Annotated in this window: 44 protein-coding genes and 1 tRNA gene; 29 read left to right on the top strand and 16 right to left on the bottom strand. The window is 59.8% G+C overall.

All coding sequences use genetic code 11. The features are described 5' to 3' along the window. Nucleotides 1–383: 383 nt before the first annotated feature. A complete protein-coding gene (locus R3C19_23100; GenBank protein MEZ6063245.1) occupies nt 384–2,168 on the bottom strand; it encodes an alpha/beta hydrolase-fold protein in 1,785 nt (594 codons plus the stop codon). 800 nt (nt 2,169–2,968) lie between these two features. Then, nucleotides 2,969–3,331: a cupin domain-containing protein gene (locus R3C19_23105; protein MEZ6063246.1), complete on the bottom strand. Its 363-nt coding sequence runs from the start codon at nt 3,329–3,331 to the stop codon at nt 2,969–2,971. A gap of 536 nt (nt 3,332–3,867) precedes the next feature. Here R3C19_23105 and R3C19_23110 point away from each other — a divergent pair. Beyond that, nucleotides 3,868–6,198, top strand: coding sequence for a CARDB domain-containing protein (locus R3C19_23110; GenBank protein ID MEZ6063247.1), 2,331 nt, complete (start codon nt 3,868–3,870; stop codon nt 6,196–6,198). Nucleotides 6,199–6,634: 436 nt separating this feature from the next. Continuing rightward, nucleotides 6,635–10,138 carry a Calx-beta domain-containing protein gene (locus R3C19_23115; GenBank protein MEZ6063248.1) on the top strand — a complete coding sequence of 1,168 codons (3,504 nt, stop codon included), beginning with the start codon at nt 6,635–6,637 and terminating at the stop codon, nt 10,136–10,138. 160 nt (nt 10,139–10,298) lie between these two features. On the opposite strand, the gene R3C19_23120 is transcribed toward R3C19_23115, so the two are convergent. Then, the gene (locus R3C19_23120) at nt 10,299–10,910 is read right to left on the bottom strand and encodes an ECF-type sigma factor (GenBank protein ID MEZ6063249.1); all 612 of its coding nucleotides are present in this window, start codon (nt 10,908–10,910) and stop codon (nt 10,299–10,301) included. Nucleotides 10,911–10,960: 50 nt separating this feature from the next. Between R3C19_23120 and R3C19_23125 the strand changes: the two genes are divergently transcribed. After that, nucleotides 10,961–14,788, top strand: a complete 3,828-nt coding sequence (locus R3C19_23125) for a protein kinase (protein MEZ6063250.1) — start codon at nt 10,961–10,963, stop codon at nt 14,786–14,788. Between the two features lie 35 nt (nt 14,789–14,823). Here the strand turns inward: R3C19_23125 and R3C19_23130 are convergent, their stop codons facing one another. Together R3C19_23130 and R3C19_23135 are read right to left on the bottom strand one after the other, a co-directional pair. Further along, nucleotides 14,824–15,528, bottom strand: coding sequence for a vWA domain-containing protein (locus tag R3C19_23130; GenBank protein ID MEZ6063251.1), 705 nt, complete (start codon nt 15,526–15,528; stop codon nt 14,824–14,826). Between the two features lie 216 nt (nt 15,529–15,744). Further along, nucleotides 15,745–16,131 carry a VOC family protein gene (locus tag R3C19_23135; protein ID MEZ6063252.1) on the bottom strand — a complete coding sequence of 129 codons (387 nt, stop codon included), beginning with the start codon at nt 16,129–16,131 and terminating at the stop codon, nt 15,745–15,747. Nucleotides 16,132–16,493: 362 nt separating this feature from the next. Here R3C19_23135 and pdxH point away from each other — a divergent pair, with 362 nt between their 5' ends. From pdxH to R3C19_23150, 3 genes are all read left to right on the top strand, one after another. Then, on the top strand, nt 16,494–17,096 hold the full coding sequence (gene pdxH / locus R3C19_23140; protein MEZ6063253.1) for a pyridoxamine 5'-phosphate oxidase: 603 nt from the start codon (nt 16,494–16,496) through the stop codon (nt 17,094–17,096). A 389-nt stretch (nt 17,097–17,485) separates the two neighbouring features. After that, the gene (locus R3C19_23145) at nt 17,486–19,270 is read left to right on the top strand and encodes an ATP-binding protein (protein ID MEZ6063254.1); all 1,785 of its coding nucleotides are present in this window, start codon (nt 17,486–17,488) and stop codon (nt 19,268–19,270) included. Next, complete coding sequence (locus tag R3C19_23150) at nt 19,267–19,974, top strand: hypothetical protein (protein ID MEZ6063255.1); 708 nt, start codon at nt 19,267–19,269, stop codon at nt 19,972–19,974. The genes R3C19_23145 and R3C19_23150 overlap by 4 nt, the downstream gene beginning before the upstream one ends. A 61-nt stretch (nt 19,975–20,035) precedes the next feature. Here R3C19_23150 and R3C19_23155 read toward each other — a convergent pair whose 3' ends face one another. After that, nucleotides 20,036–20,941, bottom strand: coding sequence for an NAD(P)-dependent oxidoreductase (locus tag R3C19_23155; GenBank protein ID MEZ6063256.1), 906 nt, complete (start codon nt 20,939–20,941; stop codon nt 20,036–20,038). Between the two features lie 48 nt (nt 20,942–20,989). On the opposite strand from R3C19_23155, the gene R3C19_23160 reads away from it, so the two are divergent. The 3 genes from R3C19_23160 (at nt 20,990) to R3C19_23170 (ending at nt 24,360) form a co-directional block, all read left to right on the top strand. Then, nucleotides 20,990–21,310, top strand: coding sequence for a rhodanese-like domain-containing protein (locus R3C19_23160; protein ID MEZ6063257.1), 321 nt, complete (start codon nt 20,990–20,992; stop codon nt 21,308–21,310). 766 nt (nt 21,311–22,076) lie between these two features. Then, a complete protein-coding gene (locus R3C19_23165) occupies nt 22,077–23,642 on the top strand; it encodes a hypothetical protein (GenBank protein MEZ6063258.1) in 1,566 nt (521 codons plus the stop codon). A 217-nt stretch (nt 23,643–23,859) separates the two neighbouring features. Continuing rightward, a complete protein-coding gene (locus R3C19_23170; protein ID MEZ6063259.1) occupies nt 23,860–24,360 on the top strand; it encodes a DUF1559 domain-containing protein in 501 nt (166 codons plus the stop codon). Here the strand turns inward: R3C19_23170 and R3C19_23175 are convergent. After that, nucleotides 24,357–25,436: a DUF1559 domain-containing protein gene (locus R3C19_23175; GenBank protein MEZ6063260.1), complete on the bottom strand. Its 1,080-nt coding sequence runs from the start codon at nt 25,434–25,436 to the stop codon at nt 24,357–24,359. The two genes, R3C19_23170 and R3C19_23175, sit on opposite strands and share 4 nt — an antisense overlap. A gap of 295 nt (nt 25,437–25,731) precedes the next feature. On the opposite strand from R3C19_23175, the gene R3C19_23180 reads away from it, so the two are divergent. The 9 genes from R3C19_23180 to R3C19_23220 all read left to right on the top strand — a co-directional run bounded on the left by R3C19_23180 (nt 25,732) and on the right by R3C19_23220 (nt 32,160). Continuing rightward, a complete protein-coding gene (locus R3C19_23180; GenBank protein MEZ6063261.1) occupies nt 25,732–26,607 on the top strand; it encodes a hypothetical protein in 876 nt (291 codons plus the stop codon). Between the two features lie 81 nt (nt 26,608–26,688). Further along, entirely contained in the window at nt 26,689–27,663 is a 975-nt protein-coding gene (locus R3C19_23185; protein MEZ6063262.1) for a hypothetical protein, read from the top strand. 17 nt (nt 27,664–27,680) lie between these two features. Beyond that, entirely contained in the window at nt 27,681–29,111 is a 1,431-nt protein-coding gene (locus tag R3C19_23190) for a glycosyltransferase family 39 protein (protein MEZ6063263.1), read from the top strand. Between the two features lie 511 nt (nt 29,112–29,622). Continuing rightward, nucleotides 29,623–30,006 (top strand): dihydroxy-acid dehydratase, encoded by a 384-nt coding sequence (locus tag R3C19_23195; protein MEZ6063264.1) that lies wholly within the window; start codon nt 29,623–29,625, stop codon nt 30,004–30,006. 118 nt (nt 30,007–30,124) lie between these two features. Continuing rightward, nucleotides 30,125–30,301 (top strand): dihydroxy-acid dehydratase, encoded by a 177-nt coding sequence (locus tag R3C19_23200; protein MEZ6063265.1) that lies wholly within the window; start codon nt 30,125–30,127, stop codon nt 30,299–30,301. Between the two features lie 5 nt (nt 30,302–30,306). Next, on the top strand, nt 30,307–30,450 hold the full coding sequence (locus tag R3C19_23205) for a dihydroxy-acid dehydratase (GenBank protein ID MEZ6063266.1): 144 nt from the start codon (nt 30,307–30,309) through the stop codon (nt 30,448–30,450). Between the two features lie 153 nt (nt 30,451–30,603). After that, on the top strand, nt 30,604–30,810 hold the full coding sequence (locus R3C19_23210) for a dihydroxy-acid dehydratase (protein MEZ6063267.1): 207 nt from the start codon (nt 30,604–30,606) through the stop codon (nt 30,808–30,810). Then, on the top strand, nt 30,788–31,126 hold the full coding sequence (locus R3C19_23215) for a dihydroxy-acid dehydratase (protein MEZ6063268.1): 339 nt from the start codon (nt 30,788–30,790) through the stop codon (nt 31,124–31,126). Before R3C19_23210 ends, R3C19_23215 begins: the two co-directional genes overlap by 23 nt. Nucleotides 31,127–32,013: 887 nt before the next feature. After that, a complete protein-coding gene (locus R3C19_23220) occupies nt 32,014–32,160 on the top strand; it encodes a hypothetical protein (protein ID MEZ6063269.1) in 147 nt (48 codons plus the stop codon). Nucleotides 32,161–32,541: 381 nt separating this feature from the next. On the opposite strand, the gene R3C19_23225 is transcribed toward R3C19_23220, so the two are convergent. Continuing rightward, nucleotides 32,542–33,324 carry a molybdopterin molybdotransferase MoeA gene (locus R3C19_23225; GenBank protein ID MEZ6063270.1) on the bottom strand — a complete coding sequence of 261 codons (783 nt, stop codon included), beginning with the start codon at nt 33,322–33,324 and terminating at the stop codon, nt 32,542–32,544. A gap of 66 nt (nt 33,325–33,390) precedes the next feature. Between R3C19_23225 and R3C19_23230 the strand changes: the two genes are divergently transcribed. Next, nucleotides 33,391–33,615: a hypothetical protein gene (locus R3C19_23230; protein MEZ6063271.1), complete on the top strand. Its 225-nt coding sequence runs from the start codon at nt 33,391–33,393 to the stop codon at nt 33,613–33,615. 60 nt (nt 33,616–33,675) lie between these two features. Next, nucleotides 33,676–35,166 (top strand): hypothetical protein, encoded by a 1,491-nt coding sequence (locus R3C19_23235; protein ID MEZ6063272.1) that lies wholly within the window; start codon nt 33,676–33,678, stop codon nt 35,164–35,166. A gap of 88 nt (nt 35,167–35,254) precedes the next feature. Here R3C19_23235 and trxA read toward each other — a convergent pair whose 3' ends face one another. From trxA to R3C19_23255, 4 genes are all read right to left on the bottom strand, one after another. Next, nucleotides 35,255–36,124, bottom strand: a complete 870-nt coding sequence (trxA, locus tag R3C19_23240; GenBank protein ID MEZ6063273.1) for a thioredoxin — start codon at nt 36,122–36,124, stop codon at nt 35,255–35,257. A 416-nt stretch (nt 36,125–36,540) separates the two neighbouring features. Beyond that, the gene (locus tag R3C19_23245) at nt 36,541–37,998 is read right to left on the bottom strand and encodes a sulfatase (GenBank protein MEZ6063274.1); all 1,458 of its coding nucleotides are present in this window, start codon (nt 37,996–37,998) and stop codon (nt 36,541–36,543) included. Between the two features lie 127 nt (nt 37,999–38,125). Beyond that, entirely contained in the window at nt 38,126–39,274 is a 1,149-nt protein-coding gene (locus tag R3C19_23250; protein ID MEZ6063275.1) for an FAD-binding oxidoreductase, read from the bottom strand. Between the two features lie 251 nt (nt 39,275–39,525). Beyond that, nucleotides 39,526–40,638, bottom strand: a complete 1,113-nt coding sequence (locus R3C19_23255) for an enolase C-terminal domain-like protein (GenBank protein ID MEZ6063276.1) — start codon at nt 40,636–40,638, stop codon at nt 39,526–39,528. A gap of 54 nt (nt 40,639–40,692) precedes the next feature. Here R3C19_23255 and R3C19_23260 point away from each other — a divergent pair, with 54 nt between their 5' ends. Next, on the top strand, nt 40,693–42,048 hold the full coding sequence (locus R3C19_23260) for a hypothetical protein (protein MEZ6063277.1): 1,356 nt from the start codon (nt 40,693–40,695) through the stop codon (nt 42,046–42,048). Nucleotides 42,049–42,161: 113 nt separating this feature from the next. Here the strand turns inward: R3C19_23260 and R3C19_23265 are convergent, their stop codons facing one another. After that, nucleotides 42,162–42,614: a hypothetical protein gene (locus R3C19_23265; GenBank protein ID MEZ6063278.1), complete on the bottom strand. Its 453-nt coding sequence runs from the start codon at nt 42,612–42,614 to the stop codon at nt 42,162–42,164. A gap of 116 nt (nt 42,615–42,730) precedes the next feature. On the opposite strand from R3C19_23265, the gene R3C19_23270 reads away from it, so the two are divergent. The 6 genes from R3C19_23270 (at nt 42,731) to R3C19_23295 (ending at nt 52,056) form a co-directional block, all read left to right on the top strand. Further along, a complete protein-coding gene (locus R3C19_23270; protein ID MEZ6063279.1) occupies nt 42,731–44,722 on the top strand; it encodes a WD40 repeat domain-containing protein in 1,992 nt (663 codons plus the stop codon). Continuing rightward, the gene (locus tag R3C19_23275) at nt 44,719–46,389 is read left to right on the top strand and encodes a DUF1549 and DUF1553 domain-containing protein (GenBank protein ID MEZ6063280.1); all 1,671 of its coding nucleotides are present in this window, start codon (nt 44,719–44,721) and stop codon (nt 46,387–46,389) included. Before R3C19_23270 ends, R3C19_23275 begins: the two co-directional genes overlap by 4 nt. A gap of 41 nt (nt 46,390–46,430) precedes the next feature. Next, on the top strand, nt 46,431–47,807 hold the full coding sequence (locus R3C19_23280; GenBank protein MEZ6063281.1) for a DUF1501 domain-containing protein: 1,377 nt from the start codon (nt 46,431–46,433) through the stop codon (nt 47,805–47,807). Beyond that, nucleotides 47,804–49,024 (top strand): hypothetical protein, encoded by a 1,221-nt coding sequence (locus tag R3C19_23285; GenBank protein MEZ6063282.1) that lies wholly within the window; start codon nt 47,804–47,806, stop codon nt 49,022–49,024. The genes R3C19_23280 and R3C19_23285 overlap by 4 nt, the downstream gene beginning before the upstream one ends. Then, on the top strand, nt 49,021–49,470 hold the full coding sequence (locus tag R3C19_23290) for a hypothetical protein (protein ID MEZ6063283.1): 450 nt from the start codon (nt 49,021–49,023) through the stop codon (nt 49,468–49,470). Before R3C19_23285 ends, R3C19_23290 begins: the two co-directional genes overlap by 4 nt. 72 nt (nt 49,471–49,542) lie before the next feature. Continuing rightward, nucleotides 49,543–52,056 (top strand): DUF1559 domain-containing protein, encoded by a 2,514-nt coding sequence (locus R3C19_23295; protein ID MEZ6063284.1) that lies wholly within the window; start codon nt 49,543–49,545, stop codon nt 52,054–52,056. Nucleotides 52,057–52,292: 236 nt separating this feature from the next. Here R3C19_23295 and fusA read toward each other — a convergent pair whose 3' ends face one another. Next, entirely contained in the window at nt 52,293–54,425 is a 2,133-nt protein-coding gene (fusA, locus tag R3C19_23300) for an elongation factor G (protein ID MEZ6063285.1), read from the bottom strand. Nucleotides 54,426–55,176: 751 nt separating this feature from the next. On the opposite strand from fusA, the gene R3C19_23305 reads away from it, so the two are divergent. After that, nucleotides 55,177–55,761, top strand: coding sequence for a hypothetical protein (locus R3C19_23305; GenBank protein ID MEZ6063286.1), 585 nt, complete (start codon nt 55,177–55,179; stop codon nt 55,759–55,761). Nucleotides 55,762–55,763: 2 nt separating this feature from the next. Here the strand turns inward: R3C19_23305 and R3C19_23310 are convergent, their stop codons facing one another. Further along, nucleotides 55,764–56,642, bottom strand: coding sequence for a bestrophin family protein (locus tag R3C19_23310; GenBank protein MEZ6063287.1), 879 nt, complete (start codon nt 56,640–56,642; stop codon nt 55,764–55,766). 248 nt (nt 56,643–56,890) lie between these two features. Beyond that, complete coding sequence (locus R3C19_23315; protein ID MEZ6063288.1) at nt 56,891–57,085, bottom strand: hypothetical protein; 195 nt, start codon at nt 57,083–57,085, stop codon at nt 56,891–56,893. A gap of 106 nt (nt 57,086–57,191) precedes the next feature. On the opposite strand from R3C19_23315, the gene R3C19_23320 reads away from it, so the two are divergent. After that, a tRNA-Lys gene (locus R3C19_23320) sits at nt 57,192–57,264 on the top strand. Nucleotides 57,265–57,671 lie beyond the last annotated feature (407 nt).

A 57,671-nucleotide genomic window follows, 5' to 3' on the forward strand; every position in this document is an offset into this window, starting at 1 on the left:
ACGCCACCGGCAGAGGTTGTGTCGGCCCGCCGGGCCTGAAACGCTGTTGACTCAACACCCCCATTTTCCGGATGAGCCATCTATTCGAAATCCAGCGTTGAAAACTGCTGGCTCAGCCAGTCGGTGAGGTCAGTCGATTCCCAGCCGCCTCCCGTGAAGAGTTCACGAAACTTGTCGCGAAGTACTTCGTCGAACCGGTTTCGGACATCCGTTCACAACATGTAACGGCCGGAACTCTGCTTGGTGAACTGGCGGCGGTCGCTGAGTTGCGTCCATGACATCGGGCAAAGCCTCACCCGAGGAAACGCGTCGAGTTCCAGCAGCCGAATCAAATGCAATGCCGGCCACCCCGCTGATTTTTCGCACCTGGCGGGGAGTTGCGCCTACCGTCGCTTTTCGGTCAGCGACATGTTCCGGACAAACACGGTTCCCTTGGCCAGGCCGAGCACGAAGCCGATGCGGTTGTTTTTCTCGACGACGTCGCTGGCTGTGAAGGTGATGGAGTACTCGCGGAACTCGCGGGTGAGGTTCTCTTCCTGATTCAGGCCGATGCCGTGCCAGTCGGCTTCGTTGATAATCCCCATCGCAAGCACCGCAGAGTTATCCGGCGACTTCGCGGAAAACGTCAGTTCATAAGTCGCGCCGTCTTTCAGGTCGATGCCGGCTTGGTATGCCTGCACGTGCCAGTTTTCCTCCGACAGTGCCGTTGTGTGAAACACGATCGCATCGCCGTCGGCTTCCATCGAACCCTGGCCGTTTTCGGTCAGTTCGAATTGCCAGGAATCCGGATTGCTGGTGGGCTTCAGCAGTCCGAATGTGCTGACGCGTTCGGCGGTCCAGGAGGAATCGCGGGCCTGGCCGCCGAAGTCCATCATCCGCCAGCCGGCGATTCCGGACGGCGTCACGATTCCCTGGTACGTCGAAACGAAGTCACGGTTTCGGAAACTGCTTTTCGCGTCGAAGGTCAGCTTGTTGCCTTCCATGACCGGATCGATCAGGTCGCTGGTTTCCGGCGGATCATCGCCGCGCTGAGACGTGTAGGTTCCGCTGAGCTGGCCGCCGGTGCGCTGCAGCGAGATCGTGGTGACAACGGCATTGTTTCCGCGGCGCGCGGTCCAGGTGTATTCGCCGGTCGGATCGACGCTGGCTGCCGGGTCGAATCCGGGAAACAGTTCTGTGGTTTCCGGCCGAATGGCGGCCGCTTCGGCCACAGGGTCGGCGGCCGACGGTTCGACGCCGGGATAGTCGCGCCAGATCCAGCGCAGCATCTGCGGCAGCATGGCTCCTCCGTGATCGTCGGAATGCCCGCCTTCGCCGAACACGTGAGCCATGTCGTAGCTCTGTTCCTTCAGAGCGGCGACCATCTTTTGGTTTTGAATATGCCAGTCCCGGTTCGGATCGCCCGGATTTCGCAGATCGTTGACGCCGTCCTGCAGAAAGATGCGAATGGCTTTCCTGTCGGCTTCCATCACAAGATCCGGGTAGACGTGGCCGCCGTGAATGTTGGTGAAGCTTCCGATCAGGCTGATGACGTTGCGGAACTGATCGGGTCGTTCCCACGCCACGGTGAACGCGCAGATGCCTCCGCTGCTGGCTCCCCCAATGGCGCGGCCGGCCGGATCTTTGGTCAGGTTGTATTTCTTTCCGACTTCCGGCAGCAGTTCGTCAATCAGCATGCGCGCGTAGTCGTCGGTCAGAACGTCGTATTCACGGTCGCGGTTGTCGGGATTGCCGGTGCCGATGCTGTCGGGAAACTCATCGCCCCGCTGGCCAGGAGTCACGAAGATGCCGATCGTGACCGGAATCTGCTTCCTGGCGATCAGGTTTTCCAGAACCTGAGGAACCCGCAGAACTCCCTCGGGATTGATTGCTCGTGCGCCGTCCTGAAACACCAGAACGCAGGCAGCGTCATTCGGCCGGTACTGAGCGGGAACGTAGACCCAATACCTGCGAACGGTGTTCGCGATGATGTCGCTGCGGAACAGAAACGGACCTTCCAGCGTTCCTTTTGGAACTCCATCCTGAGGCAGCGAATCCGGTCCGAGCGGATACCGCACCTGAGGCTGCGGATCTCGCCGCGCGGGACGTGTTGCTTCCTGCGCGAATGCCGACGCCGGCGTGGTCGTCACAGCCAGCAGGATGATGAACGCAGGAAGCAGAGGTCTCATGGTCTTCTCCGGAATTGCGTGGCTGTGCAACGGTTGCGTGACTGTGCGATGATTGCGTGACTTGGGATTTGAGTGCTGCCGCCGGAATGCTTCACCGTCTGGATTTCGCAGTACGACCGTGTCCGTACAGTATAACCGTGTCAGTGAACCGACGGCGGACGGGATTCCGTGTTGTCACCAGCAAAGCAGATGACTGCGGAAACCGGACAAAAGAGGAGAAATGTGGCGGCGGACGTTGACGTCAGGCGATATCGCGTTGCTGTGTTCACGATGTTACCGCCCGGTCTTCCAGAAACAGAATCCCTGACCCTTCTCCCGGACCAGCGCGTGCGTACGCTGACCGTGGTGAAAGGCTCCGCCGCCGTATCATGTCAACACCACAACGGATTGCCAGTCTCTCGAAAACGACCGAATTTCACGAAGAACGCAAAAGAACCGCCCTTCCGGGGAATCCGGGAGTCGCCGAGCGTCCACTTGCCGGAGCCGGCTGGCTCCGGTAGCCGGCACCTTCGCACCTGCAGCGCCTGACCGGTGGCTCACGCCGCCGGCTAACGGCATGTCGGCCCGCCGGGCCTGAGACGCATTTGGATCACCGCCGCCAATTCCCAAATGAACCGAAAAGCAGTTCGTGAAGCTCAGTTCTGCAGAAGGACCGGAACCCCGGTCGCGCCGCCGAGTCGACGGGGCTTCTGACCCGCATGCTGCGGATCGATTCCAAAAACAGTAACGGCGGACTCAGTGGCGGCAGGGCGACGAGAGACGTTTCGTGGGTTCGACAGGCCTGGCTTGTCACTCACCGGTCAGCCGTCGCCGCGGTCCGGGATGTATCTGTTCACGAGTTCCGCGTAGTCTTCGCGAACGGGAGTGAACACGTCCAGCACCACGGCCGGACCGTCCACCGCAACCGCGCGATGCGGAACGTTGGGAGGAATCAGATACAGCGAACCGGCTTCGACTGTTCGAGTTTCGTCGCCGATAGTCAGCTGCATTCTTCCCTTTAGCAGAATGCCACCCTGTTCGTGCGGATGATTGTGCAGCGGAATTTCCGCTCCATCGTCCATTTCGAGATACGACAGCATGAGGTTTTCGCCAAACGGCGTCCTCATGCGACAACCGGGCACGGGTTCGATCACGTTGATCTCGTCGAGACTGATGAAGGGCATTGCGTCACTTTCGTCGGACTGTGTGCGGATTTGCTTTGCAGCTGAGCCGTCGGCGGCTGAAACCATAGCAAAAAAGGGACGAAAGAGCCTTCTCGCGCTGCGAAGCAGTCGGGGCGTACGCGGAGGCAGCGGGGCGCGCGATTCGGCAGGCTCTCGGAAGCAATGCCGCGTGCGCCTGATTGGAATCCGAATCGAAGAGCGACCGGACGGAAACGTGTTAGACGGCGCCCCTGTGTTCGTCTGGGCTGAACACGATCCCGTTTACCGAGATAGAAATTTCCAGGAACCTCAGCCCTTCATAGGCTTGCGTATCTCCCCAGGATTAGCGCAATCTGGTTAGAATAGGCAGGTATTCCACGTCAGGTCCGAATTATCGCCTGGGTGGATGCCCTGCGTTGCCACGAACCGAGACAGGCTCGAAACGTGACAGGCACCGGCGGGACGAAGTCGACGGACGGCGCTTCGGTGTGCTCATCCGGAGCCAGCCCGGCTCTTGAGTTCCGCAAACACGTCATCATGGACAGGAACAGTGAAGTATGAGGAAGTTTCTGGGGTCTCTTGCCGGTGTTCGTCCGAAATCGCGTCGCTTTTCCGGTCGACGTACTTCCATTCGAAGTGACATTGATTGTCTGGAATCCCGGCTGCTGCTGGCGGCGGATCTTGTGCCCACACAGCTTCAGTCGGTCGCTGCGGCGACACCCGGTCAGACGATCGACATTCAATGGGCGGTCCGAAACTCAGGAGCCGACGCGGCGGGAGCATTCGGCGTCGAGTTCTATCTCAGCACTGACCTGGTGGCGGGAGGGCCGGACGACGCGGTACTTGGTTCCGACACCGTTGCCGGGCTGGCGGCCACAAGCGGAACGACCGGAACCCGGACGATCTCCGTAACTTTGCCGGACGCCCAGGATCCCTTCTGGAGCGGCGATAAGCAGTATTTTCTGCTGATCTGGGCGGACGCATTCAGTGTCATCGACGAAGCGAATGAAGACAACAACACGCTCGACGCCACTGTCAACGTGACGGGTACCGGGAACGCCACGGGCGATCTGACCGGCACGCTGACAGTGCCGGCAACGGGAGCCGCGGGCGGATCCATTAACGCCGACTGGACGGTCACATTCGCCGGCACGGGAAACGAAGGCCCGTTCGACGTTGAGTTTCTGGTGAGCCTGGACGACAAGCTGGATGCCAGCGACGTGTCTCTGGGAATTCAGCGCGTAAACACAATTGGCGCCGGTGCGACTGTCAGTCGCACGACATCGCTGCCGCTGCCAGCTTCGGGGAACTCGTTCTGGACCGGGAATACCACCTACTTCATTCTGATGAACGTCGATTCTCAACTGGTGGTTCCGGAATCCGATGAGACGAACAATCTGGCGTCGGATTCGCTGTCGGTGACGAACACCGGCAATTCGTTCGCGGATCTGACGGGAGTTCTGATGCTTCCGACCAGCCCCGTCGACGCCGGTACGGACCTGAGTTTCACCTGGGAAGTCAGCAATGACGGCGTCGCGCGTTCGGTTGCCACGAATGTCGAGTTCTTCCTGACCGGCAGCCCGTTTTCCGGTCCGGGAGACACGCCCTTCCGGACGCGCAGTGTTCCCGCGCTGAATGCCGGAGCCTCAAACGGCGTCAAAACAGAAGTCTACACGCTGCCTCCGTCGGACAGTCCGATCTGGGACCAGCCGACCGAAGGGACCTATTACATCGTGATGTTCATCGACCGGGCCGATGCGGTTCCGGAATCCGATCCCGGCGACGCCAATAACGAAGTCGCCGCACCGCTGATGGTGAACGTCAATTCCGGACCATTGCCGGACCTGCAGCCGCAGAGTTTCACGCCTCCGGCGTCGGGAGTCGCCGGCACGACAATCACCGCGTCATGGGAAGTTATCAACACCGGGCAGGGAGCCGCAGGAGCGTTCGGCACAATGTTCTACCTCAGCGACGAGCAGGGCATCACGCCCATGTCCGTGCTGCTGACAACGGCCAACACAACATCGCTGGCGGGCAATAACACAAAGACGGGAGTTCGTTCCACCGGCCTTCCGCTGCCGGCCGGAGGAGATCCCATCTGGTCGAAGGGTGACGGCACCTATTACCTGGTCATGGCCGTGGATGACTTCGGCGCGGTGACGGAAAGCAACGAATTCAATAACACGTCCGCCATCATTCCGATCACGATTACAAACACCGACGGAACCGGCACGACGCCGACTCTGGACATCGATCTCAGCGGCGGCACCCTGGACATTTTCACCGACGGAATTCTGATTGCCCGTCATATGGTTGGATTCACCGGGGCGAATCTTGTCCGGAATGCCGTCGCCGCCGGCGCTTCCCGACCGGCGGCCGCCGATATTTCCGCGTTTTTGAACGGTCCCGGAGCCGTGATGCTGGACGTGGATGGCAACGGGACTCACGACGTCTTCACCGACGGAATTCTGATCGCCCGCTATATGGTCGGCTTTACCGGAACACCGCTGATTCGGAACGCCGTCGGTTCCGGCGCGACTCGAACAACCGCAGCGGCGATCCTGGCTTTCCTGAACACCTACAATCCGCCCGCAACCATCGTGGCACCGTCGCAGCCAGCCGCCGCGTTTTCCGCGCCGGCAGCACCGTCCTCGGGAGCCACCTTGTTTTCCAGCGATGCCGCTCCGTCGGTGACGCTGGTTTCTGCGGGCGGAAGTGACGTCGGCGGCGGCTCGCCTTCGTCACGTGTCGATCAGCCATCCGGCGAGTTCAGCGGCAACACCATGATTCCGGGACCGGTTGTTCCGACCGTCAGCGACGACCTGTTTGGCTCGCCACTGCTGGATTCGGCGTTCTCTGACTTCGACGACCTGCTGGCGGCCAGATAACCGAAAATCCGCAGCAAAGTGTGGCCAGGTCTCCGGTCACGATTCGTGGCTTGCCGCGTTTGAAGACTGACGGACGATCGCCCGCTTCGCTGAAGCTGGTTTTCTTGTTTTGCAAGCCGCATGACGCTACTTGCCAATTCTGATCAGGGCAGAATGCCCGAAACCGTATTTCGGACGGGCAGGACGGCCGCCGGATTCATCCTGCTGTACCCCGGCCAGCGTCGGCCTCGAATACCGCTTCGACGAAACCGTCTTGTCGCTTGAATAGCGCGCCGTTCATGGTTGACTCGAATCGACAGACTGGCAAGACTGGCGCATCCGGGCACTTTGCACAGTTCAGAAAGGCTGCGTTATGCTCCTGTATTCCTGGCTCCGTTCACTGAAACGTCGAAATCTCACCGGGCGGACCAGTTCGCGTCGCCGTGGCCACAATCGAATGACGTCGCGGCCGGTCATTGAGTCGCTCGAAGACCGAGCTCTGCTGGCCGTACAAACGATCACACCGTCGATGACTGCCGTGTCCGTGACGAAGGGTGATCCGGCGACGTTCGACCTGAACTATCAGTCCGACGGCGTCACGGGCGGTCTGACTCTGCGGATGCACTTTGATTCCACGGAACTGGGATTCAACACCGCCAACGCCACAAACGTTTTTGCCAGCAGCAGTCTGGGAGTTGACGTTCAGCCGGATACAGGAAACGAAGACGGCGACGCCACCACCGATATGGTGGTGGTCGCGACATGGTTCGACCTGACTCAATCGTGGCCGCCGGCGGCGACGACTCAGCCATTCAGTCTGCTGACCGCAAACTTCCAGACGGCGAATCTGAATGGATCCTCTACCGTCAACTTCACTGCGTCACCGGGCGGCGTTGGTCACACGGTCGACCCGATCACATCCGTGGTCATCAGTGAAGCCGTGGCGCCACTGCCGACGATCTCCATCGCTAACGCCACTCCGGTCACGGAAGGCGCGGCGTCGGTCTTCACCGTGACGCTCAGCGCCAGTCCGACGTCTGCCGTGACGGTGATGTTTTCAACGGCCGACGGAACAGCCACTGCCGGTCAGGACTACACGGCTCGCACAAATCAGACGCTGACGTTCGCCGCGAATACGACCACGCTGACTCAGAACATCAGTATTGCGACGATCGACGACACAGATGTCGAAGCCGGGGCTGCGGAAACGTTCCTGGTCAACCTGACAACCCCGACAAACGCCACGATTGCGACGGGGCAGGCGACGGGCACAATCAATGACAACGATGTTCCGCCAACCCTGTCCATCAATGACGTCACCGTCGACGAAAACGCGGGCACTGCCGTATTCACCGTCACGCTTTCGGCGGCCAGCAGCCAGACGGTGACTGTGGGCTTCGCAACAGCCAACGGGACGGCCACCGCGGGTCAGGACTACACCGCGACCAGCGGAACCGCCACGATCACGGCGGGCATGACCACCACGACGATTTCCGTGCCGATTTTGAACAATCCTGCCGTGGAACCGTCGGAGACATTCAACGTCAATCTGACGAATCCGGTGAACGCCACCATCGCGGATGCTCTGGGGGTTGGCACCATCGTCGACGACGACACACTTCCGACGCTGGCCATCAACAACGTTACCGTCGACGAATCAGCCGGCAATGCCGTGTTCACAATCACGCTGTCGGCGGTTTCCGCCACCAATGTTTCGGTGAACTTCGCGACGGCCAACGGGACTGCGACGGCGGGTCAGGACTACACGGCCACCAGCGGAACGGCGACGATCGCCGCCGGAATGACCACCGCCACGGTCACGGTGCCGATCATCGACGACACTCTGGATGAAGCGGATACGGAACGGTTCAACGTCAACCTGACTTCGCCCGTGAACGCCACAATCGCGGATGCTCAGGGTATCGGCACGATCAACGACGACGACCTGCCGCCGGAGACCGGCTCCATCCACGGCCGCAAGTTCAACGACCTGAATGCCAACGGATCTCGCGACACCAACGAACCGTGGCTGAACGGCTGGACAATTCAGCTTGTTGACTCCAACGGAAACGTCGTTGACGAACAGGTGACGATGGATCAGGACCTGGACAATAACGGCACCATCGATCCCGCCACGGAAACGGGGTGGTACTGGTTCAACAGCGTGCTGCCGGGAACTTACACACTTCAGGAAGTGGTCCAGGACGGCTGGCGTCAGACAACGCCATCGTCGGAACTGGAGATTCTGGCGTTTGAACTGGACACTCAGTTTGACTTCGTCGCCACGGGCAACAACTTCCAGAACTGGGGCGGTCTGAACGAAAAGTGGTTCTTCGGTTCCAGTCAGTGGTACTACATCTCGCCGACCGGCGAGCTGTTTCAGTGGAACGGCAGTCCGGCGATCGCCCTGACCGGGATTTCCGTCGCTCAGTTGGATGCGACGTACCACGCCGACACGTCACTGCTGACCGACGCGCGGCCGGCGACCGAAAGTGCCACAGTTGTCGTCACCGCCGGTACCGAAATCAACAACTTCGATTTCGGCAACTTCAACGAAGGCCAGCCCGGATCGATTCACGGTCGCAAATTTGACGACATGAACGGCAACGGCGTCCATGACGCCGGCGAAGCCTGGCTGAACGGCTGGACGATTCAACTGCTGGACGCCGACGGCAATGTTGTCGACGAACAGGTGACGATGGACCAGGATCTGAACAACAACGGCACGATCGAATCCGCGACGGAAAGCGGCTTGTACTGGTTTAACGACGTCGCTCCGGGAACCTACACCGTTTCCGAAATCGTTCAGGATGGCTGGGAACAGACGGCTCCGTTCAATCAGGACAGCCGTGAAGCCTACGACCTGGACCAGGCCGAACAACTGCGGTTCACAGGCAACCTGTTCGAAAACTACGGCGGGCTGAACGAACGCTGGCTGCTGGGCCGCAACGGATGGGTCTATATCACTCCGGACGGCAACGTCTTTAAGTGGAATGGAAGTCCGCGCAACCGTCTGTCAGGCAGCCTGATCGCCGAATTGTCACCGGCGTTCCATGCCGATCCGTCGCTGCTGTACGACGCCCCGGATCCGTCCGGGCTGGAAGTGACTGTCGGTCCGGGACAGATCGTCGAAGATGTCGACTTCGGGAACCGGCTGATTCCGATTCAGGATGCGATCATGTTCCCCGGCACGGGCAACATCAGCCTGGAAATCTCGCGCGGCGACGTGATTCTGACAGGAGACTCCGGCCACAACGGCGTCATCATCTACCTGAACGGCAATGGTTATGTCACGATTGAGGGACTGGGACGAACCACAGTCAACGGAAGCCCGTTTCCGCAGGTGCTGAACGGCTGGACGTCAATCCCGGATGATCTGCGAATCAGTCTGCGTTCCGGCAACGATGCCGTTGTGCTGCAGGGCATTCAGATCGGAAATGATCTGAACGTGAACCTGGACGGCGGCAACAATTACCTGCTGGCCGACGGTCTGCTGGTGCGTGACAACCTGATTTATCGATCCGGTGCCGGCGACGACATCGTCGGTGTGCGCAATTCACAGGTGAACGGCCGGGTGTCGGTTGCGACAGACGGCGGAAACGACACCGTGGGAGTCGACAATGTCCTGGTCGCGGGAACCTCACTCCTGACGACTGGCGCAGGAAACGACCTGGTGCTGATTGGAGGCTCCACCTACCAGGACAACGCGACGCTGCTGATGGACGGCGGTCAGGACTCGCTGGCCGTGGACGGCAACAACTCCTTCGGCGGCAACCTGACGGCGAATGGCGGCGCGCTGTCCGACGGCGTTGCAATGCAGCCCGGAAACTCATTCGCAAAGACGCCGAAGATTTCCGCCTTTGAGCGTGACACGCTTCCGAATCTCGACAGTATGCTGGATGCGGTGCTTCAGGAACTGGCTGACGTCGGCCTGGACGTCGTCGTCGGTGATGCGTTCTGACCGCCGCAGTAGCGACGATCGATCTCAGCCTGACAGGCCTCCGCGGATTCCTTTCCGGATTCGCGGAGGCCTTTTTTTCTGCGCGAATGGCTGCGGACGCGCATTCGTCGCGAGATTTTCGGTACCGACACGCGGTGTCCTGCCCGGTTGAGGCACCGCGTTACTCTTCCGCCGTATCGATGTGCTGTTGCCAGATTTTGCGAATCAGTTCGATACGGCGTTCGACGGTTCGCAGCCCGCAGTCGCGTTCCGCGGCGATTTCCCGGTTGGTCCGGCCTTCCAGCTTCGCCAATGCGATCGCGCGCTGTTCCGTATCCAGTTGTTCGAGCAGCATCCGGCACTGTTCGTTCAGCATCGCCAGGACATCGGGCCCGGGATCTTCGTTCAGGAATCGGTCAAGCGCCGCGGCTCCGTCGGCGTCGGCCTGAATATCGGCTTCTGACAACACACGCCCGCCGCCGCGTTTTTCACGCCGTTCGTAAGCGATCAGATTGCAGGCTTTCCGAACCGTCAGGACGACCAGCAGCGGCCACAGACTGCCGCGATCCTGCAGCTTTGGAAAATGGCCCCGTTCCGCTCCGCGACACATGCTGTGGAACGCGCTCAGAGCAACGTCTTCCTCGTCGGCGGCGCGGCTGATCGCGCCGCGCAGCCGCACGCGGGCAAGTCCCACAAGCCGCTGGAAATATCGGTTCCAGAGTTGTTCGGCCGCCGCCTGGTCACCCTGCTTTAGTCGTACGATCCAATGCGTGATAGTTTCGTCAGCGGACATTAAACTGGAGGTCCCTCAATCGTGTCTTCTGCGAATCGGCGGTGGCGGCCATGCATGACCATTCTGACAACCGGCCGTTGCAGGACGAACGCCAAATTGACCGCATCGCTCACGATTTTGAACAGGCGCTGCGGCGCGGCGAGGCTCCCCGGATTGAAGACGTCATTCGGGACAATGCTGAATATGAAGTTCCGCTGCTGCGCGAACTGGTTCTGGCCGAATGCGAACACCGCGACTCCGGCGGAATTCCGGCCGACTGGGATCACTATGCCGCGCGGTTTCCACAACACGCGGAACACCTGAGAGCGTGGCGGTTGCAGTTCGATTCGCAGTTCAACGCAACCGACACGACGCGGCTGGAAGAACTGAATTCGGCAGCGGCGACACGGCTTCCGAATCCGAACGACGAAGCGGCTAACGAATCCGGTGCGGCAGACGCGCCGCTGGCGCCACTGGAGATGACCGATTTTGAGATCCAGCGTCGGCTTGGAAAGGGCGGACAGGGCGAAGTGTTGCTGGCTCGCCAGAAGAGCCTCAGTCGTCCCGTGGCCATCAAACAACTGAACGCCGCGGCGACGGATAGTCCGGAAAGCGTGCGGCGGTTCGTCCGAGAGGCTCGCACGATCGCGCAGATCCATCATCCTCACGTCGTGATCATCCACGGGATCGGCCGATCGAATGCAGGCGGTCTGTTTCTGGTGATGGAATACGTCGAAGGTCCGGATCTCGCCAGTCAGATTCTCGACAAGCCGTTCGACTTTCGTCAGGCTGCGGAAACGGTCAGCCAGATTGCGGACGCCGTCGCCCACGCTCATCAATCGGGCGTGATCCATCGCGACCTGAAGCCGCAAAATATCCTGTGGGATCGGCTGCGGGGTCCCGTCGTTACGGATTTTGGTCTGGCCAGGGATCTGCGCGATGCCGATGAATTGACGCTGACCGAACAGGTCATGGGGACACCGGCCTACATGGCTCCGGAACAGGCTCACCGGCGGTTCGGCGCGGTGACGGAACGGACCGACGTGTACGGTCTGGGAGCCATCCTGTTTGCCACGCTGACCGGTCGCGGGCCGTATTCCGGAATGTCCCTTGGCGAAACGCTGCACGCGCTGGGCAGCGCCGAACCGACTCCCGACGTGCGGACACTGCGGCCGGAAACTCCCGACGGCCTGGCCGACATCTGCAACCGCTGTCTGGCAAAGTCCCCGGACGAGCGGCCGTCTTCGGCGCAGAAACTTGCGGAGGCTCTCGATGCCTGGCTATCCGGCAGACTTCCGGTCGAGGCCGATCAGCAGCCCGTGAAACACGCATGGCGAAAGCCGGCTGCCGATGCGCAGACGCGGCAGATGTTCGGTCCGTATCGACTGCTGGAACGCATTGATTCGGACGCAACGCGGATGATTCATCGAGCGGTCGCTGCCGACGGCAGACAGGTGCTGCTGAAGCAACTGCCCCCCGATTGGCGCACCGAACAGCTAAGGCGGTCTCATTTTCGCCAGGAAGTTCTGCTGGCCACACGAGTGCGCCATCCGTGCCTGGCGGAGTTTATCGATGCCGGGACAATCGACGACACGGAATACCTGGTCGTGAGTTTCGTGGACGGCGAAAGCGCGTCTCAGCGACTTCAGCGCGACGGAGCGTTCAGTGAGCAGCGCGCGGCCGAGATCCTGCAACCCATCGCGGAAGTTCTGCACCAAATCCACGAAGTCGGAGTTTTCTACCGGGACCTGAGACCGCAGAACATCATCCTGACGGGATCCGGTCAGCCGATTCTGGCGGACGTTCGCTTCAGCACTGAACTGGCCTTCGGTGATAACCAGACGCTGATGGGATGGGGGCCAATCAGTTCGTTGTGGCTCGCCCCGGAAAGGCTTCTTGGCCAGCCGTCGACCGTCGCCGGTGATGTCTATTCGCTGGGAGCGACGCTTTACGCTCTGGTTACCGGTCACGCGCCGTTTGAAGACGTCACCGACGCGATCGCTCAGATGATCCGGAAGTCCAGCGGCAGCTACACGCCCGCCAGAGAATTCGTGCCGAACCTGAGCGACGAGATTGTCGACCTGATCACGGACGCGATGGCGGATGCTCCCGCCGATCGCCCCGCGTCCGCTGCCGAGTTCGCCGAGCGATTAGAAGACTGTCTGCAATGTCTGAAACTCGGAGCCGACGCTGACGCGACAGACGACCCACCGTCCGGCCTGGAAACGGGTGCCGGCCCGCTGGTCCTGCATGAGAACGCACAGTTCAGCGTGTACCGGCCAAAGGCCATTCCGCCCGGAAGATGGGAACCAATGCTGGCGTTCGCGCACCTGTCCGAACTTCCGCCGGACGCCGCATCCGACGCAATTGAGCCGCTGGAAGAAGTTCGTCGGCAGGCAGAACAGGTGCTGGGACCGCGGGCAGAAAATTTCCAGGCATTGACTTCCGATGCCGGCCAGCCCATTCCTCACGGCGGAGAACTGACGTTCGTGCCGAGCGGCGAAGGGCTGGAATTCAATCCTCCGTCGCGCACGTTCCGATGGCTGGAATCAGTCCACCGGGAAGAATTCCGGTTTCGCGCTGATGCGGCGCTGGATGGTCAGACGGCTCGGGGACACATGTCTGTGTTCCTGGGAGACATCCTGATTGCGGAGGTCAATCTGGTGACTCGCGTCAGTCGGCACACGGACGACAACAGCGACAGCGATTTGTCTTCGCGCAATTCGGCGTATCGGTTTCGGAGAATCTACGCCTGCGTCGCGGCGGAAGATTCCGCGATCGCGGAACAGTTTCGCGATTACGCTTCAGCCATGCGCGATTCCTGCCTGACGCTCAATCATTATCGCGGCGCCGTCCGACTGGATGATGAAGAACGGCGGCAAATTCACTCGGCTGACGTGTTTCAGCTCTACTGGTCGAATCATTCCATGAATTCTCCGGGCATTGAGGAACGCTGGCGTTTTGCACTTGGGCTGAATCGGCCGGAATTCATTCGATCGCTGTATTGGGAGGAACCGTTTCCGGCCGATCCCGTGCGTTCATTGCCGCCCGCCGAACTGCTGGCTCTGGGGTTTCAAAAGATTCGCATCGTGCCCGCGCTCGCCAAACCGGCTCCGACCGGCAGGCCGGCACGAGTCAGCCGCAAACTTGATCGTGTCCGCAAACCTCGCTGCGTGACTTCCGAAGCCCGACTGGAAATCATGTCCGGATCCAATCAGGGAAAAGTGTTCACGCTGACAAAGGACTGTATCACCATCGGACGTCACCCTAACTGCGACGTTCCGTTGTCGACGCATTTCCTCTCCAGATTTCACACTCAACTGATCCGGAACAACGGGGAGTGGTTCGTCGGTGACATGCAGAGCCGCCAGGGAACGTTTCTAAACGGGAAAGCGATCAACGGACAAACCCGCCTGAAAGATGGTGACTTGATTCATATCGAGAATGTCCTGATCGCGTTCCGGCTACTGTCCGCTGACTCCGACTCCAATGCCAACGCCCCGAGTTTCCGGGACGACACGCAGTCGCGCACGACCCTGACTGCCGACGTTCAGACCGACCAGATGCCGCCGGAACCCGAATCGCCGGCCGACGACGAACTCGCTGCCGAAGGCATCCCGCGGCTCCGAAAACACGTCGCCGTGGACGTACAGAAACGGCTCGGCGTCACGACGCCTGCGAGCGATTCACCGGAAACGCCGAGTGCGGGGATTCCTTCGACGACGTCAAGCGAACGTTCCGTCGACGCGCCGAGCCGTGCCAAAAAGTCGGCGGACGAAGGTGTCTGGGCCAGCAGTTCGCCCAGGTCGCGGCGAACTCCGTCAGTGCTTGCCATCGTGGTCGTGATCACGACGGCAATCGTCGCCGTGATCGTCGGAAAGCTGCTGACGGGAAGCTGACCGGTGGTTGCCGGATACAGACGCCGGGCGGCTGCTCAGTGTTCGCTTTCGCGCGGTTCAGAGTCGGGAGTCTGCTGGTCGTCCCGTCCTGCCGCAGCGGCTCTGTCGGCGGAGTCGAACGCCATGACTTCGTCCATGATCCCCTGCCCTCGAGCTTTGCGGACGCGGTTCAGTTTTCCGCCCAGTGCCTGGAAACACCCCATCGTTCCGGTCGTGGACGCGGCAAACGTCATGGCCTGATCGGCTCCGACGCCCATCTGTGCCGCGGTTGCGATGGCATCCTGATTCGCCCCAAGGAAGATGAATTGCCAGGAGTACTTTTCCCGCTGTTCGCGAATCATTTCGTTAATTCGGTGAAGCGTGAATTCGCGGCTGGCGTTTTCGAAGCCGTCAGTCAGCGTGACGAAGATCACGGTCCCCGGCCGTTTGTGTTCCCGCAGCCGGCTCAACCGCTGCCCGGTCGCGACGATTGTCCGGCCCATCGCGTCCAGCAGCGCCGTGGATCCGCGAGGCTGATACGTGCGGTCTGTCAGCTTCGGAGCCTTGTTGACGTTGCGTCCGGCGTACATCGGTTCGTACTGATCGTCGAACTGCACCAGCGACAGTTCCGCGATACCGTCACCGGAACACTGCGACGACAGAAACCCGTTGAAGGCTTCAATCGTCGCGGCCTTGATGAAACCCATGGATCCGGATCGATCCAGGACGAATGTGATGTCGGTCAGGTCAGTTCGAGGCATCGTCGGGAATCCTTTGTGGATGGACTGTCGCAGCGGCATGCGCCCCGGCGGACGTCGCCGGAAGCCATCGAATGTCGCTGTGTCTGTCTGTCACTCAGGATTCCGGCGCAGAACCCGCCAGGATTTCCGAAAAAAGATTTTGTCGGGTGAATGGGGGCATCGCAGAGTCTCTGCAACCGATTCATTCGCAGGACGAACTCAAACCCGTGCCGCCCGCTACCATCCGGCAGGCGGTTCCCAGAGTTCTACCTTGTTGCCCTCCGGATCAATGACCCAGCCGAATTTCCCAAACTCAGATTCTTCGAATTTCTCCAGAACGGTGCAGCCTTCTTCCTTCAGAACGGCCAGCAGCGACCGCACATCAGCAACGCGGTAGTTGATCACAAACGGTGCTGCGCTCTGCGACAGACATTCGCCGTCCGCCGGTCCAATGGACCATACGGTGGTTCCGGATGTCGGATTACCTTCCGAATCCTGCCATCGGAACGTGGCGCCGCCCCAATCCTGCACGTCAATTCCAAGGTGCCGCTTGTACCAGGCTTGCATCGCTTTTGGATCCTTCGCTGCGAAGAAGATTCCACCGATGCCGGTGACTCGTTTCATTTTCGATTGTTCCTGTGAGTCTGCATGAAGGCGAAGTGCGGTATGTCGCACGATGAACTGCGATCGATCCGGTGGCAGGGACGCTGGCGGATGGATCGAGCGTTGCCGTTGCGGCTTCGTGAGTCGTTGTGTATCCAGAGGAACCCGTCAACGGTCCAGAGCGGACGTAATGGCAGGTTACACGGCGGGGAATGCGTTGTCACGATGCTCAGCCGACCCTGAAAGCGAACTCACGTCGCGCTGCTCGCCTGCGATTGCGACCCGGCGATATCGAATCCCTGGTGGTTGTGGTGCTTTGCACTTCGAAGTGCTCGGCTATCATTCCGGGAGAATAACTTTTGAGGTGCATGGAATCCTTTTGTATGACATTGAAGCGACAGGACCTTGACGCCAGCCCGTTTCGGCAGTTCGAAGCGTGGTTTCAGGCGGCAAACGATGCCGGGCTGCATGAACCCAATGCGATGAGCCTTGCGACGGCAACTTCGCAGGCCGCGCCGTCTCTGCGAACGGTGCTGCTGAAGTACTGGGACGAACAGGGATTCGTGTTCTTCACCAATTACGGCAGCCGCAAGGCTCGTGAGATCAACGAGAATCCTCAGGTCGCCGTACTGTTCTACTGGCCCCCTCTGCAGCGGCAGATTCGAATCGAAGGAGCCGTTCAGAAGGTATCTTCCGCGGAATCGCTGCGGTATTTCGCGACGCGCCCCCGAGGCAGCCAGTTGGGAGCCTGGTGTTCGGCACAGAGCACGGCGATTTCTTCGCGGTCGATCCTGGAAGCGAAGCTGGCTGAGATTCGGCAGAAGTTCCAGGAAGGGAAGATTCCGCTGCCTTCGTTTTGGGGCGGATATCGAATTGTCCCGCGACGATTCGAATTCTGGCAGGCCGGCGACGACCGTCTGCATGATCGGTTCGTGTATGAGCCGGCGGAAGACGCAACCTGGTCCATTCAGCGACTGGCTCCCTGACATTGCGCCCCCTGACATCGGGCTCCCCGGCTTCCGCGTGAACCGGGTTGGTCCCCGTGCGGATGGCCCGTCCGGCGTTCGCCCTTCCGGTGTTCGGGCGATTGCAGCGGTACACCAGCCGCCTCGGACGATTTCGCCAGGCCCGATTGACCGGTGACAGCATTCGCGCTCGCAGTTCGTCGGTCAGACGCAACGGCTGCCCGGCAACCGCCGCGCTCGTTTGTTCTGGTTCGTGGCGACCATTTGAAGGCGGGCGAGAACTGGTACCGACACCATGCCGTCGGCCTTCATGCGGTGTTCACAGACTTCGGCGACAGTTATTCTTGCGGCAATTCCGGAGGCGCAAGATTTGCCTGACCGTGATCTGTCTGAGGCGCGAAGAGAACGTTTTGAACTGGCTGAAATCACGACTGTTCTGGCGGATCATCGGGATCTATGTCCTGTTGTCGACGCTTGCGCTCGGCGGCTTGCTGATCACACTGACGGAGCGACTGCGTGCTCACGGCAGACATGAACTGGAAGCGGAGAACCGCCGAGTTCTGCAGGCGATCTGCGAAAGTCTGTCCGGCGGCGCCTCACTCGCTTCGATCGCAGGGGACTGGGAGCCGCTGCTGGGCAGCCGGAATCAATCGCTGGTTCTGCTGGACGATGCCGGGACGATCGTTGCCGCGACGCACGGCGGTGACGCGCTGAGCAGCGCGACGCTTGGTTCGCTTGTGCGCAGCACTCGCCACGAACGCGCAGTGACCATCTGGCTGGCCGGCAGACCGACCGTCGTTGTAAGTGCAGCGTCCGTCGAATCTGCGGCGTCCGATGTAGCGGTGGTTGTGCTGCAATCAGATGTTGCCGACAGACTGGAAGCGTCTGAAGCGGTGGTGAATTCCGCGGGGCGAGCGGCCGTTGTAGCGTGGCTTTGCGGAACCGCGTGCCTGGCGTTTGTCGCGTCGACGTTTGTGGGACCGCTGCGTTCGCTGATGTCGGCGATGACCATGTCAGAATCTTCCCAGGACCGGCGAAGCGATCTGCTGTTGCGGCTCAGCGACCGGCCGGACGAATTCGGCCAGATCGCCAGGTCGCTCAGGAACGTTGAGTCCGACCGGCGCAACAAACTGGCGGAGCTGCAGAAGTCGGAAACGCAGGTTCGAGCACTGGCGACTCGACTTTCCACGGTTCTGCAGTCGATGGTGGAAGGCGTTGTCGCGGTGGACACCAGCGAACGCATCCTGTTCGCCAACGACGTGGCCGGAAAACTAATGGGACTTGAGCCTTCCGAAGTGGAAGGGCGTTTCATCTACGAAGCAATCCGCAGTCCTCACGTGCAGGACACGGTTCGGGAAGCGATTCTTGCCGAAGAGCCGACGACATTGGAATTCAAGCTGCCGCGCGGCGGGCAGCAGCTTTCTCTGGTGGCGGCTCCGATTCGCGGCGAAGGAGCGACCGGCGCGGTGCTGGTTTTCCACGACGTGTCGGAAATTCGCCGGCTGGAATCGATGCGACGCGATTTTGTCAGCGGCGTGTCCCACGAACTCAAGACGCCGTTGACCGTGATTCAGGCCTGCACGGAAACTCTGCTGGACGGTGCCATCGATGACCGGGACGCGGCCCTCCGGTTCCTCAGGCAGATTGAGGAACAGTCGGAGCGACTGCTGCAGTTGATTCTGGGAATGCTGCAGCTTGCTCGTGTGGAGTCCGGGGAGCAGGCATTCAACAGGGAGCCTGTTGCGGTGCATGAAATCGGTGCACAGGTCATTCAGTCACTGAAGCCCGTCGCCGAAGCCCGATCCATTCAGCTTTCAATGACCGGCGAAGCGGAAATGTATGTGCTTGCCGACTACCAGGCACTGCGGACCGTGCTGAGTAACCTGGTCGACAACGGAATCAAGTACACTCCGGAAGGCGGGCAGGTCACACTGGAACTTTCCGCGGAAACTCACGCCGGCGTTATTCGCGTTCAGGACAACGGCGTCGGCATCCCGGAGAAGCACCGTCGCCGTGTGTTCGAGCGGTTCTATCGCGTGGAACGGGATCGGAATCGCGAACGAGGTGGCACCGGACTGGGACTGGCGATTGTCAAGCACCTGTGTAACACGATGCGGGCGGAACTCAGCCTGCACAGCCGAGCGGGCCAGGGGACAACCGTCACTATTCGGTTTCCCGTCGAGGACGGACAATGACCAAAGAAGACTTTCGCAACTGGCTGGTAAAAAAAATCGAAACGCAGCAGAAGCTGACGATCGGTGCCAGCGCCGCGATGGCGGTGCTGGGACTGCTGGCGTTTGTTGTTCAGGGAGGAATTCTCTACTGGCTGGTTTCGTTCGGATACGGCCGGACGACCGGCGCCATGGTGATCCTCGGACTGTTCGGCGGAATGGGAGTTTTCACGTTTCTGACCGCTCCGGGGAAACTCCGCGATGGTGAATTCGAAGCGAACACGCCGGACGGTTCCATCACGGTGCGCGTTGCTCCCACCATGTCCGCTGCCTGGACGTTTGCGATGGGCAGTCTGGAGTCTGACCAGTCATGGCCTGAAAGAATCTTCGGCCTGCTGATGCTGGTTCCGCGGCTGATCTGGACCGCCTGGTACATGTACGGGCGCATTGAGCAGGTCCGGCAGATCGATATCAACGCGTGCGCGGCCGTTCTGCGACTGTTGTTCAAAAAGTCCGAAAAGGTCAGCGTGGAGACGATCGCCGAAAAACGAAGCGGTACTGATCTGACAAAGACGCTTCGGGAAGTTTCGCTGATCGACGGAGTCGTATTCCTGACAAAGCGGGATGTCGGTATCAGCATCGCTCCGCGGTTGTCGGAGGATCTGGCGAAGTGGCGCGAAAAGCTTGGCGAATCATCCGAAGCTCCGTCGTCACCGTTTGCTGACTGATGCCGCAGCACGGTGATATCCAGTGAAACGGCCGATCGTTCCGGTTCGAAGCCTCAGGCGATCATGACCCTTCGGCAGCCGCGACAAGCTGTTCGACGGTGTGTCTCAGCAGTCGGTCGCCGCCGAACTGCATTCCCAGACCCTTGATCTTGTCGCTGACAATCTGATGCCGGGGCACCGGACATTCACCGTTGATCACTGCGTCGCTGCCGGAGATTTCCTTTGCCAGCTCGGCGACTTCGCAGTCGGAGATATATCGGTCGTAGCAACTGAAGACTTCTCCGGCGACGGCGTCGGCATGCAGCAGGATATCCACGGCCTCCGCGACATCCGCCGCATGTACCTCCTTTCCGCCGCGGTGGCATTCGACGGTTTCCCCGGCGGCCACGCGCCGCACCAGATCGTACCACTTGCTGCGGGACGGCACATGATGCAGTCCGTAAATGCCGGTTGGCCGCAGCGCGCAAATCGTGTAGCCGGCGCCAAAACCATAGCTGTGAACGAACTGCTCAATCGCGGCCTTGTAGGCTCCATAGTGAGTCGTCATCCACAGCGGATGAGTTTCGTCGAGCGGCCGGTCGTCGAGAATCTTTTCGTGAACCGCGCACGTGGAAATGAAGACGAACCGGCGAACGTGCAGTCTGCGAGCCGCCTCGATGAGCTGCACCGAACCGACAACGTTTTTCTGCACGAACTCCGTGATGTCGCCTTCGCCGCCGCGAAACGTGTCACCGGTACGATGCAGGCCGGAGTGGACGACCGCGTCGCAGCCTTCCAGCAGAGCCACACACGAACGTTCGTCGCCAAGTTCGCCGCGGACCCAGGTGACATCCATACCGCCGTCGCCCGGTTCATAGCAGTCACTTTCCGAGCGGTACCAGCAGCGGCACGAGTTGCCAACTTCGTGCATCTTGTTCACGATATAGTGGCCCAAGAATCCGGTAGCACCGGTGACTGCGACTTTCATTCAGGATCCCCTGGCACGGGCTGACGGCAACGAACAGGAACAGCGATTATGGAAGTGGACTGCGGGACTGTCAAAGCGAAGCGCGACGCGGGCGACGTCTTCCTGCTGCTGGACTGCCGTGAACAGGCCGAGTTCGACCGGGTCGCAATCGATGGGGCCGTGCTGCTGCCGATGAGCGAAATTCACGGGCGAGTCTCTGAACTGGAAGAACACAAAGCTGCGGAAATCGTCGTCTACTGCCACCACGGCGGACGCAGTCTGCGTGTTGCCATGTGGCTCCGGCAACAGGGGTTTCAGAAAGCGTTCAGCATGGCTGGCGGCATCGATCAATGGGCGATGGAAATTGACGTTTCCCTGCCCCGATATTGAGCAGCGATCACGACCTGTTCGACGGCTGAAAAAAGCACCTCTGAAACGACAAAGCCGCGTCGAACACCTCGGCGCCTCAATGAGTTTCCACGCCGCTTGATTCTCCGGCGCGACGGGGTGGTCACGAACCGACTTCCGTTCAGGCGCTGATCCTCGGGGCAGGACAGGATCGCGCGGACGTCCCGGACTGCGCTGGATCCGCAGATTCCGAATTCGACGGTGGACGACTTCGTCGCCAACCGAAGAGGACTCCCGTCGGACAGGTCGCGTTCGCTCGACCGCGAATTCACAACATCCCGGGAAACCACAGTGTCGGCGGCATTCGCGAAGCCTGCCCAGGAATCAGCGACACGGCTCGATCGGCAGCTTTCGCCGATCCTGACGGCGCTCGGCAGAGAACGACGTCAACGCCGTCAAGCAAAACTGCCGGAATTGCCAATTTGCGCGATTTTCAGCAGAAATGTCCTCTCGACGGTATTGCTGCGATCCGGTAATTAGCCGCGTCTCTCAATTTCTCTCCTCACCTATCTGTCCTGAACTCCTCGCATCTCGTTTTTGGCATCCGCCTGTTTTCCTGTTACGTGCCGGACACACCGAATCGACCGCAGTCCCGTGCTGCCATCGTAGCCGGAGAATCGTCCGCACCTCTGAATCGCAGAAGCGATGGACGCGGGTCGGCCTGAATTTCGCCAGACGACACCCTGCGGTTCGTGCCCGGAAAAATCTGTCTGCCAGCCCACTGTTTTTCTTTCGAATAAGGCCCTTCATGCGCCGATTCATCTCGCTTCCTGTCTGGACTTTGCTTGTCTGTGCACTGGCACTGGCGGGATGCTGCATGTCAGGACCCGGCTACTATGGCCCGGGATACTATGGGCCCGGCTACTATGGCCCGCCGGTGGGCAGCACGGGGAATGGTTACCCGGTTTTCTGGGGACCGGGACCGATCCCGGTAGTTCCGGTCAACGGTCCGGGAGGTGAGCCGCCGATTGTTGGATACATTCCTCCCGGTACACTTCCGCCGACACTGCCTTCGTCGCCGGTTGTTCCGATTTCGAATCCTGTGGAACCGACATCACCGGTGTCGCCCGCTCCGGACACTCCGGCAGAGCCTCCGGTTATCGTGGGGTCTCCGACGAAACCGGAGACTCCGACGACGCCTGCCGATCCCGGCGAATACTGGGCGCCGTGGCCGCTGCCGCCACGCAGTGGAACGGCAGCCCGTTCCGTAGGACAAACCACGGCGGGATCGCTGGCTGCTCAATCGACGGGACGACGGCACGGCCATCCGATGCGTTCCACGGTTCGAGGCGGATCGCGCGCGGCGCGTGATCACCATTCTTCCGCCGGGCTTCCCGGACGCATGCCAACCTACACGGAACGAGTCACCGGAGCGCCGTCCACGCCGTCGGAAGATCTGCGGTATCGCGGTGGTCGCATCATTCCGCATCTGTCCTTTGTGAACCTTTATGTTGGCGGCGACGACGCCTGGCAGAAAAGCGATATCGATTCCATCGACCACGCCATCGCCGCGGCCATGTCAGATCGGTATCTGAACAATGTCATGCGTCAGTATTTCAACAACGCCGAAATCACCAGCACGGAACTGCCGTCACATCCGCTGGTCGGTTACGTGCCTTCCGTGATGACTCAGGGCGACGTCGAATACTGCATGTCGTACCTTTACGATCGCGGGTATCTGAGTCAGTACGACCTGTCGTCGACGGTGTTCAACCTGCTGCTTCCGCCGGGAACGGTGCTGAATGACGCACCCGAACGCCGGTCCACCGCAGCGCGAGCCGGACGGAGCGCGCGCGCGACGAGATCCGCCGCGAACGTTATTGTCGCTTCCGCCGAAGACGTGGAATCGTCACCCGTGATTCCAAAGGCTGAGGAAGGTGATTCGACATCCGGACTTGGCGGTTATCACGGCAGCATTCATAAGGGCGGCAGCACGGTCTACTACTCCGTCGATGTCTATTCGGAACGCCGTGCCGACGGATCCATGAACGGCATTCCGGTCTTTCAGGAAAGCTGGAAGAACGTCGTTGCAACGCTGTATCACGAATTGAATGAAGCTCGAACGGATCCGGATGTGGAAGACGCCATCCGCAACCCGTACGACATCGGTTCGGAACGATACCTCGGCTGGACGTCCGATCGCGGCGAAGAATGCGGCGATTACCCGCTGGACGAAGCCCGCCAACTGAGCATGGTTGTCCTGGAAGTGCCGCTGGCGGATGGAAGCGGAACGGTGCCCGTGCAGCTGCAGTATTCCAATGCCGTGCATGGTCCGGAAGGCCCGATCGCTGAACCGCATCCACTGCCCCGCTGAGTTAAACGGCGTTGATTTTCTCCACCGGCGACACACATTTAGGCGAGTGTCGACTGAAAAGATACCATCGAACATGGAGCAGGATTCATCATCCTCCTGGCGAAGCCGGCTTGCTGTACCACACAAGTCACTTTTCGTCATATTGGCTAGCTTGGGTAATCACACGGGGGTATCTGCGGTATCCCCGTTTCACCCAGATTGCCATAATTCGAGATGTGTGGTAGAGCCAGCGCAGGATGGAAAGGACGGCTGGGGCTATGGAGCGTTCATTCTGCCGCAGCTTCACCAGGCTTCGCTCTTCAACGAGCTTGCCCCAAATCGAACCTCGCGCGACGGGCCCGCGGTTGACCAGTCGCTGGTCAGCACAAGACTGCCGGTATTCGAGTGCCCGGCGGTCCTTGAGGAAACAGCGGGACGTTCAAATTACAAAGGCTCCGCCGAACTCTTTGCCTACGAAGCGCCGCTGGAAGACGTGTACGACGGCGAAAGTACGACACTGATGCTGGGTGAGTCCGTCGCCCTTCACAGATGGGCGGACCCCGGGACAGGAACCTGCACGTCCGGGCCGAATCAGGGTGACTTCGGGAGTCCGCATTCCGGTGGAGCGAATTTCCTGATGTGCGACGGGGCTGTTTACTTCATCGCCGACCACGTTGACATCGCGACATTTCAGGCCCTTAGCACTCTCGCAGGACGAGAAGTCGTCGGTGACTTTTAACGCAAATCACTCACAACGGATTGCCGCAGCGGAGTGTCGTCCAGATCCGTTCCCTGAGGACTTGCCAGAGCCGCATAGACTCCGCCGTCAATCGATTCGTTCAGAAACGAAACACGCCCGTCGGCGTATGCCATGTTAACGCCGCCTTCATGAAACGAATTCGGGACAGGTGACGAGCCTTCGGCAGCCCAAAGTCCGCTGTTGATCGCGTTCTCCGCCGCATTCGACAGTTCGTGATTCACGCTGCCGTCGGAACACCGGGCAGCCGGACAGGGGATTCCGACAAAGAATGTCGTCAGCAGCGGAGACGGGTTTGCGAAATTGCCGGATGAGGACTTCGGATCGAAGCCCGTCCGGACGTTTTCACCGACCAGAAATGTCTGTGACGCGCCGTCGCGAATCATGTTCAGAGAATGATGCCGCACGGTTCCTCCGGGATTCGAGTTCTCCGGAAAGTACATCCCTGACTTCTTCAGAATGCCGCGATCCAGGTCGTCCACAGCGTCATCGCCGCTGCACACCTGCCCGTCGCCGTTCAGGTCCGGGAATCTTCGCTGCCAGTCAATCGGGCAGTCGCGGACACCGGTGCCAGTCTTCGTTGTGAAACCCCAGCCCCCGTTGACGGCGTAGCTCAGATCCCCGTGCGGCTTCCTGCTGCGCGAAATGTCAATCGGGCACAGGAAAACTGGAACTCGCGTCGCCGCCAGGGGCTCGTTCACGGGATCTGAGAATGACTTGTCGAAAGTCCAGCGTTCATGCAGATTTCCCTGGTCAAGATGCGGCAGGATCGTCACCGCCCAACTGTGACGGGCCTCGCCGGGGCTGTCGTCCGGATCGTGAAACAAGCCGGACGCGGGAAACCGGCGATGTGAGTCATGGAACGCCAGCAGTGCGATGGCGATATTCTTCAGGTTATTCTGACACTGCACTTTTCGGGCAGCAGTTCGAGCAGTCCCAATTGCCGGGAGCAGCAGGGCGAGAATCACGCTGACGATCGCCAGTATCACCAGCAACTCCAGCAGAGAGATGCCGGAACGGCGGGATTCAGCCCTTCGCTTGAATGACGTGCTGTGCATCAGAGAACTCTCATTCCGGCGCAAGTCACGAGACGCCCTGACGAGCGGCCTAAGCGTCTGAACCACGCACCGGTGGCTCATAAACTTATACCGAGTTTTTCAGCCACAGCCAGCGCACCGCTTGCAATCATTGAAATGTCTGCTTTAATACTTAAGAGAGCCAGAGAGCCAGAGAGCCAGAGAGTCAGAGACAGCGCCCCTAGGCTAGGCCGCGTTCGGATCTCGAGTCACCGATCCGGAGATTTCAACCGTCCGACATCTCCAACTTTCCGTAAGTCCAACAAAGGAGTCAGTGATGTTCGAAAACCGTGTTCAATTTCTGTGCCTGCTGACAGTGTCACTCGCCTTCGGTTTCGCCGCCAACCCCTGCAACGCTGATCCATGTGATCCGGTGGAGAAGAATAGTTTCGGTGAGAATGTAGCATTTGACATCGGTGGCCAGTTCACGCCATCTGGACGCCAATTGTATCGGCTTGACGGCGCGAATTTCGTGACCGATCACCGGCGATACGGAATGGATCAGACCGGAAATATGGTGGCATGCGATACAGGCAAGGAGAATTGTGTCGGCACGCCCTACTCATACACTGTCGTCGCAGGGGCATTGCCGCTTTACACCCCAGCAATCTTTGATAATATGGGCAATGTTCTTAACCCAAAGGTGATCAACGGCGTACTATGGACGGAAATCACTGCGGACGAGATCAATGCGTTCTATGATATGAAATACGCCGGATACACCCCCGTGGGGAATGCAGACATTTCTCAGAACTGTCATGGATATGCGTTCGAAGTACATGACTGGCCGTTCGACGGTCCCACTGCGCCGGGCCAGGCGGGTGATGGTTCGTGGACCCTTCTGAATCCAATTGGCGAGAACTGCTGCTACGAACCTGCATCGACGAAAGATTCTGTCCTCATTGCCTGGCATCCAATTCATACGATTAAGCTGACTGGCGGCCAACTTTGTAACAACACGATGGGGCCAGTTCATATTATCAATGGTTCAAGTGAAAAGTTTCGCTCAAGTCGGATATACGAGCAGCAGTCTCAGTGCCCCAACAGCGTCGACTACTACAAGGCACACAGAAACCCAGCGTACGGGACCGTGTTTCCATTCGGGTGGTGGAAAAAGGTTGGGGGACCAGCAGAGGGTCGTTCGCCACTCTGAATTTACCTTTTTGGACGGTGAGGCACATGCACGCCCTGATCGCAATGGCGATGTGGGTAACTTTTCCGGAAGGGGCGACTGATGAAGCGACGAATCGTTATCGCGTTTGGGGTTGCTGTTGTATTCTCTAATGCCGTGTTGATTTGGAAGCTCCAGGGCCGCACAGGGCGCGAGGCGCGCTCACTCCCGAATTCGCCTGAAAAGCAACAAGTTGACCTTGCACAGGGAGCCGTCATTCAACGGCAGCGGATTGACGACTTTATCCAACGTGTTCGCGTCATGTCCTTGACGGAACTAGAGAAGTCGCTGAGCGACTTGGAACTGGTCGTGACTTTTTCAGGGTTACTGGGTAGCTCACCATCCGAAGCCAGCAACCAGTTCGAACGGATTCTCGCAGATCGTCGTGTCGCAAAACTGTATGCCGCCTATCGCGATTCAGGTGAAATTCAGGCGCGTTCGAGCTCGCTGGCGTTGTTTGAAGTCTGGTTCACAGAACATCAGCGCCGGCTTGAACGTGCAATTGAGTTCTACGAACAGCATGGGGGATACCAATTGACAATCGGATTGGACGCATCGAACTACGCATGCGCAGCCTCGCTGTTTCTGATGAGCAACTTCTGCAGTCCGGAGGAAGTACTCGATGCCATTCAGCGCTGGACCGAAGTCGGTCGTCGCGGCATGGCGCGCGTTCACAATGATCGCCTGCCTGCCGGAGCTGAACCGCTTGATACAATGCCGATCCCGGAAGACCTGCTTGTGGTCAATGTGTGCCTCGCCTGCCTGCTCCGAAACTTAGGACCGGTTGCGTTCAGCGATGTCGTAAATGAACCAGTTAGAATTCCGGAATGGGGTTTGACAACACTTCCCCTTGCCGCATGGGATGCACACACGAATCCGTTTGATTTCACGCATATTCACAAGGGAGTTCCGTTCGACGAATCAGCGCTTCTGGCCAACTTCACATACATTCGCAGCTTCTCGAGCATCTATGCAGATCACGATGATGCTCGTGAAGGAGTGAAGAATCGCGTGCTGGCGGCGGTTGCCGCCTTGTGAAAGCCGGTGCCGATGTGATGACTCCGGAAGCGAATCGCCAACACCATAGTGCCGTGTGGCTGATCCTTGTCATTCACGCCGGATTACTGGCTCGCATTGCCGTGGTGAACGCGCCTGTCTTTGATGAATGTGCGCACCTGCCCTCGGGACTCAGTCACTGGCAGACAGGGACATTCGACCTGTACTTGGTGAACCCGCCACTGGTGCGGATGCTCGCCAGCCTTCCGGTTCTCTGTGTGAACTCGCAGGGGGACTGGCCGGTCGAAGCGACACACCCGTATGATCGTCCGGAGTTTCCCGCCGCGTACCAGTTCCTGAGAACGAACAAGGAAACGTTTCTCTGGTTCTTTACGCTCGCACGATGGGCACTGATTCCCGTTTCGATGTTCGGCGGCTGGATTTGCTTTCGGTGGTCCCGCGAACTGTACGGAACTGCATCCGGCTTCGTCTCCCTGGCCCTCTGGTGTTTCTGTCCGGATGTTCTGGCATGGGGCGCGACCATCATGCCCGACGCCGGGGCCGCCGCATTCGGCGTTTGCGCCGGCTACACATTCTGGCGTTGGCTACAGAATCCCGTCTGGGGACGCGCGTTGATCGCCGGGCTGGCACTGGGACTGTGTGAACTGACGAAAACAACCTGGATTGTCCTGTTTCCGCTGTGGCCCGTGATCTGGCTGTCATCCCGTGTGCGACGCGATTATGAGACTCGCCAGAGCGCCCCGCTCTCGCAGATGCTGGCGATTGTGTTGCTTGCCGTCTATGTCGTGAACCTCGGGTATGGACTCGAGTACAGTTTTCAGCGACTCGGCAGCTTCCACTTCATTTCCCGGACACTCGGCGGGCCGGAAGCACACACAGACTCCGGTAACGTTTTTCGTGAGACACCACTGGAAGCGATTCGTGTCCCGTTCCCGGCGAACTATGTGCGTGGCATGGACGTTCAGAAATACGAACTGGAAAAGGGAAAGTGGTCCTTCCTTCGAGGAGAACACAGGCATGGCGGTTGGTGGTACTATTATCTATACGCGCTCGCGGTGAAGACGCCTCTTGGAACTTTGTCGCTGCTTGTGATCGCCGGTTGTCTGACGGTGTTTCGGGCAGACTACCGGATACCGGTTAGTGGTGAACTATGCGTTCTGGTGCCAGCCGCCGCGATACTTGTTCTGGTGAGTTCTGCAGGCTGGTTTCAACAGATACCTGCGATACGTTCTGCCGGCGATCCCGAATCTGCCTGTTTTCGCCGGCCGCGTCGGCCGGTCATTCACCTCAGGCACCGGTCGCTGCAAGTGATTTGCGGAATCAGTCTGTTGTCGGGCGTCGTCGGCAGTCTGTCGGTGTTTCCCCATTCGATGTCGTATTTCAACCTGGCGGCGGGTGGTCCAAGCGCAAGGGTCCCCGGCACTTGTTGGATGCGAACGTTGACTGGGGACAGGATCTGCTTGAATTGAACGGGTTTCTCGACCACCACCCTTGGAAGCCGCCGATTCATCTTGCTTATTTCGGCTTCCTTGAACTGCAGCTTGCGGACATCGAATTCTGCCTCTGTGCTCAGCAGAACACGATCTGGCTGTGCCGGTACGCGGTCAGCGTCAACCATGTATTCCGATACCATGATTGACGAAGGAAGCCCACGTACACGTATTTTCAGCAATTCGTGCCGGTGGCGAGAGCAGGGTTATTCGATTTGCCTGTATCGAATCTCGATGGGGACTCCGCGCGGGCAGACCGCCTTCGACTCTGATTATCACGTCCACAGGACGAGTCAGGCCTGCATCGCTGCCCGGTGGTGTGAGAGTCTCCGCTCCAGACGCTACGACCTGATAGGTACAGCCAGTCGTTCTGAGTTCGGCTGGCAATCGCTTCTCATCCACACCCTGAGAAAGTACTGGTCCGCTGTTTCCTATGTGTTCTCACGCACTGCTGCATCGAGCAGCTTCGCAGTTATCGATTTCGGGCCGGATGATCTGCGTTCTTTTCGGCCATCGGTCCCGCCAGAAACAATCCGGGTTCGACACCGGAGAATTCGCAGGCAAGCCGGTCATCGGCATTCTGAACACGTGGAACGATCTCATCAGTTGCCACGCTCACTTCCGTCAGCGAGCCGACGACATCAAACGCGGCGTCTGGCAGGCAGGCGGGATTTCCTGTCGAAGTGCCGGTGATGGGACTGTCCGAAACGTTCATGAAGCCGACGTCGATGTACTACCGCAATCCTTTCTGGCGATGGAAGCGAGGAAGTTCGCGCACGTATCCCATCGACTGTGCCGTGTTACGGGAGGCTGCGACAAGACGATTCCCGCGTTGCTGATGGGGCGTTTGTGCGCGGACGTGCCGTCGACGTGATGCCCGGCGGGCCGATGAACAGAAAACGTCGTGGCGAGGCGACCCGCCAGGGCAGCGGCAGCGACGTCTGGAAGTACGGCCGAACGCGGAGCCGGGCGGCTGGGTTGCGAAGCTCCTGGTGCAACTGGAAAGCCACATCGCCGCGTCGCCGGGCCACTGCATTATCGAGGGCACCGCGTCGACGATGACGTCGATCGCCGAAACGATGGGAATGGCTCCGCCCGGTTCGGCGTCTGTTCCGGCGACTCATTCGGGTCATTCACGAATTGCCTCCGCGATCAGTCGGCAGGCGTGAACCTTATGTGGTACGACGTGCGCCCGTCGCAGATCATGACCGACGACGCATTCCACAATGCAATCACGCTGATGGCGATGGGAGGTTCCACGAATGCGATCGTGCATCTGGATGGGCATTGGCCGGCCGGAAGCCTGTGGTGCCGCTGACTCTGAACGCTTCGATGAGATTTCAGACAACGCCTGTGATCGGCAACATCGCCTGGCGGGAAAAAGTACGTGATGGGAGACTTCTTCGATGCCGGGGTCTGGCGGAGCGTTGCTGTCCGGAATCTCTGACCTGCTGAAACTGATGCGCCCAACGTGGCCGGAACAACTCTGGCCGACGCGATTGAAGGTGCCGAAGTTTACGACGCCGACGTCATTCGTCCGCGAGACAATCCGATCTGCCCGAACAACAGCCTGGCCGTGCTGCGAGGCAATCTGTGTCCCGACGGAGCGGTCATCAAGCCAGCCGCCGCGGAAGCTCGCCTTCTGAAACACCGTCATGGCTCCGCCATCGTCCTGTGATCTCGACCTGAAGGCTCGCATCGATGATCCTGCGCTGCAGCTGACGAAGGACCATGTCATCGTGCTGCAGAACGCGGGGCCTCTTGGAGCACCCGGCATTCCGGAATGGGGCATGCTGCCGATTCCAAAGTACCTGCTGGAACAGGGTGTCCGCGACATGGTGCGTATCAGCGACGCCAGAATGAGCGGCACTGTTATGGTTCGGCGTGCTGCACGTCGCCTGGAATCCGTCGGCGGCCCGCTGGCGTTCGTGCAGACCGGCGACATGATTTCTGCCAGACGTCGAAAGCCGCACGCTTCAACTGGATGTTTCTGACGACGAACTGGCTGCCCGCAAGGAGCTGGAAGCAGCCGGAAGCCGTTTTACGCGAGCTACGGAAGCTGTACTGACCAGACTACTCAGGCTGTTGCCGGCTGCGATTCCGCTTCCTGCATTCCGACGGCAGCCACGATGAGAACCGAGTATCTATTGAGTCGCAATTTCCTGTCGGTTGAGTTCGAACGCACTTGCCGTGCGTTCAGAAACCCGGATTACCAATCGCCGACGCGTCGTGTCCGGCGTCGATCGTGAATTCCGAAGGTGGAGATCGCTGCGGCGGTTCCGCTGTCCGGCAAAGCGTCACACGCCGAGCGTGAATTCAGCGAGAAGGCTTCGCCGTCAATACGCGTTCGGAACCGTCTCTTTCGAACACGTTCCGGGTACTCCGGGTTAATATCCGAGTTCTCCTGCGGTGTAAGAACTGGTCGAATGAAACGCCTCCCGTCGAGGTCACGATGGACAATTCCAATCCCTATGCCAGCGCCAATTGTCCAGGACAGATCGCCAGACAGCGAACGCGGAGCTTTCCGGTCAGGTATTCGCTGTGGAGTGTATGGCTGCCGGCGATTATCGGAACGGGTATTTCCGGAGGCGTGGCTGGCGTGGTCTTTGGGGCGGTCCGCTCGGCTTTATCTTCGGCTGCCTGTTTGCGTTTCCCGCTGCAGTCTTTGTGACGTCTATTGGAATCGCAAGACGGCATTGCACGGACGCCACCATTCGAGTCGGGGCGTTCTGTCGACGACGTCCGCATGCGGGGCGATCTCCGGGCTGGTCTGCATCGTGCCCAATTTGGCCGGCTCCTGGACAACTGAGCCGGTCGCCGGATTCCTGCTGTTATTGGCCGTCGCGATGTTTGCAGTATCGGTGGCGGATTTGGCGGATGGATGGCGATTCGATGGCGTATGCCGGCAATTCCGGAAGACGCGGAACGGAACACTCGGCAGCAGTGCGGGAAGTCCGTTGCCGCCTGCCTGATTGTGCCGAACCGCGACTACCACGCGATCGAATTCACGTTGGCTCCGGCTTCGTAGGATTTCCGGCTGCGGATCGAACGCGCACATTCCGTTGGCATTTGGCGTGATCGCAGATCGGCGGATCCATTTTACGGGAGTTGCCGTCAGACCAGATGGCCCTTCTTCCAGAATGGCGGGAAAATACGTCGGGCGGCTGCCCGAATGAAAATCGCCTGAGTCAAAGTTGCCGGACGGAGCTGCGGCATTGATTTTCCCGGCCACTGAACTTCGAATTGCCGTGGACGAACAGTTCGAACACACCATGCTGCTGACGGGATTGCCGGGTAGACCGAACACGAAGCAGTCATGGTCAGCGGTCCGCAAATGCCGAACCACAGCGGCTTTCCCGGTTTCATGGCGATCTTGTGAAACACCTGCTTCACTCCCGCCGCAGCGAGTTCAGAAGGGACCAGATCCAGAGCCCCGGCCGACACGCTCTCCGACAGCAGCAGGAAGTCGTGCCGCAAGCCGCGAGCGATATGGTCGCAGTAGACGTCGGCAGTCGCGTGCGACTCCCAGCGGGACCGGTGTCGCGCTGGCTCGGCGGATCTGAGCGACCAGCATCGGTTCATTGGAATTGCGAATGAATCCGGGACTGAGCGGTTCGGCAACGTCGACAAGTTCGTCACCCGTTGCCAGAACCGCGACTGTTGGACGCCGGAACACGGGGACGCTGGCGATTCCGAATTCCGCCAGCACGGCGATGTGCTGAGGCTGCAGCATGGTTCCCGTCGACATCAGCGATGAGCCGGTCTTTGCCGAACTTCCCTGCCGCAGCACATTTCGTTCGGCGGCGATGGAATCGGCGGCCATTGTGACTTCGTTCGGAAGTTCCGGGTTCCACTGCACGTCTTCGATCGGTATCACGCAGTCGGCTCCTTCGGGCAGCGGAGCACCCGTCATGATCCTCACCGCGGTGTCCGGTGTAACATGATGCCGCGGCACGGTTCCGGCGGTGATGGTTTCCGAAACCGGCAGGGTTCGTGAGCCGGAATGGCGGAATCCGGCGGACGCCACAGCGAAGCCATCCATCATCGATTTGTCGAATGGTGGCGAATCATGAGGCGTGGTCAGATTCTCCGCCAGTACCAGCTCCAGCGTCTCCGACAACGGCAGAACAACGGGTTCCGCGCGCTGCACGTGAGAAAGAATGTCGTCAAAGGCATCGGCGACAGAGTGCATTCGGCCTGGTTCCCGCTGCAGGAATTCGATCCGGCGCTGCAGGACGCAGTCGCCGGAGGAATACTAATGGAAGCGGGATTGCGTCTCGACCGAAGCCCCAGCCGTCACTTGAACGATCGCGCGGGCAGCAATTCAGGTATGCAGAAGCGAGTGGCGATGCTGTCTGGAACCTTGATTGTGGCATTCGACTTCGAAGGTACGCGTCGCGCGTGCGTTGTGGCTGGCGGCGGCGTCCATTCGCTGCGCGACTTCACTTTTGCAATGATGTGCTGCCCGTTTGGTGCGCTTTGAGTGAAAAAATCGCATTGTTCCGCCCGGTATGGGGCCATGAACGCAGGTCCGGGGCCAGCCATGAAAATTACCCGACGACGCGTCTTGATTATGCTCTGGATGGCGGGTCTGCTGACTCCATGCCTGTGGGCGGTGCGGTTGTTTCTGGGTCGTCCCACGGCGGTGGAGGTGTCTGCGGAAACGACGTTCCTGGTCGGCGAGAAGCTGGCTGACGGGTCACTCGATTTCAGCAAAGCGCTCTACCAGCACTGCAATTTCCCGGTTGATGATTCGCTGAACGCGGCGATCGGCCTGATGCAACTGCCGGAGCTTCCGCGCGTTGAAGACCTGTACCGAATAATCCACCTGGGTTCGGGTGAACCGCCTGCGGGCTACGAAAATGATGGCGCGTTCCGGAGGTCAAGATTGTGGGACACGGGGGTCAGGGAGATCCGTCGGACAGCAGACCGACCCTGGACCGCGGAACGCTTTCCCACGATGGCGAAGGTCGTAGCGGCCGAAGAAACTCTTGTTCTCCAATGGAAAGCGGCCGTCGCGAAACCTCGACTGGTCAAGCCGCTGGGAGTGACGACAGACGAACTCAGGAATGTCATCGTCCGCGGTGCTCGCATCCTTCAGCGTCGAGCGATGTTAGCGGCCGGTGAGGGTCGCTGGGACGACGCGATTGACGACCTGAAGTCTGTTGACCACGCCGCGGAGTTGCTGGCACAACTGCAGTGCGGCTGGGAAACATACACCGCGTGTACGATCCACCACGACGTGTGCCGCGTCGTTTCCAGCGCCGTGCTGAATTCGACGACAGTGAACCCGCAGTTTTCCGCCTACATCCGGGAACGCTCCGAATGGCCCGTTCATGAAGTTGTCGCCAGGGCGGTCGATCAGGCGGTCCGGATTCATTTTCAGCTCGCGGTGCGGGATTGCCGCGAACGCAATTCGTATCTGCAGTGGTACGTTGGCGGCGGATTGATCTCTAATGACGCGAAAGCCCGCGAACTGCAGCTTACGCAGATTCGAAACAGCATTGACTGGTCGACGGTATCGCGAATCCAGAATGAAGTGGTCTCTGAATTTGTGGATGCTCTGGGCGAATCGGAACACGACGAATACCAGGTCAAGTGGAACCGAGCCGTTGATGTGTTCAGCGACTGGAATCGCAACGATCTGATCGAAGAAGTCCGGATGCTGGATCTGTCACGAATCCCTGAGCGGCTGGGTTACGCCCTGGCAAACTCATCCTACGAAACGAGAGTTCGCGGACTTCACGACCGCCGCGACGCTGTCAAACTCAGCCAACAGGCGTCGCTGACGTCGCTGGCGATTGCGGAATACCGTCAGCAGAACGGTCAGTTCCCCGACACGCTGAACCAGTTGCCCAAAGCCATTCGCGCGGGGTTGAAGCCGTACCGCACAGGGCAGCAGGATTTTCGATTGGAACGCGACGAACGCAGCATCACACTGCGTTCCGGTGACTCCCGTCGCTCAGCCTGGACATTCCTGATTGACTCGTCCAACGAAGCGGATCAGCCGGAATCCGACAACGCGGTTCGCTGAGTTTTCTACTGGCCGCGGCGGACGCCGATACTTTTCGTTCTACCTGCTCCCGCGAGCCCGAATGTCTCATTCTGCCCCGCTCGCGGTATCAATAGAACGCGGTCGCCAGTTTGCGGCGGTATTCAGACGCCAGTTTCGACTTCGGCCCCATCGTCGTCAGGATACCGACCATGACTTCCTTGGCCTGGTCACGCACTTCCCCAAAGTTATTTTGCACGACTCCCAGCAGCAGTTCGCAGGATTCCTCATAGCGTTTGTCGATGCTCAGTGCTTCGGCCAGAGTGATCTGCAGTGCCGGGTTTGTCGGGTCGGCCAGCAGAGCCTTTCGCGCGGCGGTTGTACCACCGGATTCTTCAACTTCGGCACGCAGCAGAAGCTGTTCCTTCAAAGACTCCGCGTCGGCTTCCAGATAGCCGGCGGCTTCCAGATGCCCAATCATCTCACTGGCTTCCTGATCGCGATCAAGAGCCATCAGTGTGCGGGCCAGCGCGATTCGAAAGGGCCGAGTCTCCGGTTCCAGATCGACGGCTTTCCGGAAGGACGCTTCCGCGGCGGCGATATCTCCGGCGGCTTCCGCGTCACTTCCGGCGGCAAACGCTTCGGCGGCCGGTGAAGGCAGGAATTCGTCCAGCCAGGCTCGCAGGTTCGCTTCCGGCTGAGCACCACTGATCTGACTGACGGGTTGCCCTTCCGCCATCGCGACGACAAACGGAATGGACTGAACTCCGAACGCGCCGGCGATTTCGGGATTCTCGTCAACATTGACCTTCACCAGCACAAACCGACCGTCGTATTCGTTGGCCAGCTTTTCCAGCAGCGGCATCAACTGACGACAGGGGCCACACCAATCGGCCCAGAAGTCCAGCACGACGGGACAGCTCATCGACTGATCAATGACGTCAGCGCGAAACGTTTCCGTGGTGGTGGTGCGAATCCATTGAGATGACGTGGCGGACATGGCAGCAACTTCGTGACTTCGGAAAGAACAGTGAATCGCCGGGACTCTCGCGTTTCGGGGCAGGTTACTCGTAAACCGCTGCGTCGCCAACATCCGGCGGTCGATGTTTCCACGAAGACACCGACCGAAAGACCGCCGCAATCCCATCGCGCTGCGCTGGCTGCCTTGCGCGTGTCGCGCAGCGACCGGAAACCGCTGGTGGATGACCAAATTCGCCAGGCCGCGTACGATGGCGGCAGGACGTCATATACCGCGAGCGGGGCAGAATGAGACATTCGGGCTCGCGGGAGTAAGAAGAGCGAAAAGTACCGGCGTCCGCCGCGGCCGGTATAAAACGATTTCCGACGGCTGCACCGCACAACTTCGGTAAAGATGTGGTGCCCGGGGCAATCGAACTTCGGAAGCGCGTTTGGCCGTCATGGTCTCCACGGTTCCGGGCCGCCGTCCTGTGCTCGCAGGAATCTTGCGTCAACTTCCGTATACCAGCGATGAAGTCTGTCGCGCAGGACGGCGACTTGTTCCGGACGCGATTCCGCAAGGTCGTGCTGTTCGCTGATGTCGTCCGCAAGGTGGAACAGATTCACCTGCCCGTCTTCGAATCGTTCGATCAGTTTCCAGTCGCCCATTCGAACGGCGGCTCCCGGCATTCCACCCTGATTCGAATAATGCGGGTAATGCCAGAACAGCGCGTCGCGTTCCGGTGGCTCGCCGCCGCGCAGCAGCGTCACGAGGCTGAGTCCGTCCAGATGCTGGTTCGGCCGAAGCGGCTGACCGGTCAGTTGCAGAATCGTTGGATAGAAGTCAGTGCTGATCACCGGCACGTCGCAGGTGCTGCCAGGCGAGGTGACTCCCGGAGCCCGGATCAGGAACGGTTCGCGAATTCCTCCTTCATACAGCCAGCCCTTGCCGCCGCGCAGCGGAAGATTGCTGGTCGGCGATCCTTCCGACGTTGACAATCCGCCGTTGTCCGACATGAAACAGACGATCGTGTTGTCGGCAAGTTCCAGTTCATCCAAAGCGTCCAGCACGCGTCCGACGGCCGCGTCCATCGCTTCCACCATCGCCGCGTAGACCGCGTGAGACTGCAGGATGCGAACCTGACGTTCCGTGGCATCGGGCCAGATCTGCTCTTCCGGGCCGAATTGCGGTTTGCCGCCGAGCCCCAGTCGCTCGGCCTTTTGACGGTACTTCTCGACCAGTTCCGGCTTCCCCATCAGCGGCGTGTGAACGCTGTAAAACGCCAGGTACGCCAGGAACGGCTCGTCCCGGTGTTCAGTGATAAACTTCACCGTCTCGCGCGAAAGTCTGTCGGGCAGATGTTCTCCCTCCGGACCATCGGAAAGCCGCGGGTTGCCGTACGGCGAAAAATACTTTCCCGGTCCATACGGTCCGCCGCGGGAGAAGCCGCCGACGTTGACATCAAATCCCTGATGTTCGGGCCAGAATTCTTCCGTCGGGCCCAGATGCCATTTGCCCGCGAAAAATGTCGCGTATCCGGTGTCTTTCAGAGCTTCCGCGAGCGTCACTTCGCTTAATGGCATGAAGTCGTTCAACTCGGCGGGAAGAAATCGGCCGGACCGCTTGCCGGTGAACCAGTCAGTCGCGGCGGCTCGCGTTGGATACTTGCCGGTCATGATGCTGAAGCGAGTCGGCGAACACACCGGATTGGCCGCATAGCCATTCGTAAACTTCATCCCGCCAGCCGCCAGACGATCGATGTTCGGTGTCTCGTAGAACGTCGCAGGATTGTTGGCTCCGATGTCCATGTACCCAAGGTCATCGACAAGAATGAAGACAACGTTGGGCTGATCCGCGGCGCGCGCGGAGGAAAGAAGCAGGAGGAAAAGTGGCAGCAGTATTGGGAGACGTTTCATGGGGCAGGAGTCGGGAGTCGGGATTCAGGAGTCAGGTGTCGGTAGTCGGGAGTCAGTTGTCGGTAGTCGGTAGTCGGTAGTCGGGAGTCGGGAGTCAGTTGTCCGATCTGAGATTTGAGATCGATCGTCACTTCTCACCACTGCCATCGAACAGGCCGTGCGGGTCGAATGTTTGACGCAGGCGAGTTGACAGCGGATCCGTTTGACGTGCCGGGTGAGATGATTCCCACGTGGAAACGCTGCCGCCGCAGCGGGTCGTGAGCTGTTCGCAAAGCTGGTGCAACTGCGAATCCTGTTTCGAAGCGATCGCGTACAGGATGCCGTTGCCGGCGTGACCGACAACATGATGTCCCGCGTCGGTGATCGCCTTCGTGATGTTCGAAAGTTTCGAAGGCAGCACCGCAACGCGGTAATGGTCTGACTTCCAGCCATAGCCAAAGCCGCGGCAGTGTTCCGGAATTCGAAATTCGGGTGCTGCGTCCCCGCGAGTTCCCGCGTCGCGAGAATCGAACGTCTGAGTCGCGTCGCTGCCGCATTCGCCGCGAATCTGTTCAGCCTGCCAGTCGCAGACGGAATCCGATCCTTCGACTCCCACCGTCAGTGACACCGGTCCTCGCTCGTCGGCTTTGGTAGCCGGAGCGGCCGCGAAGTCCAGCACGACAGGTGTCGCCGCCGACACATTGATGCGATCGAGTGCCGCGGAAAATGATTCCAGTCGCGGAAAGTGAAACGATCGGATGAGTGATTGTTCCGGAACGGGCTTCAGCTTGAATGTCACCTGGGTGATGACGGCCAGCGATCCTCGCGAACCCACCATCAACCGGCACAGATCGTAGCCGGCGACGTTCTTGACGACTCGCCCGCCCGCATGGAACACGCGGCCCTGACCGTCGACCGCTTCGATCCCGATCACGTAGTCCCGCAGCGTGCCGTAACCGTACTGCCGCGAGCCGGCAACGTCCGACGCCACCATCGCTCCCACAGACATGGCGCGATCAAAGCAGTCGATGGGAAGCTGCTGGCGTTCGTTTGCCAGAATACGGCTCAGTTCGTTCGCAGGCATTCCGGCCTGGACAGTGATCGTCATGTCACGAGCCGGATAGTCGACGACCGCTGACATGCCGGATAGATCCAGCAGGCGGTGATTCGCCGCGAGTTCTTCGCTCGCCGACAATCGGGCCGTGCGCAGCTTCGCGCGATCGGCAGCCGCAGCGCGGACGATGTCAGCAACATCACCGGCTGAGTTTGGTTTCAGAATTGATTCGCCGTTTGACAAGAGTGAATTTCCGTTTGGTGCTGCGTCTCGTTGAAACGTCGCAAGTCGTCATTTCCCGTTCCACGACTCAGTCCCGGAACACACTTCATGCGGCCTCGCTCTTCGCACGAGAAATTCAGGATTCGCCGTGCGACCACGGAAGAAGAAACGTCTGCTTTGACTGTATCAGGTTACGCGTTCGTTGGTCAGCATGAGCGACGTCGGCAACGGAACTCGACGGTCACAACGCCGCGCTGTTGCCTGCGCACATGTCACATCCGATGTCGGTCGACCAGGTGCCAGTCAACTTCGACTCCCAGGCCAGGCCGGTCGGGAAGCGTGGTGAATGGTCCCTGGATACTCAGCGGTTCGTGAACGATGCTGAATTCATGGTACGACGGTCCCAGGCAGTCTCCGGGGATCGACTCAACCTGCACATTTGCGGTGGAAACGACAAAGTGCATCATCGCGGCGGCTCCGACATCCCATTCCAGATTTGATCCGATCGTGCATGGAATTCCGTGTCGCGCGGCGACTTCGGCCATGCGGCGAGCGTTCAGAATTCCGCCCTGTTTTCCGGGGTACAGCGTCACGGCGTCGCAGCAGTGATGGTGCAGCAGTTCCAGCAGATGAACTTCGTCGAAACAGCTTTCGTCGGCCAGGACGCGGATTCCGAAGTCGTCCTTCAGCCTTTTCAGATTCGTATAGTCACCGCGCTGAAGCGGCTGTTCGACAATTGCGATATCACAGTCCTGCAGTTGCCGCAGACACTCACGAGCGCGCCGGTCCGACCAGCCTCCGTTGGCGTCGATCGTGACTTCGATTTCGGGACCGACAGCTTCGCGGACAGCGCGCACGCGAGCCACGTCATCACTGTCCGTACCGACTTTGACCTTGATCGTTGAAAAACCGGTTTCGACAAGTGCCGCCGATCGTTCCGCGGCAACCTTCGGCGCGTAGGCTCCCAGCGAAAATCGGTTTCGAATCGTCAGCGGCCGAACGGCTCCTCCCAGAACTTCATAGATCGGTTTTTCCTGCGCTTTTCCGACGACGTCGTGGCACGCCATTTCCACGGCCGCCTTTGCGAACCAGTTGCCGACGGCAGCCGAATCCAGCAGCCGCGAAATCGCGTCAACGTCGCTGGCGTCGCGATTTACAACCAGCGGCGCGAACAGATTTTGAATGATGGCGGTCGCTCCCCAGACAGTCTCGCCGCTCCATCGCGGAGTCACCGTGGCTTCTCCGACGCCCTCCAGGCCGTCTTCCGTCGTCAGCCGCACCAGCACAAACGCGGATTCGTCGTGCCGTCCCAGAGCCGACACCATGCGGCGCTCCGGCTTCAGCGGAATACAGACCGGGATGGCTTCCAGGTTTCGGATTCTCATAATGCGCAGCCCCGCGTCGAACATTCCGAGATCACAAGTTGAGTATGAGTTTCCATGCTGAAAGCCGCGACTGGTCGAACCACGATGACTCCGTTTTCCGGCGTCGAACTGACAGGCTGGGGATACTACATCGAACGCACCTGGACGAGTATCCATGACGATCTTTACGCGACGGCTCTGGCCGCCGAAAGCGATGACGGTGCCGCCATCGTGATCGCTCTGGATCTGATGGTGATCGATGAACGCTTCACGCGGCTGACGCGTCAGTTGATCGGCGACGCCACCGGGATTCCCGCGAAGTCAATTCTGCTGACTTGTTCACACAGCCATAACGCTCCCGCGGCGGGCGGACTTCTGGGTGTCGGCGAGTGCAGTCGGAAGTACGAAGATCAGGCCGCTCAGCTTGCGGCCGACGCGGCGATTCAGGCATGGAACAGTCGAACGCCGGCTCGGGTCCGCTGCGGTTCCACCATCGTCAGCGATCTTTCGTACAACCGAACACGCGCGAACGGAATCACCGACTCCACGCTGACGGCGGCACTGTTCGAACGACGCGACGGGAAGCCGCTGGCCGCAATCGTCAATTTCGGTGCTCATCCCACCGTCACGACGGAGCTGCGACCGCGGGACGTCAGCCGCGACGTTCCCGGCCGGGTGTGTGATCTGATCGAACAGCACTTTCCCGGCGCGACGGCGATGTACATTCAGGGAGCCTGCGGCGACACGAACTTCCTTCCCGAGTTCCAGACCGTCGAACGCTGCGACGAACCGGCTCAGCGACTCGCCAGCGCAGCCGTCGAGTCGCTGCGGGCCGCCGCAATTCAATCACGGGATTCAGTCGCGACTGACAGTCGCATCGCCCGGCTGCCCACGCGTCGCTGGCTGCGCGACGAAATCGATCACGATCGAAACGAAGCGAAGCGGCGACTGCGAGAAGAAGACTTTTCCAACTGGCGGCAGACGATCGGTCGCTGCATGACGAATCGGCCCGACGACATGGTGGCTCGTCACGGTGGCGATGAAGCGAAGGCCGTGAAGGCGATGTGTCGATTTCAGTTGGAATGGACGGACCGGATGCTGCGCGATCTCGATTCGCGGCCGGAACATTTATTGACGGAAGTTCAGGCCATTCGGATCGGCCCGCTGACGATTGCGGCCAATGCCTGTGAGTTCTTTTCGCCGTTTGCACGTGATGTCAGACACCAGTCTCGCGCGGAGACGCTGATGCTTGCCTGCTATTCAAACGGACGCATCGGCTATCTTCCTGACGCTCACGACATCGATGCAAAGAGCTACGCCGGGTACCAGTCGCCCAAATACTGCAACCAGTTTCCATTTACCAAGGAATCCGGTCCGGCCATGTGCCGTGCGATGCTGGATTCCATCGAAGCGGTCTGCCAGGGAACCTGATTCTCGGCAATCTGCGAAGCGGGACAGGCACCGAGTATGCCGGCGACGCTGCAGTGCCGCTGTCACGTCTTGATCTGGGCGCGTCATTACTGCAGCGTGCTGAAGAATCCGGATTAGTCGCCGTGTTCGGCGCGCCGTTTCATGTACAGTCGCTGAACTTCCTTCATGCAGCATTCACCGTCCGCCGCCAGCGTTTCGCAGCGAGCTTCATCGGAAGCGGATTTGGCGAGCAGTTCCCGAATTCGCCTGGGCGTTCCGTCCAAAACGTCGGCTTCGATATCATCCAGCGTAAAGCCAAAGCAGGCGCAGATCGGGGCGGAAGGACTCTTCGGATAAACGGCCGACTGCAGATCGTCGACAGAAGCAAGCCGTTCGAACAGATCGAAATACGCCACGTCACAGGTCGGAAACGCGCAGAACCAGGCGGTGTCGCCGAGTTGCTGTCGCGATACCGCGGAGATGTGCCCGTCGAGCGTCGGCTTGCTCACGGGCGTGCCCAGTGACCCGCACCGCGGACAGAACGCGCGACCGTCCGGTTCCGGTTCACGAACGAAGGCTTTGTTCATTCGGCGAATCTCGCGCGGGGCTGAATTTTGGAAATCCGTTAGACAAATCGTCACGCGTACGTTCTCAGGTGTGCGACCAGTTCGCAAACCGTGACTTGCGGGAGAATGCCGGGACCGTGTCGAATCGATTCAAACAGTTTTTTGCGCTGGCGTCATCGGCGTGTGTGCTCGCCATGCAGCTTTCGCTCGGTCGAGCGGACGATGGCGGAGCCGGTGATGGGCGAGCCGACCGCGAACCTGCCATCGAAGCGATGGAATTCGAAACCACGGCTTCTCGCGCGCTGAATGGTTCCACCGACGTTCTGTGCCTTGCGGAATCTCCGTCGGGCAGCGATCTGATTGCCGCATTTCATGACGGCTGCGTCATTCTGTTCGACCGGACCACGCGCCAGCGAGTTGCCGGAACGAAGTGCCACGACGCGCCGGTTTCCGATATGGCGGTTGCCGGTAACGTGCTGGCTGCCGCTGTTGATGACGGAACTGTTCGCACGTGGAGTCTGCCGGATCTGACACCGATCAACGTGCTGCCGGGCCATGCCGGTCGAGCGGTCGGAGTTGCCGTGTCCGCCGACGGTCACACAATCGCGTCGTGCGGAATCGACGGGACGGTTCGGCTTTGGCACGCCGATCCCGCCGCCGAAATCGCCGTTCTGACCGGTCACAACGCGGCGGTTCGAGCGGTTGCGTTTTCTGCCGACGGTCGGCTGCTGGCGTCCGCCGGAGACGACGGCACGGTGCGGCTTTGGCGCGCGGAAACACGGCAGCAAATCAGCAGTCTGGACGGTCATGCTGGCCGAATTCGAGACGTGGCGTTCTCTCCTGACGGACGTCTGCTGGCCAGCGCCGGCGAAGATGGAACGGTGCGGTTGTGGAACGCTGACGCTCCGGAGACGCCGCCGCGGTCACTGAAGCACGACGCGATGGTCTGGCGGCTCTGCTTCGCGTCTCACGGAAGGCTGCTGGCATCCGGCGATGCTGACGGAACGATTCGCCTGTGGAACGTCGAAACGGGGGCTTTGACAGCAACGCTTCACGATCACACCGATACGATCACGTCGCTGTTATTCGCCGCCGATTCAAAGTCGCTGTTCAGCAGCAGCCACGACGGAACGATCAACACCTGGCACGCGATGAAGCCGCTGCAGCCGCCACTGGCCGTGATCGATATCGACGCGGGCAAGGTGTGGGCGTCGGCGGTTTCTCCGACGGATGGGCATGTCGCCGCGGGCGGCCGCGACGGATTTGTCAGAATCGTCGATCTTCGTTCGGGTCAGACATCACTGGATTTGAACGAACCAAACGGCACGACGATCGACTGTCTGGAGTATTCGCTCGACGGCCGGATGATCGCCGCCGCCGGCTGGAAGAGCAGCGAAGTCGTGGTGTGGAACGTCGCTGACGGTTCGCTGATGAGAACCTTCGTGGCCGACGCGAATGTTCGAGCCATCGCGTTTTCACCCGACGGAACGATCCTGGCGGCCGGATGCGATGACAATCAGTTGCTTGTCTGGGACGTCGCGTCGGGTGATCTGAAGCAGAAAGTCAACGCTCACGCCCAGCCGGTCTACGACATCTCTTTTTCACCGGACGGCCGGGTCATCGCGACGTGCTGCGGTAACTGGCGTGAACAGAAACCCGGCGAAGTGAAGCTCTGGAAAACGAGTTCACTTATCGAAATCGCTCAACTGGCCGCGCATGAGGCGGCCGTGCGAGCCGCCGTGTTCAGTCCGGACGGCAGTCGGCTCGCTTCCGTCAGCGAAGACGGCGTCATCATAATCAGCGACGTCAAAACGCAGCAGGAACTGCCCGTCATGAAAGGTCCCGCCGGATCGCGCACGCTGGACTGGTCACCCGACGGGCGGTTGCTCGCGGCTGGCCAGCACAACGGTACGACCACCGTTTGGGATCTGAAGACTGCAAGCGTCATTCGTCGCCTCGGCGGTAACGACGACACATTCTCCGTACGATTCGTGCCGGACGGTTCAGTCCTGTGTTCGGCCGGAGGCGACCGGAAACTGACTTTGTGGGACACTTCGGATCTGTCCGACGACGGCACGCGGCCCCGTACCGTCGACGCCGTTCGCAACTGGAGGACGCTCGTTCCATGACTCACTTGCCGCATATTTTTCAACCGCAAAAGTCGTTTCATGTTCGCGTGAATGTTCGACGGTCGCGGTCATTTGATCTCGCGCGCTTTGTGCAGGGCATTGTGATCGCGTGTCTGGTTGTCTGCGGACTGCCGGTCCAGGCACAGCACTCGGACGCTCCGGATGACGTCCAGATACTTGCCGATCAAATTGACGAACTGGTCGCGGCAAAATGGAAAGAAAACGGCCTGGTCCCGGCGAGTCCGGCGGACGACGCGGAGTACCTGCGGCGCGTCTGGCTGGACATTGGCGGCAGAATTCCCCGCGCTGCCGACGCGAGAGACTTTCTGGAGGACACGACCGATGACAAACGTCGGCGGCTGGTTGATGAGCTGCTGGACGGACCGAACTACGTCGTCAATTCCACGAACTTCTGGCGCACCGTGCTGATTCCGGAGGCAGACACGGATTTCATGGTGCGCTACATGCTGCCCGGGTTTGAGGCGTGGCTGCGACAGAAACTGGCCGATGACACGCCCTACGATGACATGGTGCGGGAGCTGTTGACGACGCAGGTGGCCGGAGTTGATTTGTTTTCCCGTCAGGGTGAGTTGTCGCCTATCGCCTTCTATCAGTCGAAGGAAATCAAACCGGAGAACCTGGCCGCTGCGACGTCGCGAATGTTTCTGGGAATTCGCATCGAGTGTGCTCAGTGCCACGACCACCCGTTTGATACGTGGAAGCGAAAGGACTTCTGGGGCTACGCGACATTCTTTGCATCGCTGGAACGCCGCTCGGGAGGCGGCGGGCTTCTCGGTCGGCTGCAGGAATTGTTCGGTCGCCAGACGCTGACGATTCCGGATACGAATGAGGTTGTTCGTGCGACGTTTCTGACAGGAGAATCGCCCCAGATTGCGTCCGGCAGCAGTCCCCGAATCACGCTCGCCGACTGGATTACGTCCGGCGACAATCCGTACTTCAGTCGCACGGCCGCAAATCGCGTGTGGGGGCATTTCTTCGGGAAAGGGATCGTCCATCCTGTCGACGATTTTTCCAGTTCGAATCCGCCCACTCATCCGGAACTGCTCGATCTTCTCGCCGGCGAACTCGTGCGGCACGACTTCGATCTGAAGTTTCTGATGCGAGCAATCACTGCCAGCAGAACCTACCAGTTGACCAGCGCGGTTCGACCCGGCAGCGAACAACCGGACACGTGGCTGTTTTCACGAATGTCCGTCAAAGGCATGACGGCGGAACAGCTCTACGACAGCATCGATCAGGCGGTGGGAAATCACGAATCGTTCGATCAGACACAGCGGATGAGTTTTCAGCCGACAACTCGCAGCCGGTTCATCGAGCAGTTTTCGGACAATCGCAGCGACCCGACAGAACGCCAGACATCCGTGCTACAGGCGCTGTCGATGATGAACGGCAAACTCGTCAGTGATGCGACGGATCTGAATTCCAGCAGAACGCTGGCGGGAATCGCCGCGTACCCTGGCTTCGACACATCGCAGCAGGTGGAAGCCCTGTTTCTGGCGACACTCAACCGGCGGCCGAGTCCCGATGAGCAGCAGCGTTTTGTCGACTACGTGCGCACCGCCGATGACTCGCGCACGGAGAAGGAAGCCCTGGCCGATATGTTCTGGATGCTGTTGAACAGCAGCCAGTTTTCACTGAATCACTGACCGCTGCGGCGTTCTGGAACGACAATTCGTGAGGTGATCCCATGCCACACTCGCCAGAATGGAAACCCGAAACCGAGCGCCCGGTGCTCAGCCGTCGCGACTGGATGCGGCTCGCGTCAGCCGGCATCACGGCGGGTTCGATGTCCGGCTGGCTGAGTCAGCTCGCCGCGCAAACGGCGACTGACACGAGCCGTTGTCGTTCCGTCATTCTGCTTTGGATGAGCGGCGGGCCGAGTCAGATCGATACGTTCGACGTCAAACCGGATCACCGCAACGGCGGTCCGCTGAAACCGATCGACACTTCGGTTCCGGGAATGCACATCAGCGAAACGATGCCCAGGCTGTCGCAGATGATGCAGCACGTTGTTCCCATTCGTTCCATGTCGACTCAGGAAGGCGACCATTCGCGGGCCACGTACCATCTGCGAACGGGTTATCGTCCGCAGGGACCGGTGCACTATCCGACGCTTGGATCGCTGCTCAGCAATGAGCTTGGCTCGGAGACTTCGCCGCTGCCGAACTTTGTCAGCATCTCTCCGTTTCGCAACTTCAGTCCTGCGGCATATGGACCGGGGTTTCTGGGACCGCAACGATCGCCGCTGGTTGTGGGAGAACGCGGGCAGGCGATTGTCGGGGACGAACAGGCAACGTACGACGAGTCACTGAAGGTCGAGAATCTGAATCTGCCGGACAACGTCACGCCGCTGCAGACCGACCGCCGTCTGGCCATGCTGGCTGACTTCGACACCGATTTCCGCATGACTCACCCGGGCGTTCCTGCGGGAAGTCATGAGTCCGCTTATCTGCAGGCAGTGCGCATGATGCGTTCAAAGGCGGTCCGGGCGTTCGACCTTCACGAAGAAGACGCTGCTCTGCGCGACGCTTATGGGCGAAACCAGTTTGGCCAGGGATGCCTGCTGGCGCGACGGCTGGTCGAACACGGTGTTCCGTTTGTGGAAGTGTCGCTGAACGGAGTGACAAACAACCAGAACTTCGGCTGGGACACTCACACGAACAATTTCGAATCTGTGAAGCAACTGACGTCGGTACTCGACCCGGCCTGGGCGACGCTGCTGGAAGACCTGCACCTTCGCGGGCTGCTGGATTCCACGCTGGTGGTCTGGATGGGCGAATTCGGCCGGACACCGCGCATCAACGGCAGCGCGGGGCGCGATCACTGGGCGGTTTCGTGGACCACAGTGCTGTGCGGGGGCGGCGTTCGCGGAGGCCAGTTCTTCGGCGAAACGACCGAGGATGGAATGGCCGTGAAAGACCGTCCTGTGTCGGCCGCCGACCTGATGGCCACAATCTTTCGGTGCGTCGGCGTTGACCCGATGAAACAGAACATGTCCAACGTCGGCCGCCCGATTCGGCTGGCCGATCCCGAAGCCAAAGCGATCACGGAGATCCTGGCATGAACGCTTTCGGCCGGCAGGTCGCGATCATCATGCTGCTCACGGCGCCCGTCGCGATCGCCGACGACAATCCGGTTCCATCGAAACCCGCGTTCGTGGACATCGTCTACCTGCATCGCAGCCGGCCGATTTTTCTTCGTCTGCGGATCGAAGTCGATGGTGTGCCATTCGAACGTCGTTGGAAAGAACACGTCGCGTCGCTGTTTCAGGAGCTGGACACGAACGGCGATGGAAGCCTTGACCTCGCGGAGCTGACCGAAGCCGCGTCCGATGCCGACACGCAGCGGTCGCCGGAAGCCGCCCGGATCGCTCGCCGCGCAGCTCGCTGGTCGGCCCGTCGAAACCCGTTCAATGCATTCTCCATCGAAGAGTTCACTGCGTTTCTTATGAGCCGCCGGCTGGGTCCGCTGCAGATGGCGGACACCAGCCAGATTGCCGCCGGCGGAAGTCAGGTCGGCGCGAAACTGTTCGCGAGTCTGGACGGCGACGGCGACGAAAAGCTGTCGTCCGCTGAACTTCAGCACGCCGCGACGGAACTGCGTCGCCGTGATCTGGACGACGACGGTGCCTTCAGTGTCGCGGAACTGAGCGAAAATCCGACACCGTACTTTGTCCGTGCGGAGCCACAGATGATGGAAGCCGAACAGCCATTCATCGATCTCACACTCAGCTCCGCGCCGATCGCAGTTCTGCGTGAATTCGAACGGCGCTACGCAAAGGCTCCGTCTGTTGCCGCCGACGGTCGCGCGACATTGAGCCGCGAACTCGGTGCGAGGGAACTGGGATTAAGCAGCGAAACGTTCGGGACATACGATCTGGATTCTGACGGAATGCTGGACCGCGATGAACTGCGCGAACTGCTGCGTCGTCCGCCGGTCAGCCTGGAGCTTATCGTGCGACTCGGATCGCGCCGCGAAGTTGAGTTCGTCGTGGAAACAGCACCCGGCGCGACGGCCGATGGCACTCCGCTACGCCGATCCGAAGATGGTCTGGCAAGCCTCGTGATCGACGACGTCCAGGTGGAAATCGCGGAATCAGCGGCAGCGGTGCCGACGCTGCCAGCGAGTATCTCCAGCGACTGTTCGCCACGGCAGATCAGGACAACAACGGATACCTGGAAAAGGACGAAGCAGCGCGTGGCCGTGATTTCGCACAGTCATTTGACGAGTTCGATCAGGACGGCGACGGAAAGATCTTCCGTGAAGAACTGGCTGCCGTGATTGACGACCACATGCAGTCGGCGCGCTGTCGCACGCGATTGGATGTGACCAACCGAGGCCGCGATCTGTTTGAGATCGTCGATCTCGACCGCAGCCAATCGCTCAGTGATCGCGAGTTCGCTCAGGCGGCTCGCCGGATTCCGCTGTGGGATTCCGATGGCGACGGCGCTGTTTCACAATCCGAAATCCCGCAACTCTTTCAATTGTCGTTCGGCCCCGGTCAGCCGGAATTTCCGGGATTGCGGTTTCCCGGCGCTGCCGGTCGAACCGTTGAACAAGATTCAACAACCCGCGGCAGCGCACCTGTCTGGTTCACGAAACTCGACCGAAACAGCGATGGCGAACTGGTGCGGCGGGAGTTCCCCGGAACCTTCGATGAGTTCCAAAAGATGGACCGCAACGGTGACGGCTTCGTCGACGCCGCCGAAGCGGAGTTCGTGAAATAGCACGTCGACACAACACTGATGTTCGACACACCGGATCAATCACTTCAGCATCAATTCAGGGAGTTCAACAGGATGTCATCCAGACAAATGCGGTTTTCATGGGGCCTGCTGGCCGCGGTTCTTGGAATCGGCCTGACTCTGTCGTTCGCGGCGACGCAGAACGAACCATCCCGACCCGTCGAAGAACTGCTGCCCGCCGACACGGTGCTGTTGCTCGGTCACGACGGCGCGGAACGGCACCAGGCCGCATGGGAAAAGACGGCCGCATACGAATCGATGTATGAATCCGGCATGATGGATGTCTGGGAGAAGCTGATTGATTTCGTCGGTCAGCAGGCAGGCATGGGAGCGAACTCGGATGTCGACCAGGCAATGAAACACCTCGAAGCGCGCGGGGCGACACTGGCCGTTTCACTTCCTTCAGCACAGGGGCCGCCGCTGCCGCATGCCATGCTGGTTCTGCACGACGCGGCAAAATTCGAATCGATGCTGACCGGCCTTGCTCGCAACCTTGGCGGTTCCATTCGGGCACAGTTCGAATCGAAATCTGTGAGCGGTCGAAGCGTAACAATGGCCGTCATACCGGATTCGCCGGGTGTGGAAATCGGTGTCTGGGCCGAAGGCGGGCATCTGGTCGTCGTGGCCGGCATCGACGCGATTAGCACAGCGATTTCCGTTGCCGACGGCAAAACACCCAATCTGAAATCGAACGAATTGTGGCGGAAGTACAACTACGGCACAGACAGCTTCGAAACGACGTCTGTCGCCTGGCTGGACTTCGCAGCCGTTCGCAGCGCGTACGGAGCTATGCCGCTTCCGACACCGGGAGGAAAGACGATCGACGATATTCTGCAAACGGCCGGTCTGCACAACCTGACATCGGCCGCGTATCAGTACGGATACCGCCACCGATCACTGTGGTCGCAGGTCGCGATCGAAGTCGACGGACCACGCACAGGGCTGCTGGCGCTGTCCGATCAGAAAGCGATGACTCTGGCCGACCTGCCGCCGCTGCCGGCCAATACCAGCGGCTTCAATGCGTCGCGATTGGACATGGCTTCGCTGTGGAACATTGTCACGCAGTTGATCCGCGAAGGAGCTGCCTTCGGACCGCCCGGAGCTGCCGAACAGGTCGATGGAGTCTTGAGCAACCTGCCACAGATGATCGGCTTTGATCCCGGCCGAGATTTGTTCGCCGCGCTGGGCGACATCGTCTGTATCTATTCCGACCCGGACCAGGGATTCCTCGGCACGGGCATGGGAGTCATGCTGCAGGTCAGGGACGCGAACACGCTGACGGAAACGATCAACAAACTGCTGCTGCAGGCGGAACAGGCATCACGCGGCGACTTCCGAGTCCACCGTTCAGAAAAATCCGGACGCGAACTGGTGCTGATGCAGTTCGGCGATGTTCAGGCGGGAGCGTTGTGTATCGACAACGGCTGGCTCATCGCGGGACTGATGCCTCAGTCGGTTGAAGCAGCTCTGATGCGAATCGACGGCAAACTAACTTCGTGGAAACCAACCGCGGAACAGGCTGAGGCGTTCGAGACTTTGCCGAAATCCTTTACGTCCATCACCGTCGGCGATCCGCGAGTCAGTTGGCACACTCTGATGAAGCTGGCACCGTTCTTCCTGTCGGGCGGACAGGCGGCGCTGAAGGAGGAACGCATCCTGCCGCGTGACGCGGAACTTCCGATTACGATCGCCGACCTGCCGCCCGCGGAATTGATCGTGCGTCCTCTGTTCCCGAACGTCACCGTGACCACTTCGGACAGTGACGGCATTCATATTACGTCGCGTCAGTCTCTTCCCGGAATTCCGTTCATCGGCAGCATCGGCGAAGGCAGCGGACTGGCGACAGCCGCCATCGGAACCGCTCTGCTGCTGCCCGCCATTCAGCAGGCTCGCGAAGCCGCACGGCGCACTCAGTCGCGAAACAACCTGAAACAGATTGCTCTGGCGCTGCACAACTATCACGACGTCTATGGCAGCTTTCCGTCGGGAACTCACCCCAACGAGAAGCTTAAGCCGGAAGAACGCATAAGCTGGCTGGCCGCGATACTGCCGTTCCTTGAACAGCAACCGCTGTATCAGACGATTGACTTCGAAGAAAGCTGGGATGACGCATCCAACGAACGCGGAGCGATGACTCGTGTCCCGTCCTACCTGAACCCAGGCAGCGTCGCGGCGGTGGTCGGTCCCGGTGAAACTCACTACGTGGGCATTGCCGGAGTCGGCAAAGACGCTCCCATGCTTCCCGTCACCAGCAAGCGAGCTGGAGTCTTCGGCTACAACCGCAAGACCAGAATCCGCGACATCACCGACGGGACTTCCAACACGATTATGACCAGCGAAGCCAGCGGTGACTTCGGACCGTGGATGGCGGGCGGCAACGCTTCCATCCGCTCTCTGACGACAAAGCCGTATATCAACGGCCCCGACGGAATCGGCGGTCCCTATCGCGGCGGCGTCAACGTCGGCCTCGCGGACGGTTCCGTGCGGTTTGTCTCCGAAAACATCGATCCGCGAGTCTTCGAACTCCTGTCGGCGATGGCTGACGGCGAGGTGATCCCGCAATTCTGAACGCGGTTGTTTGCAAATGAGTCACCCCGTGGCCTTCACGACGGGGCCACGGGCAAGCGAACCCGCACAAGCGGCTTCTCGCTCGCAAAAGGCCAACTGGGTTCTCCGGAGGCATACTGAGAGTCTGCGTCGCCAGAGCGCCGCATGCGGGTTCAGCCATCGAACCGACTTCGCGCGTTAGGCGCTCGCTGGCCTTCGACGCAGAGGAGTTGACTGATCGCGCACCGGCGAACGGTCTATTTCCTGACGAGTTCCTTCTCCGCACGGCGCTTCTTCAGGACTTCTTCCTGAATGTTCTTCGGAGCCTGGCGATAGCACAGGAACTCCATGCTGAAGGTGCCCTTGCCCTGAGTCATGGAGCGGATTTCATTGGCGTAGTCGAACATTTCCGCAAGCGGGACTTCCGCCAGAATAATGCATATGGCGTCGTTCACTTCCGAAGACGTGACGATGCCGCGCTTGCTGGACAGGTGGCCGGTGACGGCTCCCTGAAACTCATCGGGAGTTTCGATTTCCAGCTTCATGATGGGTTCCAGGAGAGCCATGTTGGCTTTCTTCAGAGTGTCCTTCATGCAGTCGCGCGACGCGATCTTGAATGCCATTTCGGATGAGTCCACGTCGTGATAACTGCCGTCCCGCAGGTACATCTTGACACCGACGACTTCGTATTCGCCCAGCGGCCCTTTGTCGAGTGCCATCTGGAAGCCGGAGTCGCACGACCCGATGTATTCTCGCGGGATGCGACCGCCGGAGATCTCATCAGCGAACTCATAGCGGTGCTCCGAATTCTCCGGCAGCGGTTCCATCAGGCCGACTACGTGAGCGTACTGGCCGGAACCGCCGGTCTGCTTCTTGTGCTTGTGGTTGAATTCCACCGACTTGGTGGGACGTTCCTTGTAGGACACACGCGGTTCGCCGATCAGGCATTCGCACTTGTATTCGCGTTTGATGCGTTCGACGTAAACGTCCAGATGCAACTGACCCATGCCGGCGATCAGTGTCTGGCCGGTTTCTTCGTCGGTCTGCACCTGAAACGTCGGATCTTCGCGGCGGAAGCGTTCTAAAGCCTTGCCGAGCTTGTCTGCGTCGTCGCGCTTTTTCGGTTCGATCGACAGTCGAATCACGGGTTCCGCGACGAAGATATTTTCCAGCGAGTATTCGATACCACTGCCCAGGAACGTGTCCCCGGACGCGCAGTCGACACCGACGACAGCGATGATGTCACCGGCTGACGCTTCTTCGATGTCTTCGCGATCGTTGGCGTGCATTCGCACCATTCGGCCGAACCGCGTTGCGCGGCCGGTTCGTGCGTTGGTGTAGCTTTCACCCTTCTTGATCACGCCCTGATAGATGCGCATGTAGGTCAGCTGACCGAAGGCTTCCACGACCGTCTTGAACGCCATGGCCACCATCGGATCGCCGGCCTGATTTGTCAGCCGGACTTTTGGATGCTTGCCTTCTTCGTCTGCCGGCTGGCTGTTGTCGTTGGCATAGACATCAACGTCGGTCGGGCACGGCAGGTACATAGTGACGGCGTCGAGCGCTTCCTGAACGGCCTTGTTCTTAAAGGCGCTGCCCATCAGCACGGGCGTCACCTGCTGAGCAAGCGTTGCCGATCGAACGATGCGGCGGATGTCGGCCTCAGCCACTTCGCCTTCTTCCAGCAGCGTTTCCATCAATGCGTCGTCGAAGTGCGACAGTTCCTCCAGCATCTCCGTGCGCGCGGTCTGTGCGGCGTCCCTGAGGTCGTCCGGAATCGGCTTGCGTTCGACGATTTCGCCTTCTTCGCCCTTGAAATAGATGGCTTCCATGCGAATCAGATCGACCACTCCTTCGAACGCGGATTCCACGCCGATGGGAATCTGCAGCGGGATCGCATTCGTCTTCAGCTTTTCCTTCATCTGAGCCATCACCTTTTTCGGGTTGGCTCCGGTGCGGTCCATCTTGTTGATGAACGCAATTCGCGGAACTCCGTAGCGCTTCATCTGACGGTCGACCGTCAGCGACTGGCTCTGAACGCCGCCGACCGAACACAGCACCAGAATAGCGCCATCCAGCACGCGCAGGCTGCGTTCCACTTCGACGGTGAAGTCGACGTGTCCTGGTGTGTCGATGACATTGATGACGTGTTCGGGAATCTTCAGCTTATCGTTTTTCCAGGCGACACGCGTCGCGGCGGACGTGATCGTAATGCCGCGCTCACGCTCCAGTTCCATGTGGTCCATGGTCGCGCCGCCGTCACCGCCCTTGACGTCCCGAATTTTGTGAATTCGTCCGCAGTAATAGAGCATTCGCTCTGTCAGCGTCGTCTTGCCGGAATCGATGTGGGCGGAAATCCCGATGTTGCGTACACGACGAAGGTCAGTCATTTCTCCAGCCGTCCTGAGTGTCGAACGAAGAACACAAGTGTTAAGCCAGGCGGAACATCCGCACAGAAAAAAGAAATCTGGTACCGGTCCTGCCGTGGCGTGCGAACGCGGGAAGCGAAACTTCGCGAAAACCGGCAGTCTCGGCAACGAAGCGACCCGGCCTCACGATGATCGACGGTGGCCGGTGAGCAGCGATTTCCTCGCTCCGACCGCGTCCAGCCGTCCGACGCGGGAAGTCGAGGATCCTCCTGAAAACGTTAGCAACGCCGTCTGTGCATTGGTCGTTTCCTGTGTCAACAGCCGCCTGATCGCCCGTCCTGTCGAACGAGTCCGAGCGCCCGGAAACCGCCGAACTTGAAGGGCGGAATCGTATCGTTGCCGATTTTTTGGGAAAAGGGCGATTCTGAGTGAATTTGCAAAACCCGTGCCTTTACCGACTTTGGGATTGGATGCACTCATCGGTTGCGACCGCTATCATGCCGCCGTCGCGAGCTCCCGGCGCACCATTTTCGGCACATCCGGGTGCTACGCATCCGCGGTGCCAGGCGGCACGCGAAAGCTGCCGCGGTCAACGACTGACGCGGCTTCGTTCCCCGAAATGTCCGTCCGCAATCCCCCACACCGTCGGAAAGGCTGTGTCCCCCGGACAGGCTTCGTCGACGCCGCCTTCCCGGCCAGCGACATTCCCAAGTTCTTCCGTAAACCTGCGTTTCACAATTCACCGTTTAGGCTTTATTCCATTGAGGACGCCATGAAGGGACTGTTGATTCCGATCGCCTTTGCACTGGGGACTGCGATTTGCTGGGGTCTGTACGGTCCGACGCTGACCAAAGCCAGAGCTCCCGCCGGTGAATGGAGCCCGTTCAAACCGTACGTGTTTATCGGTGTCGCCTATCTGGCCTGGGCAATCGGCGGCGGTCTCGTGGCGATGAAACTCAAGGGCGACAGTTTCAGCTACGGCGGCGCTTCGTTTCCGGCGATGAACTGGGGGTTCTGGGCCGGCACGCTGGGAGCTCTGGGTGCTCTCTCGCTGACCAATGCGGTGATTGCCAGCAAGGGCAACACGGCTCTGGTGATGCCGATCGTGTTCGGAGGAGCCGTGACGGTCAATGGCATCTATGCCTGGCTGAAGCTGAAGGATCTGGTCGACGTGAACCCCGCCCTGTGGGTCGGGATGGCTCTGGTGACCGTTGGAATCGTCCTGGTCGCCATGTTCACGCCTCACGGCGTCCCGGCCCGCAAGCCCGCGGAAGCTGCTGAGCACGTCTCCACCGACCCCACAGACTCGCAGCCGTCGAGCAACGCCGATCGACCGGGGGACGGATCCAGCGCCTGAACCTACGCGACCACGTCCTGCGCCTTTCTGGCCAGCCGGCGGTCGAACACCTCCTGAACCGTCACTTCGATCGTCCGGCACAGACCTTCCAGATCAAGGTCGTCTTCGTCGTACCCAAATGGCTCTTCCACGTGTTCTGCGACGATTTCCAGACCGAGCATGAAGTAGGCCACGATCACCGTCAGCGGAATCGTCCACCAACGGAAGCTGTCCACGATTCCCCACGGAAACGTCGCCAGATACAGGAAAACACACTGCCGCGCGAACAGCTTGTACGACCGAACGACCTGAGTTTTCCGGATGCGTTCACAGCCGCCGCAGATGTCCAGAAACCGGCGAGCCTCCTCGTCAAGCACGCGCAGTTCGTCGCCGTCAATCGAACCGTTGGTCTTCCAGCTCGAAAATTCCTCGTACATCCGCGTGATCAGATACGACGGAACGTGGCTCGGCCGGTCCGTGCAGTTTTCAAACCCCGGCAGCTTCTGCAGCAGCGATTCCTCGCGAAGGTGATCCTTCAGGCCGTAGGCAAACGCGACAATGTCGACGCGAAACCGGTTCATTTCGTCGTCGCTCGCCCGCACCAGGTCGGCCACTTTGATCGCAAGGTTGCGGCTGACATTGACCAGCGATCCCCAAAGCTGCCTGGCCTCCCACCAGCGACCGTACGACGAATTCGTCCGGAAGACCAGCAGCCATCCGAGCACGATTGTCAGAGCCGCGTGCAGATCCGACGGCAGGTCCGCAAACGTCGTCGATTTCGGGTGAGATTCCTTCAGCACCGGAATCAGGGCGTACGCTCCGATCAACAGCGCATAAACGGTCACACGCCACAATGTGCGGCCGATAGTCATTTCACGGACACGGATCGGTGCTGCCGTCATGGAACTTGACTCGTATCGCCTTTGCGTTTCCGTCGTTCACTCTGCACCGCGCTCGAAAGCGACGGTTCCGCGAACGATCCATGATTCCGACCGAACTCGATGCCCGGTTCAGCATGACGCCAACCTGGCCCCCAGCCGGAATCAGTCAACCCGCGCCGGGAACTGGTTCCCACGACCAGTGACATGCACGCCGCAGGAAGCGCGAAGGAGTCTATCGTGGAGACACGCTGATACGAAACGCGACGTCCTCACGGCACGAATTCTGACAACAAACCTGTAACACACCCGGAAGGCGGCGTGAACCGGCAGCCATCAAGCCCCACGTCAATGATGCGCATGATCGGTGCGAAGTCGCGGATGGAAGGGCCGGGGCATTCGGAGAAATTTCCAAAGCCGAAGTCGGCTGTGGTGTGGAAAAAGTCGAAAATCGCGATATCGTTCATCGACCGTGATTGTCGGAACTTCCTGAATCCTGAACGCGTGAATCAGCGCCGTTGCCCCAGTGACGACCGTTCACTTCCGATTCAGAAGCCCGAAATGTCAACACAGGCTCCTATAGCTCAATTGGCAGAGCAACTGACTCTTAATCAGTAGGTTCTAGGTTCGATTCCTAGTGGGAGCATTTCACAAATCTTTCTGCTTCAACACGTTACGCCTCTGCTGCCCGGCAGGGGCGTTGTTCGTTTCGGGCTCCTGTTAGCCGTACTGTTAGCAAGTCACCGGGAATGACGGTCGACGAATTCATTGAAAGCTGGCAACGCAGCGGCGGGGCTGAAATGGCCAACAGCCAGCCCTTCCTGATTGAGTTCTGCGACCTGCTTGGGCTCCCACGTGCGCAGCCGCGTCGGCAGGAATCTGAGCGGCGGTCAGTTAAGGGGGTTCATCGGTTTCAAGCACAGCATTCGGAATCCAGCATTTTCGTAATCCGTGACCAGACCATCGACGCAGGAATCCATCAGCCGCTGAGTTCCGGCGCAGCCAGTCCTCGGTCAGGTCCGGTCGGTCTTTCAGGACGCTGCGAATCCATTC

The sequence above is a fragment of the Planctomycetaceae bacterium genome (assembly GCA_041398785.1).
GTDB lineage: Bacteria > Planctomycetota > Planctomycetia > Planctomycetales > Planctomycetaceae > JAWKUA01.

Bases quoted from the DNA above. Each gene is read 5' to 3' on its own strand.
- R3C19_23100 (MEZ6063245.1), bottom strand. From the start codon at position 2,168: ATGAGACCTCTGCTTCCTGCGTTCATCATCCTGCTGGCTGTGACGACC.
- R3C19_23105 (MEZ6063246.1), bottom strand. From the start codon at position 3,331: ATGCCCTTCATCAGTCTCGACGAGATCAACGTGATCGAACCCGTGCCC.
- R3C19_23110 (MEZ6063247.1), top strand. From the start codon at position 3,868: ATGAGGAAGTTTCTGGGGTCTCTTGCCGGTGTTCGTCCGAAATCGCGT.
- R3C19_23115 (MEZ6063248.1), top strand. From the start codon at position 6,635: ATGACGTCGCGGCCGGTCATTGAGTCGCTCGAAGACCGAGCTCTGCTG.
- R3C19_23120 (MEZ6063249.1), bottom strand. From the start codon at position 10,910: ATGTCCGCTGACGAAACTATCACGCATTGGATCGTACGACTAAAGCAG.
- R3C19_23125 (MEZ6063250.1), top strand. From the start codon at position 10,961: ATGCATGACCATTCTGACAACCGGCCGTTGCAGGACGAACGCCAAATT.
- R3C19_23130 (MEZ6063251.1), bottom strand. From the start codon at position 15,528: ATGCCTCGAACTGACCTGACCGACATCACATTCGTCCTGGATCGATCC.
- R3C19_23135 (MEZ6063252.1), bottom strand. From the start codon at position 16,131: ATGAAACGAGTCACCGGCATCGGTGGAATCTTCTTCGCAGCGAAGGAT.
- pdxH (MEZ6063253.1), top strand. From the start codon at position 16,494: ATGACATTGAAGCGACAGGACCTTGACGCCAGCCCGTTTCGGCAGTTC.
- R3C19_23150 (MEZ6063255.1), top strand. From the start codon at position 19,267: ATGACCAAAGAAGACTTTCGCAACTGGCTGGTAAAAAAAATCGAAACG.
- R3C19_23155 (MEZ6063256.1), bottom strand. From the start codon at position 20,941: ATGAAAGTCGCAGTCACCGGTGCTACCGGATTCTTGGGCCACTATATC.
- R3C19_23160 (MEZ6063257.1), top strand. From the start codon at position 20,990: ATGGAAGTGGACTGCGGGACTGTCAAAGCGAAGCGCGACGCGGGCGAC.
- R3C19_23165 (MEZ6063258.1), top strand. From the start codon at position 22,077: ATGCGCCGATTCATCTCGCTTCCTGTCTGGACTTTGCTTGTCTGTGCA.
- R3C19_23175 (MEZ6063260.1), bottom strand. From the start codon at position 25,436: ATGCACAGCACGTCATTCAAGCGAAGGGCTGAATCCCGCCGTTCCGGC.
- R3C19_23180 (MEZ6063261.1), top strand. From the start codon at position 25,732: ATGTTCGAAAACCGTGTTCAATTTCTGTGCCTGCTGACAGTGTCACTC.
- R3C19_23185 (MEZ6063262.1), top strand. From the start codon at position 26,689: ATGAAGCGACGAATCGTTATCGCGTTTGGGGTTGCTGTTGTATTCTCT.
- R3C19_23190 (MEZ6063263.1), top strand. From the start codon at position 27,681: ATGACTCCGGAAGCGAATCGCCAACACCATAGTGCCGTGTGGCTGATC.
- R3C19_23195 (MEZ6063264.1), top strand. From the start codon at position 29,623: ATGATCTGCGTTCTTTTCGGCCATCGGTCCCGCCAGAAACAATCCGGG.
- R3C19_23205 (MEZ6063266.1), top strand. From the start codon at position 30,307: ATGTGGTACGACGTGCGCCCGTCGCAGATCATGACCGACGACGCATTC.
- R3C19_23215 (MEZ6063268.1), top strand. From the start codon at position 30,788: ATGGCTCCGCCATCGTCCTGTGATCTCGACCTGAAGGCTCGCATCGAT.
- R3C19_23220 (MEZ6063269.1), top strand. From the start codon at position 32,014: ATGGCGATTCGATGGCGTATGCCGGCAATTCCGGAAGACGCGGAACGG.
- R3C19_23225 (MEZ6063270.1), bottom strand. From the start codon at position 33,324: ATGCACTCTGTCGCCGATGCCTTTGACGACATTCTTTCTCACGTGCAG.
- R3C19_23230 (MEZ6063271.1), top strand. From the start codon at position 33,391: ATGGAAGCGGGATTGCGTCTCGACCGAAGCCCCAGCCGTCACTTGAAC.
- R3C19_23235 (MEZ6063272.1), top strand. From the start codon at position 33,676: ATGAAAATTACCCGACGACGCGTCTTGATTATGCTCTGGATGGCGGGT.
- trxA (MEZ6063273.1), bottom strand. From the start codon at position 36,124: ATGTCCGCCACGTCATCTCAATGGATTCGCACCACCACCACGGAAACG.
- R3C19_23245 (MEZ6063274.1), bottom strand. From the start codon at position 37,998: ATGAAACGTCTCCCAATACTGCTGCCACTTTTCCTCCTGCTTCTTTCC.
- R3C19_23255 (MEZ6063276.1), bottom strand. From the start codon at position 40,638: ATGAGAATCCGAAACCTGGAAGCCATCCCGGTCTGTATTCCGCTGAAG.
- R3C19_23260 (MEZ6063277.1), top strand. From the start codon at position 40,693: ATGCTGAAAGCCGCGACTGGTCGAACCACGATGACTCCGTTTTCCGGC.
- R3C19_23265 (MEZ6063278.1), bottom strand. From the start codon at position 42,614: ATGAACAAAGCCTTCGTTCGTGAACCGGAACCGGACGGTCGCGCGTTC.
- R3C19_23275 (MEZ6063280.1), top strand. From the start codon at position 44,719: ATGACTCACTTGCCGCATATTTTTCAACCGCAAAAGTCGTTTCATGTT.
- R3C19_23280 (MEZ6063281.1), top strand. From the start codon at position 46,431: ATGCCACACTCGCCAGAATGGAAACCCGAAACCGAGCGCCCGGTGCTC.
- R3C19_23285 (MEZ6063282.1), top strand. From the start codon at position 47,804: ATGAACGCTTTCGGCCGGCAGGTCGCGATCATCATGCTGCTCACGGCG.
- R3C19_23295 (MEZ6063284.1), top strand. From the start codon at position 49,543: ATGTCATCCAGACAAATGCGGTTTTCATGGGGCCTGCTGGCCGCGGTT.
- fusA (MEZ6063285.1), bottom strand. From the start codon at position 54,425: ATGACTGACCTTCGTCGTGTACGCAACATCGGGATTTCCGCCCACATC.
- R3C19_23305 (MEZ6063286.1), top strand. From the start codon at position 55,177: ATGAAGGGACTGTTGATTCCGATCGCCTTTGCACTGGGGACTGCGATT.
- R3C19_23310 (MEZ6063287.1), bottom strand. From the start codon at position 56,642: ATGACGGCAGCACCGATCCGTGTCCGTGAAATGACTATCGGCCGCACA.
- R3C19_23315 (MEZ6063288.1), bottom strand. From the start codon at position 57,085: ATGAACGATATCGCGATTTTCGACTTTTTCCACACCACAGCCGACTTC.